Genomic DNA, 55,841 nt, shown 5'->3' on the forward strand with positions numbered 1-55,841 from the left:
GCTGAAAGATGCGGTCATATTCAGCGGGCTTGTCTACTACGCAGGCCTCCTTCGCAGTCAGGCTTCAAATGACTGTCAGGATCGGCCAAAAGCAGAAGCAAATCTTCCTCTTCAGCTCAGTGGCTCGCCAATTTCTATGGCGTGCCCATCCGGATCGTAAAAACGAAAGACCCGCTGTCCCCACGCCTGTCTTTCTACGGGGTGGATTAACTCCACATGCGGCGCGATCTTGTTAAAGGCGGCATCGACATCGCCATCTTCGAAATACAAAAGCCAGTTTCTTCTCCCATATGATTGGTCAGCGTCGAGCGTTTGGCGCCAGATCGTATGTTCAAGCGATCGTCCCTCATGGACTGCAAAACCTGACTCGAAAAGGACGAAATTTCCGGCATCCTCTATTATTTTCAGTCCGAGCAGCTTGTTGTAGAATTCCTTCGAGCGATTTATGTCGCGAACGAAAGGAATAGGATTGATAAAACGCATCATTTTCCTCTCGAGAGGCTCAATTTCATTGTCGCAGGATACTGACCAGCGCGCCAGTTGGGCACGAGGCTCTTGCCGCTTGGCAAATTAGGACGTTTCGCGAATGCCGCAACTGCGAGTACTGCCGCGAAGCTGCAGCCAGCGATCCATTGCCGCAATGGCGACAACGCCTTTGCTTCTGAGATCTGAAAGTGCGACTTCGGGTTTGTAGGATGCTGCCGTGAAGATTAAATAAAGACCTGCACCACCCCAGAACGAGTTATCCATGACATTGCCCTTCAGCCCTTATCAGGAAATCGCTTCCATTGCGGCGCGCCATGCCTCCGGCGAGGGCGAGTTCGCGACGGCCATCGGCAACCTTTTCTTGAGCCGCCGTTCCCAGCCGGCCGGACCCTTTCACTCGGCCTATCGCCCATGCGTCGCTATGGTGCTGCAGGGCGCAAAAAGCGTCAGGCTCGGGACGGAAACCCTGAACTATGGCACCGGCGACTATCTTCTGACGTCACTAGACCTTCCAGTGGCGTGGCGCGTGACTGAGGCAAGCCCGCAGGCGCCCCATCTATGCTTTGCAATGGCGATCGATCCCGAAAGGGTTGCGGCGCTTCTGCGCCGTGTCGATATCCCGCGTCCGGCCGCGCATACCGACGGGCTGCGGGGCATGGCGGTCAACGCCGCGCCGCCGGAACTGCTGGAGGCGGCCGTGCGGCTGGTGCGCCTGCTTGATCGTCCAAACGATATCGCGGCCATGGCACCGCTGATCGAGCAGGAAATCCTCTATCGCGTGCTGACCGGGCCTGTCGGCCCGCATCTCTTGAACATTGCGCTCGCGGAGAGCCAGAGCAACAGGATTGCCCGCGCCGTTTCATGGCTCAGGGAAAATTATGCAAGACCCTTAAGGATCGAAGCGCTCGCCGAGCTTGTTGGCATGAGCGTCTCTTCGTTCCATCATCATTTCAAATCCGTCACCGCGCTGACGCCGGTTCAGTTCCAGAAACAGCTCCGCCTGCACGAGGCGCGTCGCCTGATGCTGATCGAGCGCCTGGATGCCGGAATGGCCGGGCATCGTGTCGGATATCAAAGCCCGTCGCAGTTCAGCCGGGAATACAGCCGTCTCTACGGCATCTCGCCTGCGCGCGACGTCGACGCAGAACGCTTGGCGGCCGCTGCCGAATAAAGCGGCCCGTCTGCAGAAAATTTGCATCGCCCATCGTCCCCCTCTTGACGGGTGAGGACGTCTGCGCGATAAGCATCCGCGAACCGTACCGTACGGTACGTACTTGGGAGCGCATATCGTGTCTGTCGAAACCTTGGAGCCCAGCGAATTTTCGCCGCGTCAGAACGCCGTTCTGGAGCAGGCGCTGCAGCTCCTTGTCGATGGCGGTGAGAAGGCGCTGACGACATCAGGCGTCGCACGCGCTGCCAACTGCTCCAAGGAAAGCCTCTACAAATGGTTCGGCGACCGCGATGGCCTGCTGTCTGCGATGATCGCCTATCAGGCCAGCAAGGTGCGCACGTTCGAGCGCAATGGCGAACGGCTGACGGCGGTGAGCCTGCATGACCATGTGATCCTTTTTGCACGCGACCTGCTGGAGGTTCTGGCCGGCGATGTCTCGCTGGCGCTGAACAGGCTGGCGATCGGCCAATCGCATCGCGACGGCTCCAAGCTCGGCAAGCTGCTTCTGGAGCGCGGCCGTCGCCAGATCGACCGCCGTGCCATGGCGCTGATCGATGCGGGAAAGAGGGCAGGGTTGCTGCGCTTTTATGATGCTGACGAGGCCTATCACACGCTTTACGGCCTTATCGTCTCTGACCTGCATGTGCGCATGCTGCTCGGCGAGCCGGGTCTTAAGGATACCGCCCGGCAGGCGGAAAGGGCGGTGACTGCTTTCCTCCGGCTCTACGGCACGGAGAAGGTTTTGGCGGAAATGCCGGCGCTGAGCTGAGTTCCGCCGTTCTTCTACCATCAACACGACAAGCAAAGGGAAGGAACTTCAAATGCGCGTCTACTACGATCGTGATGCCGATCTCAACCTCATCAAATCCAAGAAGGTCGCCGTCATCGGCTACGGTTCGCAGGGCCGCGCCCACGCGCTGAACCTGAAGGACAGCGGCGCCGGCAACGTCGTCATCGCGCTCAAGGCCGGTTCGCCAACCGTCAAGAAGGCCGAAGCCGACGGCTTCAAGGTGATGACAGTTGCAGAAGCCGCCAAGTGGGCCGATCTGATGATGATGGCGACACCTGATGAGCTGCAGGCCGACATCTACAAGTCGGAAATCGCTGCCAACATCCGCGATGGTGCGGCGATCGCTTTCGCACACGGCCTCAACGTCCATTTCGGCCTCATCGAGCCGAAAGCTTCGGTTGACGTCGTCATGATCGCGCCGAAGGGCCCTGGCCACACGGTTCGCGGCGAATACCAGAAGGGTGGCGGCGTTCCCTGCCTCGTTGCCGTTCACCAGAACGCGTCCGGCAATGCGCTTGAACTCGCTCTCTCCTACGCCTGCGGCGTCGGTGGAGGCCGCTCGGGCATCATCGAGACCAACTTCCGCGAAGAGTGCGAAACCGACCTCTTCGGCGAACAGGTTGTTCTCTGCGGCGGTCTCGTCGAGCTCATCCGCGCTGGTTTCGAAACGCTGGTCGAAGCCGGCTACGCTCCAGAAATGGCCTATTTCGAGTGCCTCCACGAAGTGAAACTCATCGTCGACCTGATCTATGAAGGCGGTATCGCCAACATGAACTACTCGATCTCGAACACTGCCGAGTGGGGCGAATATGTCACTGGCCCGCGCATTATCACTGAGGAAACCAAGGCCGAGATGAAGCGCGTCCTGAAGGACATCCAGACCGGCAAGTTCACGTCGGAATGGATGCAGGAATATCGCGCCGGCGGCTCGCGCTTCAAGGGCATCCGCCGCGTCAACGACTCGCACCAGATCGAAGAAGTCGGCGCGAAGCTCCGCGGCATGATGCCGTGGATCGGCAAGAACAAGCTTGTCGACAAGAGCGTGAACTAAGCGCGTCTCGACTTTGGAATTGGAGGGGCCGTGGCGGAAGCTTCGGCCCCTTTCATTTTCGTGCTCGCAGGTGAAGCCAGCGCGTCGGCTTGTTGTCGTAGCCGCTGCCATCGGCTTCATCAACGCCGATGTTTCGCCAGCCGCCGGTCGTCAGCAATTCGCAGAGCCAGGCCGCGGAAAGGTAGTTGTAATACCGGCCGAAGCCGTCGTGACCCTCTGCCGTTCCAGCCTTGAAGCTTGCATAAAACACGCCGCCATCCTTCAGCGCCTCTCGGATACGGGCCAGCACGGTGGGCAAGTCCTTTCGCGGCACATGCAGCAGACTGGCCTCGGCCCAGACGCCGTCGAACTCGTTCTTGGCTTCCAGCTCCTCGAAGCGCATCACTTTCACGGGCTTGCCGGTCATTTTTTCAGCTTGCTTGGCAAGTTCCGCCGAGCCATCCGTCGCCATCACGTCGAAGCCTTTGGAGAGCATGTAGGCGCTATCATGTCCACCGCCACAACCAAGTTCGAGGACGCGGGCGTCGGAAGATAGGGCAGAGAGAAATGCGTCGAGCCGCAACTTCGGCAGCTTGCGGTTCCGCGAGGCATAGGCCTCGGCATTTTCGTCATAAAATGAGTGCGTCATAAAGCTCTCTCGAAGGGTAATCCCCCGTTCTCGACGGGGCTCTGTCGTAGAATTCACGCCATTTTCCGTTTCTGTGCGGGCGTGATGCCGCCGAGGCCCATGTTGGGCCATCGGACGTCCAAACGGGTCGTTTCTGTCGCGGTAATTCGCTGGGTTTGACCTCCTGAAGATCTGCGAAAACCGTTCAATCCCGGCAATGGCATCAGCAATTGGCCTTTTCCTTTCGGGATAAACATGGTGGCAGACACACTTGAGAACGAGATCTGACATTTCACAGATAAGGTCGACGTTGCCAAATTTACCTCTGCTTTATCGATAGCCAGAGGGTAAGAATAGGGCATGGAATGGCAAGAGTCGCTCGATTTCCTTTGCCTCGCCATTCCGGTGCTTGCAGGTTTCTATACAAGACCTCAAACTTGTCACGATAACAAGAAAATAGGTCAGTAATATTGACATAAATACCGCGGCGTGATCTGGTTGCGGCTATAGAAAATATGAGGAAATGCCCATGTTGAATTGGGAGAATATGTTTGCGACGCGTTCGTCGCGCATGCGTGCATCGGAAATCCGCGAGCTGCTGAAGCTTCTCGATCAGCCGGATATCATTTCGTTTGCCGGCGGCATTCCCGATCCGGCGTTGTTTCCCGACAAGGAATTCCAGACGGCCTATGCCGATATTTTCAAGAGTGCGGCGGTCAGCTCGGCGCTGCAGTATTCGGTGAGCGAAGGTTACAAGCCGCTGCGTCAATGGCTGGTGAACCAGATGGCGGCCCTCGATATCCCGTGCGATCTCGACAATGTCTTCATCGTTTCAGGTTCGCAGCAGGGCCTCGATTATCTTGGCAAGCTCTTCCTGTCGCCGAACGATACGGCGCTCGTCACCTGGCCGACCTATCTAGGCGCGTTGCAGGCCTTCAACGCATACGAGCCGTCTTACGATCAATTGACGCCGAACGGCAACCGCACGCCGGATTCCTACCGCGCCACCGCCGCTCAAAATGGCGGCAAGGTGAAGTTCGCCTATCTCTCGGCAGACTTCTCGAATCCGACCGGCGAGACCGTCGATCGCGCTGGCCGTGAAAAGGTGCTCGAACTTGCAGAAGACCTCGATATCGCCGTCATCGAAGATGCCGCCTATCAGTCGCTGCGCTATGACGGCGAGCCGATCCCGCCGATCCTGGCCCTGGAGATCGGCAAGAAGGGGCATATCGACAACACGCGCACGATCTATTGCGGCAGCTTCTCGAAGACGCTGGCGCCTGGTCTTCGCGTCGGTTTCGTCGTCGCCAACGCGCCGGTAATCCGCAAGCTGGTGCTGATGAAGCAGGCCGCGGATCTGCATTCCTCGACGATCAACCAGATGGCGATCACCCAGGTCGCCGAGCGCGGCTTCGATGCGCAGGTCGCAAAGATCAAGCTGGCTTACAGCCACCGCCGCGACGCGATGCTGGCCGCACTTGCCAAACATATGCCGGCCGGTATCACCTGGACGAAGCCGGAAGGCGGCATGTTCATCTGGATCACGCTGCCGAAAGGCATGGACGGTGCGGTGCTGCTCGCAAAATCGATCGAGACCGCCAAGGTGGCCTTCGTTCCCGGCAGGGCCTTCTTTGCCGACGGCTCGGGCGAAAACACGATCCGCGTCAGTTTCTCTTGCGCCAACGACGTCATGATCGAGGAAGGTATCGGCCGACTCGGCAAGCTGATTACAAAGGAAATCGGCGGCTGAACGCCGCCGATGCCTTGGAAGCCTATTTCTTGAGGTGCGGGGCGAACAATTCCATGTCCGCCTCGCTAAGACGGTCGCTCGCCGTATTGAGTTGGTGCCAGTAGGGATAGATCACCGGCGGCAGGCTGACGTCGTCGAGACGCCCGCGCTCCTCCTCGGTCAGCTTAAGTTCGGCAGCGGCGAGATTGTCCTTGAATTGCGCTTCGGTGCGTCCGCCGATGATGACCGAGGTCACGGCCTTGCGACCGATCAGCCAGGCAAGCGCCACCTGCGCGGCCGATACGCCACGGCTTTCGGCGATCTCAACCAGCGTCTCGACGATATTCCAGAGGCGGTTCTCGTCGCGGATCGGTGGCTCGGTCCATCCGGCGAACTGGCGGGTGCCTTCGGGAGCGGCCTGATTGCGGCGATGCTTGCCGGAGAGCAGACCGCCCGCCAGCGGGCTCCAGACGAGAACTCCGATCCCCTGATCGATGCTGACCGGCAGCAGCTCGTATTCGGCGTCGCGGGCCTCCAGCGTATAGTGGATCTGCTGGCTGACAAAACGCTGGCGCTTGTCCCTTTCACTAATGCCGAGCGCTTTCATGATGTGCCAGCCTGAGAAGTTCGAGCAGCCGACATAGCGGACCTTGCCCTGAGACACGAGCGTATCGAGGGCCTCCATCGTTTCTTCGAGCGGCGTCTGGCCGTCCCATTCGTGAAGCTGATAGAGGTCGATGACGTCGGTCTTCATGCGCTTGAGGCTCGCCTCGCAGGCCGCGATCAGGTGCTGGCGCGACGAGCCCGCATCGTTCGGGCCGTCGCCCATCGGGAAGCGCGCCTTAGTCGCGATCAGCACGCCATTCTTGCGCTTTCCGCCGAGAACTTCGCCTAGAATTTCCTCCGAAACGCCGGCCGAATACACATCGGCGGTGTCGATCAGATTGACGCCCGCATCAAGACACAGATCGACAAGGTGGCGGGCTTCGGAAATGCCGAGATCGCCGACCATCTTCGCCCAGCCCTTGCCGCCGAAGGTCATCGTGCCCATCGTCACGGTCGAAATCTTGAGGCCCGACCGGCCAAGTAGACGATATTCCATTCCCATCTCCCCAACTCAAAATCAAAAATCTAAACTCGGGCTAGAAATAGCGGGGTGCCGTCACGTTCAAGTGCGACTCGCCCCAGTATTCGCAAAGCCCCATCGCCGACTGTCACAATCATGTTATTCGGTCTCTCTATGGAACCGTCATGTTCATCATGAGGGAATTGCCATGAAGAAGCTCTCCATCTTTACCGCATTGCTGGCTGCCGGTCTCGTTTCCGTTTCGGCTGAGGCTGCCAATCTCGTGCTTTATACCAGCCAGCCGAACGAGGACGCGCAGGCCACTGTCGATAGCTTCATGGCCGCAAATCCGGACGTCAATGTCGACTGGGTCCGCGACGGCACGCCGAAGATCATGGCGAAATTGCAAGCCGAGATCGAAGCCGGCAACCCGGTTGCCGACGTGCTGCTGATTGCCGATACGGTGACGCTGGAGCGCCTCAAGGACGCCGGCAAGCTGCTTGCCTACAGGTCACCGGAAGCCGCAAACTATGACGCCAATCTCTACGATGCAGACGGCTACTACTATTCCACCAAGCTGATCACCACCGGCATCATGTACAACACCTCGGCCTCGATGAAGCCGGCGAGCTGGGAGGATCTGGCGAAGCCTGAAGCCAAGGGCCTCGTTGCCATGCCAAGCCCGTTGACCTCGGGTGCCGCGCTCATTCACGCCCAGACGCTGGCTGCAGTCGATGGCCTCGGCTGGGACTACTTCAAGGCGCTTGCCGCAAATGGCGCCACGGCTGCCGGCGGCAACGGTGCTGTCCTGAAGTCGGTCGCCTCGGGCGAAAAGGCCTATGGTATGGTCGTCGACTATATGCCGATCCGCGAGAAGGCTAAGGGTGCACCTGTCGAGTTCGTCTTCCCGCAAGAGGGTGTCTCGGCCGTGACCGAGCCGGTCGGCATTCTGGCAAGCACCGACAACGCCGAAGCGGCGAAAAAATTCGTTGATTATGTGCTTTCCGAAAAGGGTCAGGAAGGCTTCCTGAAGCTCGGCTATATTCCGGCGCGCAACGGTATGAAGCTACCCGAAGGCTTCCCGGCACGCGACGGCATCAAGGTGCTGCCGATCAAGGCCGACGAAGCGCTGAAGAATACCGATCAGGATCTGAAGACCTTCTCGGGCATCTACGGATCGAATTGATCATAACCGGATACTCGATGCAGGGATATGTTCGTGCGGGAAGCAGCCAGCCGGCCTGGCTGTTTCCCTTCATCATTCTGGTGGTTCTGATCCTCAGCGTACTGCCGCTGGCGCGGCTGGCGGCTGCAGGCATTGCCGCGTTGGCAAATGGCGGCGTGTCTGCCGTTCTTGCCGATCCCGCACTCTGGTCGGCCACCTATTACACGATCGTCACCGCCATGCTCGGCACGGTGATTTCACTCGTCATCGGCTGCGCCTTCGCGTTTGTGCTGGCATTGACGGATATTCGGGGGAAGGGGCAGTTGAGTTTTCTCTTCGTACTGCCGATGATGATCCCGCCGCAGGTGACGGCTCTTGCCTGGGTGCAGATGTCTGGTCCGTCGAGCCCGCTCCTCAAAGCGCTGCAGATCGCGCCGCCGCTCGGCTCCCCGCAGCCGCTTTACTCGGTCGGCGGCATTGCGCTGCTCTATGGCGTGCAGCACGCGCCGCTCGTCTACCTGGCCTTGAGAGCCGGGCTGATGGCGCTGCCGGGTGAGGGCGTCGAGGCAGCGCGGCTTTCCGGCGCATCCAGCTTTCGTGTCTTTCACGATATCATTCTGCCCATGTCACTGCCCGGCGTCATCGCAGGCGCGGCGCTCTCGTTTGTCTCCTGCACCGGCAATTTCGGCATCCCAGCGATCCTCGGCATTCCTTCCTCGATCTACACCTTACCGACGCTGATCTTCTCGAAATTCTCGGCATTCACCAGCCGCACTTTTGGCGAAGTCGCGCTGCTGTCGGCGATCATCGCGATTATCTCCGTCACCGGGCTGGCGATTCAGGATCGGGCCTTGCGCGGGCGAGACTACCGCCTGCTTGGCTTTTCGGGTGCGAGAGCCACCTTCCAACTTGGTGGCTGGAAATATCTGTTCGCGCCGCTGCTTTGGCTCATCTTGTTCTTCATGCTGGCAGCACCGTTCTTCGCGCTGCTCGCCGGCGCGCTAGTGCCGGCCTATGGCGTGCCGCTGACCTTCAAGACCATATCCCTCAACGCCTTTCATGAAATCCTCTTTCACCAGGCGGTGACACGAACGGCCTTCGTCAATTCGCTCTCGCTTGCGGCCGGAACGGCGACATGTCTCGTCCTGGTGACTGTTTTGGCAGCCTACGCGTTGACGCGGCGCAGGGACGCACTTTCGCGCGCCGTCTCCAGTTTGATCGAGATACCCTATTCGCTGCCGGGCATAGTCATTGGCGTTTGCTTCATCCTCGTCTTTGCCTCGCCGCTGCCGGTTCTCAACGTCACGCTTTACGGCACGATCTGGATCATCCTGATTGCTTACCTCTCCAGCTTCTTTGCCGTAAGCCTGAAGCCTCTCGTCAGCGCGTTCCATCAGCTCGATCCGGCGCTGGAGGAGGCAGCGCGGCTTTCGGGCGCCGGCTTCTTGCGTCGGTTGAGGGATATCATCGTGCCGCTGATTGCACCTGCGGCCGGCGCTTCGGTCATCGTCGTCTTTCTAATTGCCTGCAACGAACTGACGATTTCGGCGCTGCTCTGGTCTGCAGGCACCCAGACGCTTGGGGTGGCGATCTACAATCTCGATGACAGCGGAAGTTCGGATCTGGCATCTGCGCTTTCCGTGCTTATCGTCCTGATGGTCATCGCCCTGATGCTGCTTTTGGAATTGATGGCAAAGCGGCTGCCCAAGGGAGTGGTGCCATGGCGAAGCTGATCCTCAATCATGTCGGTAAGGACTTCGGCACTGGAAAACCAGCGGTGAGCGCGCTTTCACTCGACGTGCGCGAAGGCGGATTCCTGGCGCTGCTCGGTCCCTCCGGCTGCGGCAAGACGACGGTGCTGCGAATGATTGCAGGTTTCGAGACGCCCACCGACGGCTCGATCCATCTCGGCGAGCGGCTGCTTGCCGACGCATCGCAATCCCTGCCGCCCGAACGGCGCAACATGGCGATGGTCTTCCAGTCCTACGCGCTATGGCCGCATATGAATGTCGCCGATAATGTCGGCTATCCGCTGAAGGTGCGCGCCATTGTGGGCGAAGCCTATCGCCGGAGGGTTCGGGACGCGCTTTCGACCGTGCGGCTTGTGGAATACGCCGAGCGGCGCCCGGCCGACCTCTCCGGTGGCCAGCGCCAGCGTGTGGCTCTGGCGCGTTGCTTGGTCACATCGCCAGATGTGGTTCTGCTCGACGAGCCGCTCGCCAATCTCGACCGGCACCTGAAGCAGGAGATGGAAGAGAGTTTCCGCGAGTTTCATCAGCGTTCCGGCGCCACCATGATCTATGTGACGCATGACCAGAGCGAGGCCATGGCGCTTGCAACGGACGTCGCGGTGATGTCGGAGGGCCACCTGCTGCAGGTCGCGCCTCCTGCCGAGATTTATGCACGCCCCGAAGGCCGGATGGTCGGCGGACTGATCGGGCGAGGGGCGATCCTGACTACGCGGTCCCCATGCGGTGACAAGCGAAATTTCGACTGGAATGCGCTGCAAGCCATCATTGCAGATCAACCGGGCGAGGGGCCGCGCATCGATATGCTCGTGCGTCCCGAAGACGTCCTCCTCGGCGGCGAGGGCATTGCGGCCACGGTGGAATCGGTTCTCTATGAAGGCGAGCGTTATGCGCTGAAACTTACCCTGGCGGACGGCCAGATGCTGCGCGCCTTCAGCAGCACGGCGGTGCAGGCGGGCGATGCGGTGAAGATTGTGATCCGCTCGGCATGGCGGCTCTGATTTCCGTCTCACAGCCTTCCCGAATGCCGCTTTCGTCTCTACAAATGACTGAACGACCAACCGGAAATGTTCGATGTCGCTTCGCATTGCCACATTTAACGTCGAAAACCTGATGACGCGTTTCGATTTCACCGGTTTTCGCAATCAACTGCGCCAGGACCGCGTCATCAAGCTTTTTGAGATCCAGAGCGAAGGCCTCTACCAGCAGCTCGAGCAGGCGCGCGTCGTCGCCTCGACCGACGATACACGTCAGATGACGGCGCTTGCGATCGCCGATGCCGATGCGGACATTCTCTGCCTGCAGGAGATCGACAGCATGGAGGCGCTGCAGGCCTTCGAGTACGGCTATCTTTTCCGGATGGTGGGAACCGGTTACCGGCAGAAGTATCTCGTCAAGGGTAATGATAGCCGGGGCATCGATGTCGCGGTCCTCATGCGCGAGGAAACGCACGACGGCCAGAAAATCGAGCTGAAGGAGATCAAGAGCCACGCGATGCTCACCTACCGCGATCTCGATTTGTTCAACGATCAATTGGCGCTCATCAATCGCATCGACGACAAGATCTTCAAGCGCGATTGCCTGGAACTCGATCTCGCGATCGGCGGTGTGCCGCTGACGATTTATGTCGTGCATTTCAAGTCGATGGATGGGCCGCGCACCAATGGTGTCCCCAGCCGGCAGGCGACGATGCCCGTCCGTCGGGCGGAGGCGCTGGCCGTGCGCCGGATTGTCGAGAGCCGATTCGGCACCGGACATACCGCCGGGAAGAATTTCGTGATCTGCGGCGACATGAACGACTACCAGGAGCGCGTGAACGTCATAGGCGTGCGTCGCAGCGGATACCGTTTCGAACACACCGACGAGTCCGAAAGCGCGCTCGACGTGTTCAGCCATGACGGCTTTGCCGAGAATGTCGCGCGCCGCCGCGATCCGCTAGACCGCTGGACGCTCTATCACGCGCGGGGACCGGAAGAACAGTGGCTTTGCCAGCTCGACTACCTCTGGCTCTCACCGGCGCTTGCTAAAGCAAATATCGGCCGGGTGCCGGAAATCATCCGCAACGGCCAGCCCTTCCGCACCATCTTTCCGCCCGGCCAGGAAGTCCAGCGCTATCCACGCACCGGTTGGGATCGGCCGAAAGCCTCCGACCATTGCCCCGTCGTCATGACACTGGATTTGACATGAGTTTTGCATTCTCTGATGATTTTAGCGGCTGGCCGCCGGAGAAATCCGTTTTTCCTGTCGCCTCCATCGACCTTCGCGTGCTGGCGGGCGAGCATCCGTATCATCTGCAGAATGCAGCGCTCGCGGGCGAGAACTGGAAGCACGAGATATCGGCCAAGCCGGAGCTTTTCGATGGTCGTATGGTGTTTCAGCATCAGCTTGCCCTGAATGATGGCGGTATATCTGGGAGGGGCCACATCATTCCATTTTCCACTTTTCTGTGGTGGCGCAAGCAGGCAGAGCGCCGCGGCGGCATCCATCTTTTTGCCTTTGGCATCATGATTTCGTCTGATGGCGCGATCATCGCGGTGCGCATGGGCGCGCACACGGCAAATGCCGGTCAGGTCTATTGCGCTGCCGGCTCCCTGGACCTCGACGATATCAGCGGCGGCCGTTGCGACGTCGAGAGCAATATGCGGCGCGAGGTGCTCGAGGAGACGGGCATGGACCTTGGTGATGCAGCACCGGATACCACTTACTATGCCAGCCATTTCCGGCGCACGGTCACCGTGTTCCGGCTGTTCCGTTTCGCGCTCGCGGCGGACGAAATGATCGACCGCATCGCAGCCCATATGCTCGTTGCCGAGGACAAGGAAATAGCCGGAGCAGTTGCGATTCGTTCTGCTGATCACTCCGCCCATCCCTATAACGTCGCCATGCTTCCGATCATCGATTGGTATTTCGCTAATACAAAGGATGGCTAATATCTTGCACTCGTTTCGCCCGTCGGGCAGGTTGCAGGTTCGATGACCGATTAAGGAGGCCGATGTGGCGCGCAGCTACAGCGTCTATGACGTGTTCACCGACCGCAAACTCGCCGGAAATCCGCTGGCCGTCATCTTCGACGGTGCCGATCTGAGCGAGGAGGCGATGCAATCTATCGCTCGCGAGATTAATCTCTCCGAGACCGTCTTCGTACGTCCCTCAACAAATCCAGCCTATACAGCCAAGCTCAGGATTTTTACGCCAGGCCGCGAATTGCCCTTTGCCGGTCACCCGACCGTCGGCACGGCGATTGCTCTTGCCGAAGAGGCGCACGGGCGCGACATGACGCTCGACCTGGTCTCGGTACTGGAGGAAAATGTCGGGCCGGTGCGCTGCGCGGTCCGGCTGCGCAGGGGCGAGGTGAGTTTTGCCGAATTCGATCTTCCGCGGAAATCGCAGCAGATCAACATGCCGCTCGAAAAGCTCGGAATCGCCGATGCGCTGTCGCTCAAGGTGACGGAGATCGGATTCGAGAATCATGTGCCCTCGATCTGGAGCGCCGGAGTACCTTTCCTGCTGGTGCCGGTCCACGATGTCGGAGTTGCAAAACGACTGGAATTCGATCCGCAGCTCTTTGAAAAGACCGTGCCCTTCGTCGACGGTTCGCTGGCCTCGGCCTATATCTACTGCCGCGCCGGCGTGAACCATTCGGCGAAATTCCACGCGCGCATGTTTGCATGCGACATGGGGGTATCCGAGGATCCCGCAACCGGCTCCGCCGTCGCGGCACTTTCGGGAGCAATCCACCATTTTGACAGGCTGCCGGACGGCCATCATCCGATCACGATTGAACAAGGGGTAGAGATGGGGCGGCCATCATTCATCCACCTGCATGTCGACGTCGAGGCCGGCACCATCTCCAATGCCCGGATCGGCGGGCAGGCGGTGCGCCTTGCCACGGGTACGCTCGACCTTTGATTTCATTCCCATTTCAGCCATGAAGAAAAATCTTCGAAATTAATCAAAGAATTTCCCGCTGGGCGCTGGACAAGCCCTGCGATCCTGTTTATACGCCCCGTCACACCGCGCAGCCAAGCGCGAACGGGTGATTAGCTCAGTTGGTAGAGCAGCTGACTCTTAATCAGCGGGTCGTAGGTTCGAGCCCTACATCACCCACCAGCCATCTTCTGCGATGCCACGGACCGCCACCTTTCTGGAACAATCGAAGCACGAGGCGGTCGATGCGTGCGGGCCACATCCAGCCAGCTTGTCACGCCCGTCGCGAGTCACTGCGTTAGCTGTTGTGGCCTCAGATCTGTCTCAAGGGTCTCGTCGGACGGACGCGGTACCCTATTCATATCGACCGGCTGCTCGAGGATCGTAACGGGAGCGGCGACGGCAGTGGCCGCAACTGCGCCGATGTTAGTCACTGTTCCGCCGACGACAGCCGTAATGCCCTGGCTGAGCGTGACTTTTGAATCAGTAAGCATCTGGCCTGTCATCAGTCGCTGGCCAATGAGTTGGACGATCTCCGGGCTCTCGGCGAACTTACCGTGGTTTAGGCGATCCCCGGTCTTCACCTTCGTCAGGTCGATGGCAGTTATGCCGGCCCTTTCCAGCTTAGAGCGGTAGGGCTCCTCGACCGGGTTGATGGCGCCTAGCCGTGACACCCGTCCTGTGATGAAGCTCGAAACAGCAAGGGCTCTGTCGTCCTGGGAGACGAAGATCGTGAACTTCGGCCGGGGTTCGCCCATCTCGACATACTGCTTGGCGAAGACCTGGATATCGATGTCGGGCGAAGCAAGAATGACATTGTTGATCTTTGAATTTACATGCCCGTCGCGGATGCCCATCTGCCGCAGCGACTCCATTGCTAGCCATGTGCCCATGGAATGCGCCAGGATAGTGATGTTCTTGACGTTCTGGTCGGCGGCCAGTGTGCGAAGTGCCTGCTCCAATGCTGTGCGCGAATAGTTCGTGCTTTCCTTGTCATATTGATAGGCGGTGATCTCGGCTCGCGACGGCCAGGTGAACAGCACCGGTGTCGCCCGCACCTTGCTATCATGCACGATCTGGGCAAACCGAAAGACCGAATCCTCGTACGTGTTGTTGAAGCCGTGGATGAATACGAGCGCATGCCCGCCCTTCACATGCTGTCGGAACCAAGCCCGGCCCTCGGCGACGGTGGCGATCTGCTGAACCTTCGTCACGGCGAAGTCAGTTGCCGGATCGGGCGGGAGGCGCTGCGGCCACTGCACGGTCCCAGCGTCGCGCTTGGGCGGGATCGAGACTGAAATCTGGGTGAGGCGCGGCTTCGAGCTTCTTTCGCCGCTGAAGAGGGTCGCAGGGTCTCCGGATAGCTCGCGTGTCGTTGCCACGAGCATGTCGACCTTCGTCGTGGGTGGCGACGACGCCGAAATGGCGACAGGCGTCAAAACCCCGGTTGGGTGCCCGCAACCGGATAGAACCAACAATATGATTGCAGCACGTCGTTTAGTCATCCAACGAGTTCCAATAGCACCCCCATCACGGAGAATGCTATCATTTGCGGCTATCCGTCCCGGTAGTATCACGTAGCATCTATTCATCGCTGACTGGCGGTTGCCACCGCAGCTTGTCGCAACCGCGATCACCGCTTCAGGTCGTGGGTGATCAGAGGCGTGAAGTCCCTTGAGCGTCTTGAAGCAACTGCCTCCTTCCTCGGTCGCCTTGCTTGTCCGTCCAAGGTGATCGTACCGGAAAGTCGATCGGATGCCACATAAGTTTCTATACGTCTGGCAAAATCCTTGCCGTAATAGGCGTGGAACCTGTCACCGCTAGATCGTCAATGCCCTCAGCGCCCCCCGGTCCAGTAGCCGGACCGAGCGTTGGAGCTTTCCGTTCAGGCGAATGATGTGTCTGTCGCGGAGCTTGGTGAAGGAGCGGGCGACGGTTTCGATAGTCAGTCCAAGATAGTCGGCGATGTCGCTGCGAGACATCATCATGTCAAATTCAGGTTCTTCGGGGCGGCGTTCGGCCATCTCCTGCACGAAGGCTGCAACCCGTTTCAGGGCGCTCTGTTCCGTCATGACGAGCTGTCTGTCTTGTGCTTTCGCCAGGTTCGTCAGGGCGATATTCAGGAGGTCAATCGAGATGACCGCATCGGGGTCAGCGGGAAACGGCCTTATTCGCGTTTCGCAGACGGCTTCGGCGAAGTCGGTTCGCACATGTCCTTTTTCGAGCCCGAACCATTCGCCCTTGCTGCAGAAGGACAAAATGTGTCTGTGCCCGCTCGCCGTCAGCCGGTAGATTCGGACGGCTCCAGCCTCCACCTGATAGATTGCCAGCGCATGCTCGCCTTCACTGTAGATCGTCTGATCTGCTTCAAGCTTGATGGTCGAATCTTTAGAGGCCCCGCACGGGCCCGCGTGCCGGAGACCGGGGAATGTCAGAAACTTCTGCTTCACGACGACATGGCTCTGAAACATCGCGTTATCCCTTATATGGGCGGGCAGGATACGAAACTGAAGCAGATTCGACTATTCGAAATAGCCCTTACGTACTGCTACGGACGCTTGCGATCATGGATTGGTGTGCGACGCCGTCGCTCCCTGATGAGCTTGATGAGAACGACGCGGCAGCAGATACTGCCTCGGATTCGGAGGTAACGATCCCGTGCGGATCACGGCTATCCTCCAATATTTGAAAGCCTTGGAGAAAGCTCGAGCAGGCCCGGTGCCAGATCCGCAAACGGCCCTGGTCCGCCACGCAAATCGGAGCAAGATTGGTCAGCGAGTTCAGAGATCCGCGGCGCGCAACATGGCTTTCAGCTGCGTTGTAAACGCCTGGCTCTAAGCCACCTTTGCCGCGAAGTATTCTGCCTTGGTCTACTTTCCGACTTCTGCTCGTGGGGGTTCAATGAAGGCGCCTGAGGCTCGCAGCCCGTTGAAGAACTTCTCCTGATCCTCCGGCCGTTGCAGGCGGAGCGTGATGTCTCGGCGAATATTGTTCATCAAGTCGGGTGCGTGGGCCGCCAGCCAATCCTGTTCCTGCTTGGCTTCGGCCATCTTTCCGGCCGCGCCGAGAATCGACAGGAGCACGAGGCGATGCATGGGATTGTATTGCAGATCGGACATGCGGGACCACAGCTCTGCGGCTTTCATGTCATTCCTCATGAAGGCGCACAATGCCATGCCGACTTCGTAGTATCCCTTTGGGCCGGCGTTCTTGTTGATCGCGCTGGAAACCAGCTCGCAGCCCGATTGCCACTTGCCGGACATCGCCAACCGCAAGCCGTACTCACCTGCGACTTCCGTGTCGCTGGGGTTCATGGCATAGGCGGCCGCGCCGGCCTGTAAGGCTTTGTCGATGTCGTCTTTGAAGAAGCTCACCAGCATGAGCGCCTGTAGGGCGCGCGCATTGTCGGGGGCAAGTGCCGCCGCCCGTTCCGCGGCACTTGAGGCGAGTTCGAGCGGCTGGGCCGGCGACGATGTGCCGAGCTTATGGCGAAACCTCATCTCATCCAGATAGGTAAGAGACAGAAGCGCCCAAGACGTGGCGCTATTGGGAAATCGCTGTGTCGCTCGTTGCAGGCAATCGAGAGCCGTGTCGTGACTGTGGGTGTTCATCGACCGGCGGTAGCTGTAGTAGGCGAGGGTGCAGGCGTAGGTGTCCCAATCTCCGCTCTGAGGCTGACGGGCGATCGTGCCGGTATCGGCCTGGAAAATGGCGCCATAGGGCAGAGCGACGGCGGTGGAAATCTGCTGTGCGATGTCGGCCTGAACCGCGAGCTTACTCTGAGTGCGAAGATCGGCATCATAGTTGTTTGCCCAGATCACGGCGCCGTCGGACTGGCGCACGAGCCGGGCGACAGAACGCAGCCGGCTCCCATCGAGCTGGACATTGCCTTGCAGTGCATATCCGGCCGCGGCAGTACGTCCTGTTCTCGACGGATCGGCGACAACTATGATGTCGTCGACCTTCGCGAGCTGGCTGATAACTTCGTCCCTCAAGCCATGCGCGATTTCAACGGCATTCGGGACGCCACTGCCTGCGAAAGCTTCTACGACAACCTTCGGCTCAGATGCTTCTCCTGGAGATCTTCCGGAAAGGGGGCCACGCGATACGAAAAGTGCAGGCGCAAAGGCGATGTAGAGAACCGCCGCGACGGTTACCAGAACAGCCCCCATGACCAGCGCCATCAGCAATATCGAAGGACGAGAGCCGGAAGATGCCTTCTCCTGATTGCCGGAGCCGATGCCTTGCGAAACATCCGGGCTTTGCGCTGGCGATGCCGCGCCTCGGGAATCGTGAGCGTATTCGAAATGCGGCACGTATCCGCCTTTTGGCACCGTTATTAATATGTCGTCTGCCTGCCCGGCGACAAGATAATAACGCTCCAGTGCTCTTCGTATCCGGCCGGCTTCGATCCGGACGACCGGATCATTCTGCGCATCGAATGAAACTTCCCGACCGAAGACCTCATTTGCAATGGTGAAGGCCTTCAAGAATTCCGACCGTCCTGCAAGGGTCTCGCTTACAATAAATTTCAGGAAGCTTCGACCGCGATTAGGCGAGTGAAACTCGTCACTTGAAAGAATTCGATCGACTTGCTGGCAGACTTCTTCGGCTGTCGGTCCGGGGTGGATTAAAGGATTGCCTTTTGCGCCGCTCATGGTCGCCCCCAGACAGATCACTCAATGATCTAAGTCTTTCCCACTACATCATATCCCAGAACAACGAGCGGCTGCAACAAATGCATTGGAAATCTATATCATGCTGGCGCGGGTTCGCCGCAACGGTCTGTTTGCGAGTGGTTGGGCGATCCCGTTTACGGTTATAACCATGCGCATGAGTTCCGCCAGATTGCGAGCTCCCATCTTGGCCATCACGTTGGCGCGATGGACTTCTACCGTCCGTGAACTGATGCCCAGATTGAACGCGATCATCTTGTTCTGCAGGCCATCGAGCACGCCAGACAGGACCTCGTGTTCGCGCTCAGTGAGCTGGCAAAGCCGAGACTCGACATTTTCAGTGCCGGCCGTTGCGCAGGACATCCGCTTCACAGCCGTTGCTCGGTTGATGGCCGCGATCAGCACGTCGTCTCTGAAGGGCATATCTATGCAGTCCGTCGCCCCCGCCTTCATTGCTTGAACAGCCGTTGCGACGTCACCGTGGCCAGTGATGACGATTGCTGGAATATCCGAACTGAAACGTCGCAGGCGCTCCAGCAAGCCTATGAGGTCCACGTGCGGCATGCGGAGGTCCACGACAACGCAGGCTCTTTCGGAGATGGAAACAACATCCAAAAACGCCTTTGCTGATTCATGCGCGCGCACGGCAAATCCTGCTGACACCAGCAAGAACGTCAAGGATCTTCTGGACGGCTCCTCGTCATCGACGAGATGGACTGTTAGGTCGTTGGCCATCAGTTGGGGTCTCCATCATCGGAAGCGAGAACGAGAAGATCGAACCCTTGGCCCGTGCCATTCATTCAGAGGGACGGCAGGCCGATGGTCGTGAAGTCACAGATGAGCCGCCTCCTGCTTCTAGACGCACGGGTCCTTACCTGATAGCAAGCGGCATCTTCACATCAGTTTGGCCTCCGCCCCCTTTTTCAGCAGACATGCACCGAGCCTTCTGCTCCAATCGTCCGAACAATGGCGCCTTTTCCGACTATGACGTACCGTTACGATCTTTGGACGGATGATCGGTGTAGCATCGTGTAATATCTGTTGGAGATGGGCTTTTCGAGGTGAGCAGACCGCTCTTTCATCATCGTGAACCTCGCGGGATGTTCAGGTCGGGGAGGAACGCGTGGCCTTGGGCCGCTTGCAGCTGGGGTTTGACTTACTCGGCGATCACCGAGAGCAGTGCGCCGCCACAGCTTGCCGCAAAGTAGGACGTGGATGCCTGCCGACCTTGCGGGGATCGAGCGCAGGAAGCGCAGGGCACAGCGCGTTCTGGCGCTGCGCAAGCGCGGATCGAGCCGCCACGCGAAGGCCCGCCGCGTTGCAGCCTTGCAGGCCCGTTCTGGCCGCATCCGGCAGATTGGCGGCACAAGGCCAGTCTTGATATCGCCCGTCGCTTCAAAACGGTCGTGCTGGAAATCCTCGCTACGGCCAAGATGTCGCGCAGCGCCAGGGGAACCATAGACGCGCCCGGAAGCGAACGTCTGCCAGAAGGCGGGGCTCAACCGGGTGATCCTCGAACAGGGCTGGCACGGCTTTGAAACCGTGTTGGCCTACAAACTCGAAGAACGGGGCGGATACCTGTGCAGGATCGATCCCGCCACACCTGGCAGACCTGTTCGGCCTGCCGAGCCGTGGACAGGGAAAGTCGCGAAAGCCAAACGTCTTTCCACTGTTGCCAATGCGGCTTGCGCGCCCATGCCGACCAAAATGGCGCAATCAACATCCTGCGTCGGAACATGGCGTCTGTGATCGTGAAAGAAGGGCAGCGGTTCTCCGTTGAAGCGACATCTTTCGGCAAAGCTTCGCGCGCCTCGGAAATCCGCCGCCTTCAAGCGAGGGAAGATGTAAACTATCTCGATTTCCATTGATCCGGCTCAATGCCGCCGCTTTGCGGTTGGGCTAAGTTATAGGCAAAGGGTGCATGATCTTTCGAGGAGTAGGTAAGATGAGAAATCCTGCCCTGGCTGTTGGAATTGTGTCCGCTGCGGCGATGATGACCTCGCTGGAGCCTGTCAGCGCTCAACAGACTCGTCAGGAATATCGAAGGATGAATTGGGCTGAAAACCTGCCGGAAGCGGTCAGGACATTTCAAAACAGGCGATTCACAATCGTCAGCTATCGCACCGCCAACGAAACCGGACACCACCCGTCGCCTGGCAGTGCACAGCAGGTGGAGGCAATCCGAGCTGCAGCCCGGTCAAACCAGTGGCTCGTTGGTCAGTTGAGGGCCAAGAGGCTGACGCCCAACGACATCGAGTGGGTAACACGGGCCCGCAGTGGCAATATGGTTTTCTACGTAGAATGAGCGATCGCTAGTATCCAAGGAGAGATTTCCGCGGGACAGGCGAAAGGCGGTTGGGACATCGTCCTGCCAAGCGCGGCTGTTATTTTTGCTGCAGCCTTACTTGGCCCATGCGCCGGTCCAAGCGAAGGACTGGAGGTCCTGGGTTGTGGGACGAAATGAGCTACGCTCACGCCCGGACTGTCGCTCATGCATCGTCGCGATGAGGTATCCGGTGATGTGGCAATCAGTCGTCAGAGCTCCATTCGAGCAAGATATAGAGCTCGCCGTGATCGACGAGGAAGGCGTTCATGCGTTGGTCTTCCCGTGCCAGCGCATCCCCCACGCCTGGGTAAACGCCATGACCGGCGAAATTCTTGACGTTCATCCGACCCATTGGCGCGCGTGGCTTGTCCAACAATTCTATAATGTCAGCGTGCATTGACGCGAACTGACGCGGCGGCGCGGTCAGCCTGACGTCGGCAATGAGATCGGTGCCGCGATCGGATACGAGAGCGCCAATCGCCGGGCTTGCGATTGTCTTCACTGCCGTTGCCGACAATGCTTGGCGGCATGTTTGGGTTGTCGACGCACTGGAGCGTTCGAAAGCAAGGCCGCCCGAAAGAAGAGAGATTGATCAGGGAATATGAGTAGCTCTGCCGGAGATAGAGCAAGAGGTTTTGACCTATCGTAATCGTGGTAAGCCTTGGGGCTCGGCCTTCAGTCTTTATTGCAACAAGCAGTGAATGAATTCAATCTGCTTTGACGCCCTCCAGCTTGCCGTTTGCCATCATCTCCGCAGTATTTTGGGATGCCGTTGATCCTTCTGGCGGCCAAGCCCAGGCTCGCAGCAATTCGTAGAAAACGCTGAGTACGATCGGCCCAAGGAACAGACCCAGCAGACCATGTGACAGGGTGCCGCCTATCACGCCAATCAGGATCACCGGCATCGGGGTCGTAAGACCTCGCGCCATCAAGATTGGTTTCAAGACGTTGTCCACGACCATGATGGGAAGCGTCACGATGGTAAAGGCGAACGCGATGGAAGTCGGCCAGGAGATCCACGCCCAAACGATTGCAGGAAGCAGTATGAGTGCGGGGCCGAGCTGTATTAAGCAGAGGACAAAGACGAGAAAGGTCAATGCCCCGCGTGCAGGGATGCCGAAGAAGGCAAAGCATAATCCGCAGAGGAGCGTCTGCAGAAGGGCCACACCGATGACACCCCGCGAAACATTTCGAACCGTAGTGCCCGCTAAACGCGCAAAGCCAACGCCCTTGTCGCCGGCAATCCTGCTTGCTAGCACCTTGATCGCTGCAGCCATTCGATCCGACATGGTGAGAAAGATTCCCGAGAGAATGATCGAGGCGACGAAACTCAATACGCCACCACCGATGGATGCAAGCTTTGCGACAATGACGCCGGTAACCTCGCGAATCGGCGCTTGAAACTTCATGATGGTCGAACCCAAATTGCTGGCGACCTGGTTCCAGGCAGCTTGAATGCGCTCCCCGACGACGGGCCAGTCGCGGATGGTTTCGGGCAAGGGTGGTAATGCGAAGTTGTCTGCCTTCAGCTTGCTGACAAGCGCCTGGATCGCATCGGCGAAGCTGGTGAGGACAAGCGCCAATGGCGCGATGATGAGAACGAGGCAGGCCACAACCACGACCGTGGCGGCAATGACCGGCCGGCTTCCGAGTAGTCGAGAAAGTGCTTCGAACATCGGAAAGAGCGCCACCGCAAGGATTGCCGACCATACGACGATCAGCGCGAAGGGTGCGATGAGAACCATGGTCCAATAGGCAAAAATTCCAATGATGCCCAACCTGACAAGGTCGCTTACTCTTGCTTCAATCGAAATCTGGCCCAAGTCGGTTTGCGGTGTCGTATTGCTTGCCTGCTCCATTGTCGCATCCCGTCTTCCGCATTCCGATCGAGCCTTTTAGGATGTCACATCGGGCACGACGTGACGGATACTACGATCCTCGACGAAGCCTGAAGGCCGCTTCTGGCGCTTTCCGAGATCCGGCGCATCGAACTTCAGTCGTTCATAGGGGATGGATTGCAGTATGTGCGAAATGCAGTTGATCCTGGCGCGATCCTTGTCGTCGGAAGGTACGATCCACCAAGGCGCGTGGTTGCTGTCGGTCATCCGCAGCATCTCGTCATAGGCGCGTGTATAATCCCACCAGCGCTGATAGGATTCGACATCCATCGGGCTGAGCTTCCACTGTCTCAGCGGATCGTCGATCCGGCGCTTGAAGCGACGTTCCTGTTCCTCCTCGCTGACCGTTAGGAAATATTTGAGCAGGATGACACCGCTTTCGACGATTGCAGCTTCGAAGCGAGGCGCGAGTTCAAGAAAGCGCTGCGCCTTCTTCTCGCTAGCGAATCCCATCACGCGGTCAACGCCGGCCCGGTTGTACCAGCTACGGTCGAAGATCACGATCTCGCCCGCCGCAGGCAGGTGCGCTATGTAGCGCTGCATGTAGATCTGCGACTTTTCGCGATCGTTGGGAGCGGGCAAGGCAACGACACGAAACACCCGTGGGCTGACCTTCTCTGTTATCCTCTTGATCATGCCGCCCTTGCCGGCGGCGTCACGCCCTTCGAAGATGATGACGATTCGGGCGCCCGATTTCTTCACCCATGCCTGCAGATGCGCCAACTCTACCTGCCGCCGCCTGAGTTCCTTATCGTAGTCCCATGTCTTTTTCTTCTTTTTGTCCTTGCCATTGTGGCGTGCTTCTCGATCAACAGGTCCAGGCTCGTAGTTCTCGTCCATGGCTCTACCTCCTTCGCGCTCTAACGTTCGTTGCTTGCTGATGCATTGCCTGCCTGACCGAACCTGCCAGTCAGCGCCCTCAGGGCTTCTTCTCTGCCATTGAAAAGGTTGTCAGGGCCGATCGCCTTGATGACTCCCGCGCGTTCGAGAATGTCGCGGCCTTCCTCGCTAAGGTCGGCGACCGCGAAGATGATATTCCGCGCTTCGAGGATCTTGGCCACGGCGTCCAACGCGGCCGCCCCGGTGCTATCGATATGCGTGATGGCGCTGGCATCCAGCACGAAGCATTTGGTCCCGGCGACGAGCTCCTTGGCAACTGCAGACAGCCGCAGGCGCACATAATCGGCGTTGTAGAACAGGACGCTTCCCTGAATCGCGAAGACCGCTGCTTCCTCGACGGGACGAGCTTCCGGAAAGCGGGCGAGGTCGAAGAAACCGTGCCGGCCGTCGATGCGACCAAGAAGTCCATCGCGCGGAAACATCGTCTTGCGCAAAAGATAGACGAGGGTTGCGGCAACGGCGACGATCACGCCGTTGAGAACGCCGAAGCTGATTGCACCCCACATGGCGATCAGTGAAAAGACGAATTCCATGCGGCTGATCCGCCAGATCTTCCTGAGTTCGTGAACATCGATGAGGCTGATGGCCGCCGATGCCAGGATGGCGGCGAGCGCGGGAATCGGAAGTATGCGCAGGGCGCTCTGGAGGAAAACAAGTGCTGCAACCAGCGTAGCGGCCGAAACCAGCCCTGCAGCTTGCGATACGCCGCCGGTAGCTAGGTTTATGGCGGTTCTCGAATCCGACATGCTGACGGGAAAGGAGCCGAACAGGCCCGGTGCGATATTGGCGGCGCCAAGGCCGATCAGCTCCTGATTTGCATCGACCTCTTCGCCGCTGCGCGACCCAAAGCTTCTTGCGGTCACGATGCCGGCGCCGAAGCTCACCACAAAGATCGCAGTCGACCCAAGCACGATCTTGTCGAGAGGCATCGCTAAAATCGCCGGCAGGGAAAGCGACGGCAGCCCGCTCGGGATGTCGCCGACGACAGCGATGCCATGCCCACTAAAATCGAAGATCGCGGAAAAAACGACCGACACGACGACAACCAGAACGGGACCGGGAATCCTGAATTGGAAGGCGCGCACGAACCACAACAATGCGAACATGAGCAGGCCGAAGAGTAACGACGGCCAGTGGATCGAAGCGCTCTTTCCGAGGATCTCGACGAGCGGCGGGATCAATCCGTCCGACTCGATCTTCACCCCGGTGAAGCGGCCGATCTGCCCGACAAGGATGGATAGCGATACACCCGCGAAGAACCCAACTAGGATGGGACGGGACAAAAAGCTTGCCATGACGCCGACCCTCAGCAGTTTCGCTGCAATGCAGAACACACCTACGCCAAGGGCAAGTGCCGATGCGATGGCAACCGGCTCGAGGTTGGAGGAAGCAGGCTCGGCGGCGATGATGACACCCATCGCAGCCGCAAGCACGGTCATGGTTGCTGCATCAGGTCCGACGATCAGGAGCCGGGAAGGACCGAAGATCGCATAGGCGATCGGAGCAACGATGCTCGCGTAAATGCCGGTTTCGGGCGGTAGACCGGCGATCGCCGGATAGGCGATGGCGCTCGGCAGGCCGACCGCAGCAATCGACAGTCCCGCCGGAATATCGCGGCGGAGCCAGCTGCGTTCAAAACCGGCCAAGCCGCGCAACATCGGAAGACTGCGTAACACCCCGCGGCTCCTCGTTCCTTCGTTATGTTTCTTTGCGCCTCTCCCGGCGTTGCATTCGCGTCGTCGGTGGTCGAAGCGATCGGCGGGTCCGTTTCAGTGCTCCAGGAACACGAAGTTCATCCAACTGCTCATGCGCAGAAGCACCTTGCGGAGAATTGCAACGTGGTGCCAGTGGTGGGTGTAGACCGCGACCTCCGCGACCACGCCGCCTGGCAGTTGGTAACCGTCCGTGCTTTCAAGCAATGCGATACGCGCCAGCGTCTGGCCGGGCGCTATGCGCTCGGGTGATTGCGGATCGATCAACGCGCCGCTCGGCTGTAGCTGGCCCTGGGCCATGACGTCGATGACTTCCTCGACCTTTGCCTTGAAAATCTTGCCAGGTACCGCCTTGAAGGCCACCTCGGCCTCGTCACCGACGCGGACACGCTGCAGGGAGTTCTGGATGAAGGCCGCACCGAGCATCCGATCCTCGCTGTTGATGAAGACCATCACCGGCCGCAGCGGGAGTGGGTTCGCCATCATGCCGGGGCGGAGAAAAACTTGAGTTACATGGCCATCGCTTGGCGCGCGAACGGTCGTCTGGTCGAGCTCATACTCGGCGTTCTTCAATTCGGCCTGCAGCCTTGCAACAGTCGGGTTCGTTCCGTTGATCTTGGACTCATAGGCGAGCCTTGCCTGCACCGCCTGTGCGCGTGCAGTATCGACCGCAGCCTCCGCGGTGAGATAGATGCCGCGCCGGTTCTCGACCTCGAGCTCGGAATACACAGCTCCCCTGCCGCTCGATTTTGAGTTCTCGTTCGATTGCTGGAACTTCTCGAAGGCCTGCAGCGACCGATCCCGCGAGGCTTCCGCACCGGTTACGCTCGAGTTGGCGGCGTCGAGCGCGGCTTTCAACTGGCGGACTGTTTGCTCGGCTTCCGCGAGCGCGGCTTGCTTCTGATCGACGGTGTACTGATAGGGGCGGGGATCGATGCGAAAAAGAACATCCCCCTTCTTCAAGGGTCTATTCGGCGTGACCGGGACCTCAACAACCTGACCACCGACCACCGGGATGACAGGAGCGGACGTGAAATAGATGCGTCCATCGCTCGTGTATGGATGATTGTAGCTCATCAGCAGAAGAAGGGAGGAAATGAGGAAGATTCCGCCGAGGACGGCAGTCGCAAGCGTCCATTGGTTGACGGGAATTTTGAATATCTTGAATATTGTCCAGCAGATCGCCGCGTAGGTAAGTATGAGCAGAAGGTCCATCAGGCGTTCTCCTTCTCCGGTGCTTGCTCCAGCGCTTGCCCCTCAAGTTCTGCTATCCGCATGTGCAGACGGGCAATCTCCTCATTCGCCTCGACCTTTTCAGACAGCTTTCCATCCTGGCGAATGCCCCAGCCGCGGTCTTCGCGGTAGAGCGTTGCCCAGATGAAAAGAAACGGCCAAATGGCATGAAGCGTGAAAAGACTGACCCATCCCGCGACGTGTATCGCGTCCTGATGAGGATGATTTCGCCCCTTGGCTATCAGATGCGGAATGTCGTGGATCGCGATCACCGCGTAAAACAAGGTGATGACGACGAAGATAAGCACGCCCAAAGCAAAGTAGTCGAGAAACACGGCTCCTCCTTTTCGGCTTGGCCCAGCCGAGCCGTTCGGTCGCAAGCGACAGCGCAATAGTAGACCCGCTTTGGCGCAAAGGCCCGTAGCATCGCGTAAACTCTATCGATGCGAGGCAGGTGCATCGCCGCTGAAGGATGAGCCTGAATGGCCAGCGCATAGCCGCAGTGGAACCTGCCCGGAGCGAGAAAAGCCGACCCGCCGTAAGATCGCGTAAGTTACGCCACTGCGCGCAGCAGGCGTTATATGATGTGACATCTGCTTAACGCGTTTCGATGGCGGAGGCGGGCATGACCTCGGGAGAAAGCAACTCGACCCATTTGTCCGTTCTGGAAACGGCCGAGGCTCATTTCCCTGACCAAAAGAGGCTGGTGCAGCAACTTGCTTATGAAAATGAGGAGTTTCACAGCATGTGCGAGGATCTGGCTGCCGCAGCGGAAGCCTTGTTAAATGTGGAACGCCTGCCAGACAGCCTGCGGGAAGCACGGCGCCAAGAATATGCCGCCTTGGTCGACGCCCTTTTAAAGGAAATGGAAGAGGCGCTCGCGCAGTCGAAAATCGTGGTGCTCAGGCGGCCTCCGGCCACCGGACCAAGGTCTTCGTGAGGCATGCATCATGGCAATCGGTTTGATTAGAGGAGATCGATGCGCAATGAAAGCAATTTCCCGCAGGCTGCTCGGCGGACTGTCAGCCCTCGCAATCATGTCGTTGCATCCAGGACCGGTGGCGTACTCCCAGACACCGACGCCCACGCCGAAGCCCGCGCCTGCGCAGACCGTCAACGCCGAAGCCGACCTTCTTTCAGAGGACGAGCTCGAGGTTCTTGTGGCGCGTATAGCGCTTTATCCGGATGAACTTGTCGCCGCGATCTCGGCGGCTTCACTGTTTCCGCTACAGGTCGTGGAGGCATCCCGCTTCCTTGAGGCCAAAAAGAAGGAGACCAATCTCAAGCCAAAGGACGATTGGGACGGCAGCGTGATCTCGCTTCTGAATTATCCCGATGTCGTCAAGATGATGAGCGACGACCTCGACTGGACCCAGTCGCTGGCCGAAGCCCTCACCAATCAGCAGAAGGACGTCCTGATCGCAATCCAGCAGCTTCGCGACGAAGCAGTGGCGAAGGACATCATCGAGACGGACGATAAGCTCACTGTCGTCACGGAAAACGAAAACATCGTCATCCGACCGACTGATCCGCAGAAGGTCTACATCCCGCAATATCCACCCGAAATGCTGTATGAACCCGGCTACGCAGTCGAGCCGATCTCCTATTATCCCGACTCCTACGACAGCTACTACTATCCGGGCGCGGCATTCTTCGCCGCTGCGATCACCGGGATTGCCTGGGGAGCGATCGTCAACTGGGACGACTGGGGCGTATGGGGTGGCGATTGGGACGGCGATATCGACGTCGACTGCAACAACTGCTTCAACGACCGGAACTTCAACGGCAAGGTCAAGTGGAATGACATCGACTGGACGAACGTAGACCGGAGCAAGCTGAGCATCGGAAAGGATCAGATTGGCAATCTCGATCGTTCGGCAATCAAGTCCAGTCTCCAGTCCGACAACCGCAACCAGCTCAAGAACAAGGTCAGCAATCGCCAAGGCAATGTCAGGCCTGGCACCAGGGACATCAGCGCCCGGGCCGATGATATCCGCAAGGGCACGGTCCAGGGCTTGAAGGCAAATCCGGGATCGGCGGGAAATCGCGCCGCCAATAGACCGAGCACGACGCGTCCCGATGCTCGTCCAGGCAGTTCCGGCAATCGCCAGGCGAGCGCGGCCAGCCGTCCGTCAAAACCGGCTAACGTAAAAAAGAAGTCAAACGCACCAAAGATGGCAGCGCGATCCGACAACAGATCACGCCAGCAAAGTGCCCTCGGCAACGTGCAGTCGGGCCGCCGCGAAGCGGTTGCTTCCAAGCGAGGAGGGCAGAGCATGGGAGGAGGGCATCGCGGTGCGCCTCGCGTCGCCAGTCGTCCGCCCCCGAGAATGCACGGTGGTGGTGGCCGCGGCGGCGGCCGTGGTGGCGGTGGCCGCGGCGGCGGCCGGCGGTAAATTCCCAGCTTTTCAGGTTACCGGAGACAAAATCATGAGACTACGGTTGAGATTGATCCCGCTGCTGCTCGGAACCGCGCTCTCGCTGGCTTTCGCCGGCCCATCCGCCACCCAGATGCAGACGAACCTCTCGGAGTTCGCGGCCGGAACTCCGCCGTCGTTCGACGATCCATCGGCAGCTCTCCAGCGATTCAAGGCGGTGCTGAGCAATGATGATCTCGACGGCTTGGCAAATCTCCTTGGGCTGGATGCCGCCAAGCTGCGCTCCAGCAAGGAGGCCATGATAAGCTATGGTCTCATCCGCGAGGGCGCCGCGCGGCAATTGCGCCTTCAGGCCGTGGGAGACCGCCAGATCGTTGAAGTGGGAGAAGTCTTGTGGCCGCTGCCCTTCCCCTTGTCGCAGGACAAGGACGGCAAGTGGGCATTCGATACCGAGGTCGGGCTGCAGGAAATCGTCAACCGTCGCATCGGCGAGAATGAACTCGCAACGATTCAGACAATGCAGGAATATGTCACGGCCCAGCGCGAATATGCGTCCGAGGACCGGGATGGCGATGGCGTTTACGAGTATGCCGAGAAGCTGATCAGCAGTCCCGGCAAGGTGGACGGGCTTTACTGGGACCCGAGCGTGCATGGTGAGGAAAGCCCGGCAAGCGCTCTGATCGAGACCGCCGCCTTCGACAGAGCCAAGCGGGGCGAGGGTTACTACGGGTATCGCTATCGCATCCTGACGAGGCAGGGAGACAATGTTCTCGGCGGCAAGCAAAGCTATATCGTCAACGGCAACATGACTGGCGGCTTTGCGCTGCTCGCCTGGCCGGTCAAATATCGGGTAACCGGCGTGCAGACCTTTATCATCAACAGTGTGAGCGTCATCTACCAACGCGACCTGGGACCGCAGACGGAGGATCGGGCAGCGGCGATCAAGGACTTCAATCCCGACTCCGACTGGACTGTCGTCAGCGACTAGCGCTTTCGACGAAACCGCACGCGAACGAGCACAGCGCGACAATGGCCCCTTGCCATCGTGTCATTGGGTCACTCGATGGGCGGTGCCCACGTCAGGAAGAAGCCGACCTCGCCCGGCATACCACCTGGAAAATTGATGATTGCCGCCTTCAGTCCGTAGCCCTGAGGTTTTGCAACCTCCTCAAAGAGCTCGTACAGTTCCTTCGCCTTTCCCTGGAGCGTCTTTTGCCAGCCCGGAAGGTTATTGTTTATGGCACGGCCGCTATCGGTGCAGAAACTCGAAGGGAAACTGTAGATCATCGCCTCGTACTTTCCGTCGGTGGCCGCCTTCATCACGAGCCGCTTTATGACGGTGCGCTCATTTTCACTGATATGCTTGCGGAAAAAGTCCTCCACAAACTCGGAATGCTTCTTCGCCTCGCGCGCCTTGATCTTGTCGTCGCGCTCCATTTCTTTGAGTTGAAGTTCAAGGGCTCGTTTGCGCAGCTCTTCCGCGCTTAATGGATGGGATGCAGACGTCTCGGTTGATGTCATCGCCATGGCCTCCAAAGTTTGAGAGATGATAGGGCGACTGAAGCCGCTAAGGCAGTAAAATACGCGTCCGTGGAGGTAGCATACGGTATGTTACGTGGAACCACGGCGCCAAATCATCAAACTATATTGACGCAAAAAATAGGTGGACTGAATGGGGGCTCGGACTTGGTCTTGTTTCCAAGGCTCTGATCCGTCGACATTCTTGACGGCGCCGGAGCTTGTGGGCAGTGGGAATTGCTAGTCCCTCCGACCCTTAATCCGCGCTCGAAGGTTCGAGCCACATCAGCCACCATTTTCCCTATTGATGGCGGGCTTTCGGTATAACAAACCCGTTATAACGAACAAACATTTTGTGAGGCGACCGTTTTGCTGCGCGCCGCCTCACCGGCTTAAAGCATGCTATCAGGCCACTCGGACTGCTGTTACCAACGTCTAGGCGTGAGCGTGGGGATGATGAACATCCCAGACTGCCCATAGCGAGATCGCCGCGACGAGCACTCCCATGATGATGGCTGTCCACATCGCGCCTGCGCTTGCCGTAAAACCGAGCGCCCATGGCGAGGCAATCAACCATAGGCCGACGACCAGGTTTGCCCATTCCTCCCATTCGGCGAAAGCCGAAAGCGCCGTAATCGCCAGGGCGCCGAGGATAATGCCGACGATCCATGCGTTCCAGGTCGGCGCGGCTTCGGCCGCAAAGCCGATAACCCATGGCGAGATGAACAAGCATACCGCCAGGACCAGGTTTGCCCAATCCTGTATCTTTCTTCCTTCCATCAGTGTGTTTGGCATAACAACCTCCCAACATGATGCCTATCAAGCATCATTCCTGCGTGCACTGCACGCCTATTCATATAAGTAATTTCTGATATGCGTCATTCAAGTGGCTGCGCCAAGGGGGCACCCGGATCGATGACGATCTTCGTATTCATGGTTTGGGACGGAATACCGGAGTTGTTCGACCCACGGCATTGATTTTGCCGTTTTGTGTAACATGTTCACGGCATTGCCAATTTCAGTCAGGGGAAACCGATGCCGAAATCCGTGTTTGCCTACGCCTGCCTCGCCGCGCTGCTGCTTTCGTCTTGCGGAAACACGGCCTGGGGCCTGAAGCGTGACGGCCAGGAAGCGAGCCGCGCCATGGACGACGCGTCGCATCGCGTGCTGTCCGCTGGTTCGAAAAAGAGGTAGATGTTGGGTCAGGCGAGAGACAGCATGGCCTGCGCCCCTCGCTTTTTCTGTGTTTCAGCCTTGATCTTGCCGCAGCGGTGCTGCTGACGGCGTGATTGCCGGTTCCTTCGGCGAAAAGACGATGAAGGCGAAGAGCAGAGCGCCGGCGAAGATGATCAGTGACGAAACGGCGACGACCGGCTCCATGGCTGCGTTCCCCCGCAGCATCATGAAGAGTGCCGGGACCAACACCGTGAGGCCCGCTGTGTAGACGTAGTACTGGATCAAAGCGATGCGGCGTTCCGCTTTCTTTGGGTTGAGCGCATGGTAACCTCCGAAAATCGCCATGCTGACCCAGCCCAGGAGATTACAGTGCGCATGGGCGCCGATGACGGTATGATCATGGGAAATGGCCATGTTCAAGCCCATGGCAATCCCGATTATGAAAAAGATGACTGCAGTCTTGAAGTAAAGTTCCGATACGCGTGGCATGAGTCCCCCCAATGTTCTTATCCATTAAAAGAATACCACTTCCTTGAGGGTGGGAAAACGCGGAATGTGAAAGTAAATACACATCTCTTGCAGGGAAAGACGCACCGCTCTGTTCGCGGCAGCGGAATTTTGCTTAGCCAGAGGCCTCCCTGATTTCGCCTTCTGTCTGCGAAAGTATGGTTAATTTTTTAACTATCTCGGAGATATGACGGAAATGGAAGCGTGCCGCTGGGCCGAAAGGCGGCAAACTGGAGGAGCCCATGATCTTTAAAATCGTCACTGCCAAATCCGAAGTCGAAACCGACGACACCGGGACTTATCCAGACGGTATCTTCGAACCGAATCGTATCGATTTCAGCGCTCGCCGGAATGACCGCTATCCTTCGTCGCATGAGCGTGATTATGGTCCGGGCCGCAAGGTTGCGGTAGTCCCGCTGGGCCTTGCATGAGCCGTTTCAGGCGGTCTTTTCTGTCAGGGTGCGAAATGGAAACTTGCGGCTGCATTCGCAGCGGATGATGTAGGTTTCCTGGAAGTTCGAGGATTTTTGCTCGAAGAAGCCTTTGGGCAGCTGATCGATACGAAATGCGGGATGCTTGCGCGAAGGCTGGTCGTCCTCCGAGGCCTCGGCGAAGCCGGTATTGCCACATTGCGGGCAGGTCAGCTTTTTCGAAAAACGGTCTCGTGCGGCCATCGGCTTCCTTTCATTTTCACCGCGTAATACAGCTGAAAGGCTGCGCATGAAAGCCAGAAATGCTCTCGTTGCGGCACGAGCCCCATTCAAGGTGCAGGCGCTTCAGCCTGGGGCGGGGGTCTTGTAGAGCCGGTCGTCGCCCGATCAGGACCGGGTGAAATGGTTATGCTGCCGATGATGATGACAACGGCGATCGCTCCGGCGATTCCGAAGGTCCAGATCAGCCAGCTGCGGCGCTCCTCCGCCAGCAGGCGCGTTTCTTCCTCGGCGGGCGATGGCGGAACGGGCTCGCTGCGTTCCTTGGGTTCATCAATCATGAAAACTTCCTCATTTATCAGGAACAGGCGTCTCTCCGGCTTGTTCCGTAGCCGAAGGAGCAAAAGGATGTCCCGTGCAAATAGCAGCGAGCGAGGGCCGGACTATGGCCACCGCGGGCTTATTCGGCAGTTGGATGTTCCAAGCCGTCGAAGCTGGGTTCGGCAAGCTCTGCCGTTGCAGAGACGGAGGCCTGATTGTCCACCGAGACGACGGCTGCCGGAAGCGGCGTGCCGCGCTTGCGTTCGCGGGCGAGTGTGAGCAGGCCCGAGCAGATGATCAATACGATGCCGGCGGTCATCGGAAAATCGATGGTATCATCAAAGATGAGATAGCCGAAGGCGATTGCCCAGATCATCTGGCTGTATTGAGGCGGCGCGACGAGGTTTGCCGGTGCGAAACGGGCCGCTGTCATGAGAAGCACGTTGCCGATCGCCCCAAGAATGCCGTAGCTCGCCATGAACAGCCACTCGCGCGGCGTCGGAACGGCAATATCCGAGAGCATCAGAAGGCCGCTGACGATCAGCGTTCCGAGAAGTCCTGCGCCATAGAGCGAAATGCGCTTTTCGGCGGGCCCCATTGCCCGCAGGATGACGATCGAAATGGCTGCGCTCAAGCCGCCGACTGCAGCCGCCAGATGGCCCGCCGACAATTCGCGAAAGCCGGGCCGCAAAACGATCAGCACGCCGATGAAACCGACGACGACAGCCGTCCAGCGCTGCCAGCGCACGTCCTCCTTAAGAAAGATGACCGAGAGAATGGTCACGAAGGAGGGCAGCAGGAAGAGGAGACAGAAGGCCTCCGCCATCGGCAGCATTGTGAAGGTGATGATCGAAGCGATCGCGCCGATTGCGCCGCACACGAAGCGAAGTGCCCACAGCATTCGGTTTGATGTCTGGACGATATCGAGCCAGGAATCGTCCCGCGATTTGATCATCGGCAAAACGACCAGCCCGAAGATCGAGCCGATGAAGGCCACCTGGTAAGACGGGATGGCACCGTCAAGGATCTTGATCGAGGCATCGCTGAAAGCGAAGACCGCATAGGCAGCGAATGCGACGAGGACACCGCGGAGCGGCGAAAGGGTAGGGAACATGTTCTCGAATCGAACTTGAGGAGCTTGCCTCCCGAATACGAGAAAAACCTTGCGGAGAGCAGATGCGGTTGCGAATAGCTGCCATGCGAATGGTCGCTGCTCTCCGTCTACGTCAATTCGCTACGAAGCTCTGCCCCGTATTCACGGTAGATGCTCAGGCAATCCGTGTAACTTAGCGAACCATGCTCACCGTAAATTATATGCACGTTCGACGCATCGGTTGCCGCTTGTTCGGAGACGAAGAGGATCGCTTCCCCAAGCGACTTGCCGGTGATGGGCAGATCAGTTCCGTCCTCCTGTGTCATTCCCTTGACGATGGCTGCAATCTTGCGATGGCTGAAAACGGCGCGGCGGTCTTCCGGCGTCATCGAAATATCCTCGGTTGAATTCCGGAGCGGCGAAAATCTGCCGCCCCGGTCATCACCAAACGTTTGTGAAGCCAATTTGTGCCGTTGATGCTCGCACGATCCCGCACGAAACCGGAAATTGTAAGCGGCCTGGGCCGGTTTGGACTTTTCCCGGTTACGCAAGGAGCGTATTCAAGTGCCGAACTCCTGCCTGCCCGGTTCCCAGCGGCGATACGCACTTCTCCCCGCAATGCGCAACGGCATATCGATGACAACAGTACAGACGAGTGAAAAAACGGACGAAGCGCCAAGCGCAGGTCAGGCCAAGATCGTCGCGCTGGTCGTTGCCGTATCGTTCTTCATGCAAATCCTCGACGGCACGATCGTCGCGACCTCGCTACCGCAGATGGCGGCGAGCTTCGGCGTGCAGCCGGTCTCGATGAGCATCGGCATTACCGTCTACATGCTGACGATGTCGGCTTTCATCCCGCTTTCCGGCTGGCTTGGGGACCGTTTCGGTGCGCGGCGGGTATTCCTGGCGTCGATTGGAGTCTTCACCGGCGCTTCGCTCCTCTGCGGCCTTTCCGGCAGTCTTGCGGAATTTATCGTCGCGCGTGCCGTCCAGGGCGCCGGAAGTGCGCTGATGACGCCGGTCGGGCGCATCATCGTTCTGAAGAGTGCGCCGAAGTCTGAATTGGTGAATGCGATCGCGCTCATCACCTGGCCGGCGCTGACGGCACCGGTCATCGGCCCGGTGCTTGGCGGCTTTATCACAACCTATGCAAGCTGGCACTGGAACTTCCTGATCAATATTCCGATCGGCCTTCTCGGGATGGCGCTCGTGCTGCGCTTCGTGCCGGAGCAGCGCAAGGAGAACCCAGGCCGTCTCGATGTGGTGGGCGTCATTCTGAGCGGCGCCGGAATGACATTTGCGCTTGCCGCGCTCGAACTTTCCGTGAAGTGGGAAGGCAGCCTGCTTCTGGTCATTGCCATTCTCGCCACCGGAATCGTGCTTTCCGTGATGGCCACCCGACATTTCCTGAAGGTGGAAAATCCGCTGCTCGACCTATCGGCGTTCAAGGTCCAGACCTTTGCGATTTCGACGCTTTCTGCGGGCACGACCTGCCGAGTAGCGATCAACGCCACGCCTTTCTTGCTGCCGCTGTTGTTCCAGCTGGGTTTCGGTTTGAACTCGATTGCGGCGGGCACATACCTGCTGGTTTATTTTCTCGGCAATCTCGGCATGAAAGCAGTGACGACGCCGCTGCTTGCGCAGTTCGGATTCCGCAATGTTCTTACCGTGAATGGGCTGATTGCGGCTTTATGCATCATTGGGTGCGGCTTCTTCACGCCGGATACGCCGCTGGCGGTGATCTATGCAATCCTGCTTGCAGCCGGTCTTTCACGCTCGATGGAATTTACCGCGCTGAACACGCTTGCCTTCGCCGACATCAGCCCGGAGCAGCGAAGCTCCGCCTCGACATTATCCAGTATGCTTCAGCAGGCCTCCATGCTGCTCGGCGTCGCCGTTGCGGCGGCCCTGCTTAACATCTCAACCACGCTTCGCGCGGCGCCAGAGCCTGCACTCACCGATTTTCGCTGGGCGTTTTTGGCGGTTGGCCTCATGGGGATCCTGTCGTCCTTACGTTTTTTCAGTTTGCGTGCAGATGCCGGCGCGGAAGTCTCCAAGCACAAGCGCTTTCAAAAAGAGTGAAGGCAATGGAACCATTCCGGTCCGGATGCGTTCTATTTCGGGTTTGCGCATCTTTCTGCGTTCGCAGTTTCTTTTTTCCGCGGAGTCTCCAGCGGGCAGGGTCATATTGCCGCATGATTTCAAATGCGAACTTCCTTCGATTGAAGGTCTGCAGGGGGGCAGAGGCGTCGCCGCTGTTTACGTGCAATGGCCGATACAATACGACATTCGAAAGCAGACGACCGGGCCGCCGGGCAGTGGCGTTGCTGCTTGGCAAAGACCGGAGGTCCGATGCGTGAATCCGCTGATGATGCGGATCTCGAAATCCGCGTCCTTTATATCGATGACGACGAGACGCTCGCGCTGCGGCTGAAGGAGAACCTCGCCCGCCATGGTTTCGCGGTGGAATGGGCGCAAGACGGCGCGGCCGGATTGAAGCGGATTGCCAAAGGCGGCATCGATGCTGTTGTAATCGACCATCTCCTGCAAAATGAAACCGGACTCGATGTGCTGCCGCAAGTAATGGCACTCCCCGATCATCCGCCGGTGATCTATGCGACTGCTTCCGAAGATACTGGCATTGCCGTTGCTGCGTTGAAGGCGGGCGCCGACGACTATGTTCTCAAGGGCAATTCCCGCGATTATTTCGATCTGCTTGCAGCGACGCTGGAGCAGGGACTGGAACGTGCGCGCTTTCGGCGCGAGACGGCTGAAGCGCAAGAAGTGATCCGCCAGCAGAGGGACCGCGCCGAGATGCTGCTTGCCGAAGTCAATCATCGTATCGCAAATAGCCTCGGCCTTGTCGGTGCGCTGATCCGCATGCAGTCGTCATTGACGACGGACCAGGTGGCGATCGACGCACTGCACGAGACGCAAATGCGCATCAACGCGATCGCGAGTGTCCACCGGCGCCTCTACAACAGCCGCCAGATCGGAACGGTGCAGCTCGACGAATATGTCGAAAACCTATTGAGGGAACTCGAAACTTCCATCCGCGACGACAAGCGACCGCACCGGATCGTTCTGACGGCCCGGCAGATGGATCTGCCGACGGACAAGGTCGTCACGCTTGGCCTCATCGTCAGCGAGCTCGTCACCAACGCTTTCAAATATGCCTATGACGAAGGCGTCGAAGGCGAGATCAGGGTCATCGTCGAGCAGGCGGGCGAGCAGTTGCGTCTCGTCGTCGAGGACGATGGTGCCGGTTTCGACCATTCCAGCCCCGCGAAGGGTACCGGCCTCGGCACGAAGATACTGACCGCGATGGCGGCAAGCCTCAAATCGGAGCTGACCTATGACCCGGACCATCGGGGCACCCGGGCCATCCTGATCTTTTCCACAGACTGACTGGCAAAGGGGGCAGCGGTGGCGAAGATATGCACGCCGGAAGAGGTTTATTCCTTCTGGTTCGAGGAATGCAGCCGCGAGCAGTGGTTCGAAAGGACCTTTTCGCTCGATGAGGAAATTCGAGACCGTTTCGCGGATACGCACCTGGCACTGGCGGGCGGCGTGATGGGCACCTGGCATGCGAGCCCGCAGAACCGGCTCGCCGCGATCGTCGTGCTCGATCAGTTTCCGCGGAATATCTACCGGAACACGCCGCTTGCGTTTGCGACGGACGGATTGGCGCTTCGCGAGGCGAAGCTGGCGCTCGATGCCGGTGCCGACCAGCTCGTCGAAAAAAAATGCAGGGCATTCTTCTATCTGCCTTTCGAGCATGCCGAGGACGTTGCCGAGCAGGAGCGGTCGGTGATGCTGTTTCAGGCTCTTGGCGATGCGGAATATCTCGACTATGCCATTCGCCATCGCGACGTGATCGCTAAGTACGGCCGGTTTCCGCATCGCAACGCGATCATCGGACGAGTTTCGACGACAGCCGAACTGGATTATCTTGCCGGGCCCGGCGCCGGTTTCTAAGCGGCGAAAACAACTTCCGCCTTTCTGTCGCCTTTCTTTGCTATAAGAAGCAGGGCCTCACTAATGAAGAGAATCCTTGCGGGGACATTTTGCGGCTGACAATCATACTGCTCCGGACATTTCTTTGCCTGATGCTTGCAATATCGGCTGCCGGTCTGCCTGGCCGCCTTGCGATTGCGCAGGAGCCGCCGCAACCGCAGGCACAGACGGAGGCGCCGGCTCCCCTTGCAGATGCCGGGCTCGATCAAGCAGTCAAGGATATCGAAAAGGCCAAGGCAAAGCTTGCTTCCCTGCAAGAAGCCGTCAAGCAGAGCGCCGACAATGACGATGCCCTCGTCAGCCTTTCCGCGCAGGTGGATGAACTGGGACGTCACATTCTCACGACCTCCGTCAATCTCCGGCCGCGTTTCGATCAGATCAAGAGCCGTCTCACCGAGCTCGGCGATCCGCCGAAGGAGGGACAGCCGCCGGAAGCGCAGATCGTTACAGAAGAGCGAAACGCGCTGACGGCAGAGCGCGCGCAGATCAATGCCGTGACCGGCGATGCGGAAAGCCTCTCGCTTGCCACCAACAAGCTGATGAACGAAGTGGTTGAAACCCGTCGCCGGCTTTTTGCTGCAACTTTGCTGAGGCGCACCGAGGTTTCGGTGTCTGTGCTGGACGATGCGGCCAAGGCCTTTGTCGAGGAAGTTGGCGAATTCAGGCAGGCACTTTCGAGCTGGCTGAGTTTCGTGTGGAAGTTCAAGCGGTTCGCGATGTTCGCCGCGATCTTCATGTCACTTGCGACCGGCCTGATCATGCTGTCAGGCGGCTACCGGATGTTCGGCCGCTATCTGACGCGGGACGACGGCGTCGAGAATCCTACCTATATCAGCCGGCTCTCGATTGCCTTCTGGTCGACGCTGATCCGCACCTTCGCGCTTGCAGCGGTGCTGGTAACATCATATATTTTCCTTAACGGTTTCAATGTGTTGAGGCCGGATATTGCGCCGGTTGTCGCCGCTCTCTTTGGGGCGATCGGACTGATCTATTTCGTCGGCCGCTTCAGCAATGCCGTCTTCGCCCCCCGGGAGCCGCAGTGGCGCCTCGTGCGCCTTTCCAACCGCGGCGCGCAATCGATCGGCGCCTGTCTGCTGGCGATGGCGATCGTCAATGCGCTCGACTACCTGTTCGGCAGCGTCGGCGAAGCAATGGGTTCACCTCTGGTTCTGACCGTGGTCAGGAGCTTGATTGCGGCGCTGATTATCGGTCTCATACTGATCGCGGCCTCCTTCGGGCGTCCGATGCTGGCCCATGATGGCGATCCCGATGCGCCAGGCCGCCATTGGCCGCGCGGCATGGCGATCATTCTTCGCCTGCTCGGCCTAGGTCTGATCGTGACCGCGCTGACCGGCTATGTCGGCCTTGCCCGCTTCGTTGCCACGCAGTTCATCATCACCGGCGCGATCATCGTGACCACCTATATCGGCCTGCTCTCGGGCAAGGCAATTTCCAAGCAGGAGAGCTTCGGCGACACCTTCATCGGCCGCTTCCTGAAGAGCCGCTTCAATATGGGGCCGGTGGCAATCGATCAGGTCGGCCTTGGCGTGGGACTTGCAATCTATGCCGTTGCTCTCATGACCGGCATTCCGCTGATCCTCTTGCTCTGGGGTTTCCATATCCAGGATCTTCAGCTGATCGCCTACCGTCTTTTCACGGAGGTCCGCCTCGGCGGCATCAGCATTTCGCTGCTCGGCATCTTTACCGGCATTCTGCTTTTCGCCGGTGGCTATTTCTTGACCCGCTGGGTTCAGCGATGGCTCGACAGCAACGTCATGGCCCGAAGCCATGTCGATCTCGGCGTGCGAAACTCCGTCAAGACCGGCATCGGTTACCTCGGCGTCGCCCTTGCAGCCATCATCGGCGTATCGGCGGCAGGTATCGACCTTTCGAACCTGGCACTTGTTGCTTCGGCGCTTTCGGTCGGCATCGGTTTCGGCCTGCAGAACATTGTGTCGAATTTCGTTTCGGGCCTGATCCTGCTTGTGGAACGACCCTTCAAGGTCGGCGACCACGTCGTCTCGGGCACGGCGGAAGGCATCGTGACACGCATTTCCGTTCGTGCGACGGAGATCGAGACTTTCCGCAAGCAGTCGATCATCGTGCCGAACTCCGAACTCATCAATGCGGCGGTCGGCAACTGGACGCACCGCAACAAGGTTGGCCGTTCGGAAATCCCGATTTCCGTCAGCTACGACACCGATCCGCAGAAGGTCATGGATATCCTCCTGGAGCTGGTCAACGAGGCGCCATTCGTGCTGCGCAATCCGGAGCCGCATGTCGAGTTCCTGCGTTTCGGTGCCTATTCGCTGGACTTCGAGCTGCGCTTCATGCTGGCGGATATGGGTGAGGGCATGAACGTCAGGAACAACCTGCGTATAGCCATCCTTAAGCGCTTCAAGGAAGAAGGGATCGAAATCCCGCTGCCGCAGAGCGATGTCATTTTTCACCGCGACCACGTGCCTGCGCCGATGCTGGAACCTTCCTCTACAGCCGCAGATGAAGAGTCTGTCGACGATACCGGCATGACGGATGGCGGAGCGGTGCGGCAACTGCGCAGCAAAGCGGCCGATGGCAATCGCAAAGGCTAAGGATTTTATTCAGGGATCGTTCAGAGCCTGTCGCTTATAGAGGCCAGGGCAATCGGAATTTCGCTGCCGGGGGGCAGCGCCGAGAAGCTCCTGGGGAGGGCGCATCGCTGCGCCGCACTGAATGGCAAGATTTGCCACGGTCATTTTTCTTTCGCTTCTTATCGCCGTGGGCGCTGAAGCGGCGACAATCACCAACACTGATCCGGCGCCGGTCGTCGTTGTCGTCACCGAAGGCGGTAACCGCGTCGAGGTCGTCGTCGATGCCGGCGCATCGGAGACGCTCTGCGCCGCAGGCTGCTTCATGACGACTCCGGACGGCGACCGCATCGGCCTCGGCGGCGGCGAGACCATCGAGATTGTCAAAGGCTCGGCGATCATCAAGTAGACGTTCGCCGCACAACCCTTCGCGCATAGTCTCTTAAGCATAAGTCCAGAAAGAGAAGCCTGCCCTACAGACCGCCTTCCTCTTATGGTTTCACGCGACGGCGATTAACAAATACTCAAACGAATTGATGTATCGGTTTCGTCGGGGACAGAATTTCCATTAAAAGGTCTGCTATGTCATTTTTAGGCATTTCGGGAATGCAGTATTCCGGAGAGATGTTTGCTGGTGCGCGTATTATTCTCGCTGAAGATTCTAATGTCTTTACGTCGATGATCAGCAAACGGCTGAAGGAGCTTTTCGATATCGACGTCGAGATCTGCCGCAATTTCGAGGAATTGCAGCTTGCCTACGACAAGTCTTCCGAACCGATCATGCTCGCGATCTCCAACATCAACCTTCCCGGCGCTGAGAAGGGCGAGGCGCTGGAATATCTCGTCGATCTCAGTATTCCGACGATCGTCTTTACCGGCACCTTCAACGAGGGGCTGCGCGACGAATTGATGGCAAAGGACATCGTCGACTACATCCTCAAGGACAACATCTTCGCGGTCGATCTGCTCGCAGAAGCGATCTGCCGCTTCCTGACCAACAAGCGCCATCACGTTCTGATCGTCGATGACAGTGCCACGGCGCGCGCGCTGCTCTCCAGCCGCCTGAGGCGTTACAACTTCCGCGTCAGCGTTGCCGAGAGCGGCGCCAAGGCGCTCGAGATCCTGAAGGCTAATCGTGACATTGGCCTCATGATCACCGACTACAACATGCCCGATATGGACGGCTTCGAGCTCACGCGGCGCATCCGCGCCAATATCGGCTCGCATCAGCTGCGCATTATCGGCGTCTCGTCCTCATCCAACCGGCTGCTTTCGGCGCGCTTTCTCAAGGCGGGCGGCAATGATTTCATGCTGCGCCCGTTCATCGACGAGGAGTTCTATTGCCGCGTCAACCAGAACCTCGACACGTTGCTGCAGATCCAGACGATGAAGAAGGAGAGGGCCGTTGCTTGATCGAGGATCCGACGCGGCATCCGGAGGGCCTCCGGATGAATGAGGAGTCTGCCGATGTTAAGATATTGCATTTTTCTGCAATCACAGGTTCCTTTATAAGCGTTCCGTCCCTTCAGCCGTGGCGGCCTGTCGGCTATCGTCCCTGCCGCCGCAATGAGGGCCGATTCAGCTCTTCATCGCACTTGGGAGAGTAGGCGCCATGGCATTTCAGGCGGATTTCACTCGGGACGGCTTAGGCCCACGCTTCGGAGCCCATAAGCTGCTTCTGGTTGAGGATTCCCGGATGTTTTCCGCAGTGCTCTGCCATCGGCTTCAGGCCGAACTCGGCTTTAACGTCAGACCCTGCTCTTCGCTGAAGGCGCTGCAGGAGGCGCTGGCACAGGATGGTCAGGGCTTCACGATGGCCGTCGTCGATCTCAACCTGCCGGATTCGCCCCATGGCGAGGCGCTTGATTGCACGATCGAACACAATGTTCCGACGATCGTCTTTACCGCGACCTTCGATACCGCGACACGCAATCGGATCCTGGAACGCAACGTCATCGACTACGTCCTCAAGGACAATGAATTCGCGCTCGACAATCTGGTCGCGACCGTGCGCCGCGCGATGCTGAACCGCAAGACGCGGGTCCTGGTTGTCGATGACGTTCCATCTGCGCGAAAGGTGCTCGTCGATCTCTTGAAGGCGCAGCAGTACATGGTCGTCGAGGCAACGTCGGGGCTCGAAGCTCTGGCTGCACTTGAGGCCTATGGGGACATTGAACTCGTGGTGACCGACCATCACATGCCGGACATGACGGGCTATCAGCTGACGCGGCGTATCCGCCATCGCTTCGGTTCTGACAGGATGCGGGTCATCGGCATCTCCTCGTCCAATGACCGCATGCTATCGGCAAGCTTCCTGAAGGCCGGCGCCAGCGACTTCGTTTACAGGCCGTTCGTGGCAGAGGAGCTTCAGTGCCGCATTGCCAACAATGTCGAGACGCTGACGCAGATGAAGCAATTGCGAACCGCCGCTGCATGCGACTATCTGACCAATCTGTATAACCGGCGCTATTTCTACGATTACGCGCCGAAGGTCGTGAACGAGTGCCTGAGGCAGAAATCGCCGAGTTCGGTCGCTATCCTCGACATCGATCATTTCAAACGGCTGAACGATACCTATGGCCACGAGATCGGCGACGAGGTGCTGAAGGCGGTTGCAAGCCGGCTTGCGACAATCTTCGAAGGCAGCGACAATCTACTCTCGCGCCTCGGCGGCGAGGAGTTTGCGATCCTTTTCCCGATGATGGATTCGGCCGCGGCAACAAAGCTCTGCGACGAAATCCGCTCGGATATTTCACGGCTGAAGGTGGCTGCCGACGACGAGGAACTGTCGGTCACAATCTCGATCGGCGTTGCGGAAATCTCAGGCTACGAAACCTTCGAGAATTACCTCAACGCCGCCGACCAGTTTCTCTACATGGCCAAACACAAGGGCCGCAACCAGGTCTACTCTGACGCCAGAATGACGGAGGAAGCGGCGCAGTAGTGCGCCGCCCTCTTTGTTATGCCGCGATCGCTTGGCGAGCCGTTGCCATCGTCAGCTTGCGCTCGGCGCGCTCCTGCTGCGGTGAACGGTTGTAAAGTTCGCGATAACACTTGGAGAAATGCGACGCGGAGACGAAGCCGCAAGCGACGGCGACTTCGACGACCGGCATCGAAGATTGCACGAGTAGGTGGCGGGCACGATCGAGCCGGATTTCCAGATAGTAGCGAGCGGGAGACCGACCCATTTCCTGCCGGAAAAGCCGCTCGATCTGGCGGCGGGACAGCCCGGCGCCATCAGCGATCTCGAGGAGCGACAGAGGTTCGGCGAGATTGCCTTCCATCAGTTCGATGATCGACAGAACCTTGGAATTCTGGACGCCGAGACGGGCGCGCAGCGGCAGGCGCTGACGGTCGTGGGGACTGCGGACGCGATCAGTCAGATGCTGCTCGCAAACGCGGTTGACGAGCGCTTCGCCGAAATCCTGGCCGATGAGGTTCAGCATCATGTCGAGCGAAGCGGTGCCGCCGGCGCAGGTATAGAGATTGCTGTCCACTTCATAGAGATCGGCATAGACCTCCGCCTGCGGAAAGGCTTCGGAGAAGCCGGGCAGGTTTTCCCAGTGGATCGCGCAGCGCTTGCCGTTCAAGAGCCCGGCTTGGGCAAGCACATGCGCGCCCGTACAGAGACTGCCGACTGCCACGCCGCGATTGTAGGATTCGCGAAGCCAGGCATTGACGGACTTGTTGTTGAAATCCTCGACATCGATGCCCGAACAGACGAGCACCATGTTCGGGCGGTTCTCACCGCCGAGATGCCGGCGCTCTTCGGCCAGCGACGAATTGGCCTCGACGCCGATTCCGCATGAGGAGTAGACCTTGTTGCCGTCGACTGAGGTCAGCCGCCAGGTATAAGCCTGATAGCCGAGCATGCGGTTGGCAATGCGCAGCGTGTCGATCGCCGCCGAAAAGGGCAGCATGGTGAACTGGGGAACCATAAAGAAGACGAGAGAACGCTTCTTGGTCAGCATCTTGTTCATGAGAAAAATCCATGCTCGAGGGGCGATTGCCTATTCGTTGCGTGGAATGCGTCGTTCTGATGTCTCGAAAACGACATTCGCATGGAAAAATGCGGCCGTGAAGAGCTATTTTGCGACATTGTGGAATTTGATCGTCGTCAAATGACGAAGACACTCGGCAAAAGTCGCTGAGCCGGCTTGCCTGAAATTATATGCCGCTAAAATTCAAGTTAAATCTGCGGAGCGCTGAAACGATGAAGGCGGCGCTGCCGGAGGGCTGGCGCCGCCTTCAAGCGAGGAGGTATGTCGCATTCATTACATTACCTTGCGCTCATCCGCGTCGTCCGCAGACGGCCAACCAATGTCCTTGCGAATGTCGAAAGGCATGGATTCGATTTCCCGCGCGTTCTGCCACTGGTGCCAGGAATGCGCGAGCCTGCGGGCAAGGCTTGCTACATCAAAATGCGCGTCGGAGGATGAGCTCTTGCCATCCCGGTAACCGATCGAAGTCATCATCGTTTCCTTTCTCACGAGGTTTGCTCTTGCTGATGAATATGGTGCTTGGCCATCCATCAAACAAACGAATAGATTTTATGGATACGATCAGATTTGTTGAACCTATCGGAGAGGTCCCTGTTTGCCGTCGCAGCCTCATTTGTTGATGAACTCACATTAGAGCGAAGCAAACACTGGCCTATAGCGAAGCAGATTCAGCCACAGCGAAACGGATTCAATCAAAGCGAAATAGCTATCAGACCATATCGAACTGATTTAATTGTGAAAAGTTGTTTGAGGCGATCGTCGGTAATGCAATAAAAACCTCTATCAGATGGAGACTTGCAATACACTCCACAAGGTTCTCGGGGATACGCAGCCGAACCAGTAAAAGCAGACGGTCAACGAAGCACGGTGGGCGTCCTCAAACCCCGCCACTCTTTCTGCTCGACCGTTGAGAGCAACTCTGCGTAAGAACTGTATAATGACTGAAAGCCATCCATTAGCGTTTGCGCAATGACGATGGCTCTCGTTGCTATTCAGCGCCATCAAAGGAGGGAACCAGCTGTCAGGCGACATGCAAAACTGGTCCGGTAGCGACACCTAAAACTGGTCCTCCTTTAACACGGTAGGAGGGACTGATGGACGTCGCGACAGGTACGAAGATCTCCGCGGGAATGGCGCGGAGAGAAGCGATGCTCGAACCGGACGAGGTGACTGCGATGCTGCGGCTCAAGAAGCTGGGTTGGGGCACGAGGCGTATCGCGCTCGAGCTTGGATGCTCTCGCACGACAGTACAGCGATATATCGAGACGGGTGGCTGGCGCGGATATCGACGAGCCCGCAAGGAAACGCAGCTCTCGAAGCATGAGACGTGGGTTCGGGAACGATTTTTTCGGCATGGCGGTAATGCTGATGTCGTTCGACAAGATCTGGCTCGGGAACTTGGCATAGAGGTCAGCCTTCGCACGGTTGAGCGGGCTGTCTCGGCTTATCGCCAGCAGCTCGCGGCGCTAGCTCTGGCGACAATGCGCTTCGAGACCCCACCGGGTCAGCAGATGCAGATTGATTTTGGCGAGAAGCGAATAGAGATCGGAGGCGAGAAAGTCCGGGTCTACATCTTCGTGGCGACGCTTGGCTATTCGCGTCGCACATACGCGGCTGCGTTTCTTCACGAACGCCAGTCTGCCTGGTTCGATGGGATGGAGGCCGCATTCAGGCATTTTGGCGGTGTGACAAGCGAGGTCCTTGTCGATAATGCTGCCGCATTGGTTACCCGGCACGACGCGGTGACGCGTGAGGTCGTGTTCAACGATCGACTGCATGCCTTCTCCCGTTACTGGGGTTTCCGTCCCCGTGCCTGTGCACCATACCGGGCGCGCACCAAGGGCAAGGACGAACGTGGCGTCGGGTATGTGAAGCACAATGCACTTGCCGGACACAGCTTTGACAGCATGGAAGCCCTTCATCTGCATCTGGCGTGGTGGATGCGCACGGTTGCCGATCTTCGATGCCATGGCACGACAGGTGAGCCACCGCTGGAACGCTTTGTCCGCGACGAAGCTGCAACGCTACGCCCGCTAAACGGCAGGCCGCCATTTCGTCAAATCCGAGAGCTGCTCCGCAAGGTTCACGCCGACTGCGCTGTTGAGGTCGACACCAACGCCTACTCGGTTCCCTGGCGGCTCGTTGGCGAGATTGTCGAGGTGACAATCAGCGGCGGCCAGGTCCGCGTGTTCCATGCTGGCCAGCTTGTCGCGAGCCATGCCGAGGCACACGGGCGTCATCGTCGCCTGACAGATCCCGCCCACTTTGCCGGCGTCAGCGGCTTTGGCATGCCTGCCACGCAAGTCGAGCAAGCGGACGCGCCGGCTCCCAAGCTGCCTGAACTTCTTCGCCCGCTGGCGGAATATGAGCTGTTGATTGGAGGGCAATGGTGATGACGGTTGATCACGACACGCTGATCGGCTGGCTGAGCCGGCTGAAGCTCACCGCCATCCGCGATCAGCTCGACAACCTCCTTGACGAAGCCTCGCGCGCAGATCTCACCATCCGCGAGACCCTCGCATTCCTGTGCGAGCGGGAGATTGCACGGAAGGACGAGCGGCGCATTATCATGGCGATGAAGATCGCGCATTTCCCGCATGCGCGAGATCTTGAGGGATTTGATTTTGAAGCGCAGCCCAGTATCGATCCGCAACAGATTCGAGAACTTGCCACCGCGCGCTGGGTGGCAAACGGGGATGCATTGCTGTTGCTAGGTCCGCCTGGTGTGGGGAAGTCTCACCTTGCGATCGCGCTCGGAAGAGAGGTCATCCGTCAAAACTACACGGTGCTGTTCACCACTGCGCAGGCGTTGGTCGCAACGCTCGTGAGAGCACATGGCGAAGGACGCCTCGAAGAACGGCTCGCGTTTCTCGCCAAGCCCAAGCTGCTCATCATCGATGAGCTAGGCTATCTTCCGTTCGACCCCAACGCAGCTCACTTGTTCTTCCAGCTCGTGTCCCGGCGCTACGAGCGGGGCGCGATGCTTGTCACCTCCAACCGCAGTGTCGGAGAGTGGGGAACGGTGTTCGGGGATCCCGTCGTGGCAACTGCTATCCTCGACCGGTTGCTGCACCACAGTCACGTCATCACAATCCGCGGCGATAGCTACAGACTACGAGAAAAGCGCCGTAGCGGCCTTCTACAAAAAGCCGCAACGACGCTCGGTATGGAGAGTAACTAACAACCCTTGGCGGACCAGATTTGCGTGTCGCCAACGGACCAGTTCACGATGACGCTTGATACCAGCATGCTGACCCACGAAGAGTTCTACGCGCTCGCGCAGGAGAGGGGAGTTCCAGCTCCATAACCTTTCGATTTCCGGAATGGGTCAGGCTGCCGACTCAATGGATCGAGGCGAAGGGCCTGTTCGCAATCACACTCCCGTTAGGGTCACAGCAATCCCGTTCGCCGTATCGCCCCGCAGAAACTGCTCGTCCGTAAGGGTAAGCGACGGAACGTTTAACCTCTCGTCTGGCGGAAATTTGGGCCGGACGCCCTCGGCAAACCCGTGCGGCGTCAGGATGAATAGAATTAAGGCGGCTTCGATTAAGCGTCTCATGTAAGCACCTCCGGCTCACAGCGCTGATGGCGCTAGTAGGTTACTGGTGTTCCATCAAGCTCCGGAGGAGGAACGTCCTTCAGACGCTCACCCATCCACTCATTTGGAAGCTCGACAACCAATAGCCCGACGGCCTCGTAGGCTGTTTCTTGGGAACCGCTGGCGACGATGCAGGCTTGATCTTCTCTGCTTGGACGTCCCCGCCGAAAGAAATCGTAAATCAGGACCCAGCTGTTATCGCGATAAAGCACGAAGTGGCGGATTGTTTCACCTTGTTTGCCCTGATTGCTGTTGTTCAGGATTGCTTCTCTTTCACCCATTATCGTTACAACATAGTTCCAGACGACATCCGACTGGCCGCAAAGCAATCTCAGTTTGGCTGTGAGCATAGAACCGTTTGATTGCGGTTCTGCGCTGGCTTGGGAAAAGGTTAAAACAGCACCTAAAACGCCAATCCCAACGCATCGACCTGAAGCCGCGATGGCGGGTCCAACCATTTTCAGACGATCTCGCATGGTCCCCCCAAATCCGTGACCGGATTTTACGGGCGGCATTCTAACGTTTCGGCGTTCTTTTCCTATTTACCTAATGTGAGTAGTAATCGAACTTTCATTTTACAACTGCAGATAGCGCTTCGGAAAATCTCAAGATCGAACTGACCGATGATCGGGATGCCGGATGTGACACCACAAGAGGACGTGCTGTCGACCGCTTCGCAAGCGATTGATAACAAGGCCGAAGGTGACGCCGCTACTGCCGTGCGACAGCAGGACGAGAGGATGAGGCTTCCCGGCATTCTTCAGCGCGGCATCCGGAGCGATGGGATGCAGCCGGAAAATCGGATGTTCAGTCGCAAGCGTTTCATTGGCGCTATCGACGGCCGGATACCACATAGTCCAGGAGAGCGGACGAGGGCCGTCGCCGGTCCAGTTCGTCCTGGTGTGGTCGAATGAGAGTCCTTCCGCGAAACCGACCGGCATTACGTCTCCTGTGCAACGAAAGAGTTCACGTCCATCTTAGGCGCTCTCCTTAACCGATCATCTGGAGCAAATTCTGTAACTGGAGATTTACCAGCTTGCAATCAGAAGGCCGCCACATCTTGGAAGTCTCGGTTGTTTTTCGTACAACGATCTCACTAACAGGGGTTGTGTTCGTGATCTTCGTGGCGCTTGGACTTCTTATTGCTCATGTTGTTTTGATCGCCACTGGTTTTGGTCTTCGCAATAGCCAGGAACAATGGGTGCTGGGCCTGATGTTCGGTTGGTATGGCTTTGCCATGCTTGGCTGCATAGCCGCCTTATGGATTCACTATAGAAAATCGACCCGGCGCACGGAGCCGTTTCGCTAGTTGCAGGGCTATTCAGATTCGAAGCCAAGTGACGCCGCGCTCGTGCTTTTTGAGACGGAACATCTCAAAGCCAACATTCGGACTGCATTGGCGGAAGCGGCTCTGGGCCCTTGGCAGCGGAGCTTTCTGTCGGACGTGCTCTCAAGGTTGGAGAAATATGGCAGCAGGACGCGGTTGAGCGATAAGCAACTGACCAGGCTGCACCAGATTCTCCGGCGTGACGGAGCAGGACATCGAGGAGCGACGCCGACATACCGCGCTGCTGTACATCGACGCCGCTCGCAAGATCGCACACGTTCTTTCCTGTCACGACGGGCCAGATGGTGGGGCAGGAGAGTTGTCCGGGACATTGCGATCGTGGCGGCCATTGCGGTCGTCGGACTTCTCTACTCATTGTTCACCGCCGATGGGGAGTGGCAGGAAGCAAGGGCGAAGAGCGAGGCGGATGGGCCGATCGTCGCGAACATCGTCAGTTCGCTGCTGCATCCGACACGCTTCTACCGCGGCTTTTCCAAGCCGTCGGAATAGCCAGAAACTCCGAACGCAATCGATTGAGAAGTATTCTCGGACACCGAGTTTCGCAAGCTCGGCGTCCCGCTGGGTGAGCTTCTTAAAGGTATCATCGAGGCGCGTCGCTAGATCACGCTGCTGCATGTTCAGGATGTCATTAGCATTCCGCAGGTTGGCCGCCTCCTGTTCAGTGGCAAGCAGCTCCTCAACGCGCTTGAGGATGTCGTTGGCATCTTTCTCGCCCAGGGCCTCCTTGATCCGCTTGTAGGTGTCCTTTTGAAGAACGAGTTCCGCCAGTCTTCGTCATATTGGCTTTGTGCGGCCTCGGGCAGCTTGCTGACCAAGGTCGCCACCTCGGTTTTCAGCTCCTCGATCGTTCGGTCCTTCTCGCGACTGGTTTCGATGACAGCTGATTGAGGGCGTCTTCGGCTCGCGCCGCAGCGATCATCGACCGCTGGAGAGGTGACAAGCGTCCCGTTTTCCTGGACTTTGGTGACGCCGAGTTTCCATTGGCCTGGATGCCATCGAGAGGGGTACTTTGGTGGCTTAGCTCTACGCTCCGCGGGCGTGTGATTGCGACGCCCGTTCACCGCCAGAGCGTGGTGGACCCATATACTGTCTGGCACTTCCATACGCGGATTTGGTAGACCAATGCCACCTATGTCACGTCGATCGGGACGGCCGAGATTTTGAATCTCGGATTGCGCGTAGGTGCTATCGCGACCTTGCGTGGGATTTTGGACCCGGAGCGATGCCTAGTCTGCAATATCGTCCGGGTAAAGCCGTCGATGGGGCCTTCGCAGACGAACGTACATCATTTGATACTTCGCACCTGCGGTAATTATCATACGATTCAAAACGCTAAATAATCACAAAAATCAGTTGCTTGCTCGAAGTTTCTCGACTACGTTTTTACATAAGAGTTCCGAAATAACCGGCCGTCGCCGGCGATACTCACCGGTCGTTTGACCTCGCTTGTGGGAGGATGATGACGTTGTTTTGTCTGACTTCGTTTGTTCGCAATGGTGTAGCGAATGCGTGATCTCATCTCGATCCGATACCGACCTACGACGGCAATCTGACGCGTCGTAAACCAACCCTTTATTCCACTTTTCTAAGATGGTGCTCCCCTGTGGCGCGCCCGAGGTTTGTTATGCAAAAGCAAGCTGTCGTATTCAATGGTCAGGAAGTCGGGATCGCGGTCCCTGTCGAAAACCGCCTCAAATTCATCGCGGTCCGCTTCAATGTCATCGACTTGGACAACAGGCTCTTTGACACGGTAACCGAAATCCGGCGCGCCATTACAGAGCATCTCGCGTCCAGCGGTCGCGCGATCACCTCTCACTGAGTGGCAAGAGATATTCTTCTACGTCATGCGGCGTCCGTCATCGGAGGCCGACATGAACGCAATCCCCATCTGCTTCACAACGCTGCCCGATTACGAGAACTCAAAGGTAAAGAATGGTTGACGAACGAGCATCAGCCGAGCCGGGTTCAATGCCCCACGTCTCAACCATGATACTCCCGAACACCGTCATCGAACTGAATTCTCTCGTGACTCCGAGGTCGGTTGTCGTGTTGATGTCCGATTGAGGTTCCTTGGGCCCAGCAAGCTGATGCTCAGGGCTCTTGCTTCCTACTCACGAACCTCAAGCTTGTCGCCACCCGCTTGGAAGCATGCGCTTTTGTGTCAGTCCCTTCCTGAAGGCCCAAAATCGCCGCCCAAGATCATGACTGGAACAATGCCATGTCATCCCTTGTTAGCTTCGGAGAAGAGGACAAGGCCATGCCCAGAATCCTAAATTCGCACCGGATTGTTGCTTCGTCGGATCTGACCTTGCTGCCGAGGCGCTTTATTCGACGCCCAGAATCATTTTTTCGTGAAACGGTGAATCGTTTTTTCGGGCGACTCGGTTTTCCAGGCCTTCTCATGAAGCAGTTTGAATTGATCGTATAGTCGGCACTGACAAACGTGACGCAGAGGCGAAACAGTCCCGAGAATCGACTATCCCGTGCACACATCGGGCGCCGGAGGCGATGGCTGGAAGGATGACCTTTGAAGGGCGGTCTGCACGCCCCCGGTTTCGTTGCGCAGGCTATCCTCAGCGAGCGCAAGGCCCGCTTCGCGGCGCAAGTACCACACATCTATTGGAAGCCGACGTCCCGGCAGTGCCACCGCACTCTGCGATATCCAGAGGGCAGGTGGAACGGGGTTCTGAAGCTGGGCCATCAGGGCCGACGACACGACGAGCGGCGCATCGAATGATTTGGCCAGAGACTCCAGGCGCTGGGCGACGTTAACCGCATCACCGATTACGGTAAACTCGCTATGGCATCCGCTGTCCAGGACGCCGCCGACGACCGTGCCGTAGTGCAAGCCAATACCTGCGTTGAGGCCAGGGTAACCACTGTGGTTCTTCCAATCGCTGAGCGCATCGACGAGATCAAGCGCGCATGCCAAGGCGCGGTCTGCGTCGTCTTCTCTGGGGGAGGGTTGGCCGAAGACCGCCATGACCCCGTCGCCAATAAACTTATCGACGGTCCCGCCGTGCTCAAAAATGGTGCCCGAAACAAGGTGCCGGTATTCCCCCAGAACCCAGGCCAGTTCGCGTGCTGGCGCAGTCTCGGCAAAGCTTGTGAAATTTCGCAAATCAACGAACATGATCGCCGCGTTGCGACGTTCGAGATCGAGAGCCGAACTGCCTTCCTCAAGGTCCGCGACCACGAGCGGCGAGAAGAACCTCGAAAGGTTGAGACGTCGCTCATCCGCTCGCAGCGCTTCCTTGCGCGTCCGGTCGTGGTCCTTCGCGAGAAGATAGATTGCAAAGGCGGTGAAGCCAAAGCTGACCGTGAGACCCAGGTCCTGATTGAAGAACGATGCGATCAACGACACCGTGTCAGCCGTATGATGCCTCGCAGCAGTGATAGCCAGCATGGTGATCCACGAAAAGAGGACGAGGCTGGAGAAGATAAGGACCAGCCGCCGATCCAGCTTGAGGCCTACATGGTTGAGCAGGATAAATGCCACCACCAAGCTGGTTGTCGTCAAATTGTGGTTTTCGGTAACCGGCCCGCCAAGGATGTGCCCTTATAAAATTAAGACGACCAGCAAGGAGTCGAGTACGACAAAGAGGGTTTTCAACCAAGAGCGATCAGGAAGGAATCGCGCTGTTGCGACGGAAGTGATGCTGATGACGAGATAGCTGACGACAACGATTAAGTGCGTCCTTCCGGCGCCTTCGTTGCCGCCTAGCAAGAGGTTGGCGAGAAGAATCGCGAACGCGACAAAGCGCAGAAGGATCGAACGAATTTCTCGCGCGTAGTCCCATTGAGCGCCGTTTGCAGATTTCATGGCGGTCTTTACCTGGCTTTTCGATCACGCCTTGCCTGCTTTGCGGCGGAAGCGTCTTTTTTGTGACGACGGTGTCGCGAGTTAGAGGAACATGGACCTTTCCAAGGTTGGAAGGTCAAGGCGAACGACGTCTTTGGCGGCCGCTGCCGTTTATCTCTCGCCGTTCCTTTGACGACTGATTACTTTGCCATCTTCAGCCACGATGCGCAGCCCACTCATGTCAACTTCAAAACTGTGCCGAGCCGTACGCTCGTTTCCTTTGGGATATCGAACACACGCCAATCGTATCCCGCTTACCCGACAGCGCCCCGCCGCACACGAGCTGACAACACTGTCCGGTTGGACGACAGAGCTTCGCATTGGCCATCTGTCGACGTCCGTAGCTTTCTCAGCCAAGACATCGGGTTTCGATTTTGTCGTGCCATAAATGGAAATGTCGTCAGAACAGATTTTCGAGGTGAGCGCGAGCAGATCGCTTTTGGGCAGCGAGCTTGCCGTGATGACGCCCAGGACGACATAGGTAATCCCTCCCATGACGGGAAGGTCAAGGGCTCCTGTTAGCGATGGTTTCAGAAGTTGCTTAGGACGCGAACGCAGGCGAGAATGCGGCGTTGCTAGCGATCAAATCTTCGGGCCATGGAGAGAGATGTGAGGCTGCGAGAGATTTTGGATAAAGCACCGGCCACCGTTGCGTTCATAGATATCGCGGGGTTCAGCGCGATTGCGGATGTTTATGGAGACGCAGCCGCGCTTGACGTGCTTGAGGTATTCGAGAGCATGGTCCGCGACGCCCTGAGCGGCTATGAGCCTCCGATTAAATGGATCGGTGATGAGGCAATGCTCTCATTTCGCGAGCCCGATACAGCGATCCAGGTACTCGGAGCGTTGTTGCAGGCATGCCGCAAGGAGCCACGGCTACCCCTCACTCGGGCGGGGCTGAACCATGGGCCGGTCATCCGCAGAGCAGGCGATCTCTTTGGCACGACTGTCAACATTGCAGCACGAATCGCCGCGCTCGCATCGCCTGGTCAATTACTTGCCACTCAACCCGTTGCCGAGGCGGCTATTGCCAGAGGCATTCTAGTGCGAGACCTCGGAATGATGGCGCTGAGATCGGTAGCCGGGGAAGTCCATCTCTATGAGATCGAGCTTGCTCCGTCGGCTGATCCAGCCTGGATCGATCCTGTGTGCAAGATGCATGCACCATACTCATCCTATAAGCGGGCCGCCCCGCAGGGGCCGTGGTTTTGTTCGCCACGTTGTGAAGAAGCATATCGACGGTCGCCGCAGACCTATGAGTTGCCCCGGTGACAGTAAGCGGATGGAGACACTTGTTTAATTTGGCGGCCCGCTACGGAAATCAAATGTGCATGAAGCTAGACGGCTAGGCGAGCGCGAGCTTGATGCCGTCTTCAAGGACAGGTCAGTTGCGGAAAGCCAACTACGGACCGTTGTGATGGCAAAAGCGAGCTCCACCCTCATTAAGGCGCAAACCCGTAGGGCCTTGCTGGCGCCCTACGCATACGCACAGCGAAACAATCCGGCTCCGCGTCGCCTCGATCGACACGCAGGTCAAGTACGACATGACCGACCCGTTCAACACCCATTACATGCGTGCAGTGTAAAACCTCGGCTACGGGAGAATTGCGGGCGGCAGCCTCTGGAAAGAAGCTGTCTTTCACTAACGAGCCAAGGGGCGTTCAGCCGCAATAACCCGTTCTTTTATCTCTCATTGCTTTGGCTGCTCTGTTTGAGCCGGGTTGTCATATAGCGGAAGCGAGGCAAATTCCTTTGTCCGACAAAGCAGTTCGTCGACTGAGGAAGCTCACACGATGAGCAAAGACGCAGTCGAGGGAAGTACACCGGGCAAATCTCCGCCAGAGCACTTACCACAGATCGTATTTCAGCGGGCTGACACAAGACCAAACGCCTGCAGCCCAACGTTCAGCGGCGTCCCATCAGACGTGTCCGGATCGCGTTCGAGACGGCATCGAAGGCAAACACGACAATCAGAATCAGGAGCACCATGTAGCCGACGTTTTCCCAGTCCTGGTTGGTGCGCATCGCCTCCCACAGTTTGAGGCCGATTCCTCCCGCCCCGACGGCGCCGATGATCGTCGCTGAGCGCGTGTTGGACTCCCAGAAGTAGAGGGCCTGCGACGCAAAGACAGGAAGTACCTGCGGCAGGACACCGAACCGCTGTACCGCAATCGGCGACGCTCCGACGGAGCGGACGCCTTCCCGCTGCTTCTCGTCGATGTTCTCGAGTGATTCCGAATACAGTTTGCCCAGCGTCCCGGTGTCTGTGAAGAAGATCGCCGAGATGCCGGCCAGGGGGCCGGGCCCGAAGCCGCGTGTG

The 55,841-nt window shown here is 58.3% G+C and carries 57 protein-coding genes, 1 tRNA gene and 2 pseudogenes (1 of these 60 only partly in view); 32 read left to right on the forward strand and 28 right to left on the reverse strand.

Annotated features, from left to right (window positions below; translation table 11 throughout):
• Positions 1-111 precede the first annotated feature (111 nt).
• Both EV130_RS14505 and EV130_RS14510 read right to left on the reverse strand, forming a co-directional pair.
• Positions 112-483 carry a VOC family protein gene (locus EV130_RS14505; protein ID WP_132550586.1) on the reverse strand — a complete coding sequence of 124 codons (372 nt, stop codon included), beginning with the start codon at positions 481-483 and terminating at the stop codon, positions 112-114.
• An 87-nt stretch (positions 484-570) separates the two neighbouring features.
• Entirely contained in the window at positions 571-750 is a 180-nt protein-coding gene (locus tag EV130_RS14510; protein ID WP_132660634.1) for a hypothetical protein, read from the reverse strand.
• On the opposite strand from EV130_RS14510, the gene EV130_RS14515 reads away from it, so the two are divergent.
• From EV130_RS14515 to ilvC, 3 genes are all read left to right on the forward strand, one after another.
• Entirely contained in the window at positions 749-1,657 is a 909-nt protein-coding gene (locus tag EV130_RS14515; RefSeq protein WP_132550350.1) for an AraC family transcriptional regulator, read from the forward strand. The two genes, EV130_RS14510 and EV130_RS14515, sit on opposite strands and share 2 nt — an antisense overlap.
• Positions 1,658-1,760: 103 nt before the next feature.
• The gene (locus EV130_RS14520; protein ID WP_196776278.1) at positions 1,761-2,426 is read left to right on the forward strand and encodes a TetR/AcrR family transcriptional regulator; all 666 of its coding nucleotides are present in this window, start codon (positions 1,761-1,763) and stop codon (positions 2,424-2,426) included.
• Between the two features lie 52 nt (positions 2,427-2,478).
• Positions 2,479-3,498 (forward strand): ketol-acid reductoisomerase, encoded by a 1,020-nt coding sequence (ilvC, locus tag EV130_RS14525; RefSeq protein WP_022714456.1) that lies wholly within the window; start codon positions 2,479-2,481, stop codon positions 3,496-3,498.
• 52 nt (positions 3,499-3,550) lie between these two features.
• Here ilvC and EV130_RS14530 read toward each other — a convergent pair whose 3' ends face one another.
• Positions 3,551-4,126 (reverse strand): class I SAM-dependent methyltransferase, encoded by a 576-nt coding sequence (locus EV130_RS14530; protein ID WP_074061673.1) that lies wholly within the window; start codon positions 4,124-4,126, stop codon positions 3,551-3,553.
• Positions 4,127-4,634: 508 nt separating this feature from the next.
• Between EV130_RS14530 and EV130_RS14535 the strand changes: the two genes are divergently transcribed.
• Entirely contained in the window at positions 4,635-5,855 is a 1,221-nt protein-coding gene (locus EV130_RS14535) for an aminotransferase-like domain-containing protein (protein ID WP_074061672.1), read from the forward strand.
• Positions 5,856-5,877: 22 nt separating this feature from the next.
• Here the strand turns inward: EV130_RS14535 and EV130_RS14540 are convergent, their stop codons facing one another.
• Entirely contained in the window at positions 5,878-6,936 is a 1,059-nt protein-coding gene (locus tag EV130_RS14540) for an aldo/keto reductase (protein WP_132660636.1), read from the reverse strand.
• 172 nt (positions 6,937-7,108) lie between these two features.
• On the opposite strand from EV130_RS14540, the gene EV130_RS14545 reads away from it, so the two are divergent.
• From EV130_RS14545 to EV130_RS14575, 7 genes are all read left to right on the forward strand, one after another.
• Entirely contained in the window at positions 7,109-8,086 is a 978-nt protein-coding gene (locus EV130_RS14545; RefSeq protein ID WP_132660638.1) for an ABC transporter substrate-binding protein, read from the forward strand.
• Positions 8,087-8,103: 17 nt separating this feature from the next.
• The gene (locus EV130_RS14550; RefSeq protein WP_132660640.1) at positions 8,104-9,798 is read left to right on the forward strand and encodes an ABC transporter permease; all 1,695 of its coding nucleotides are present in this window, start codon (positions 8,104-8,106) and stop codon (positions 9,796-9,798) included.
• The gene (locus EV130_RS14555) at positions 9,786-10,814 is read left to right on the forward strand and encodes an ABC transporter ATP-binding protein (protein WP_074061669.1); all 1,029 of its coding nucleotides are present in this window, start codon (positions 9,786-9,788) and stop codon (positions 10,812-10,814) included. Before EV130_RS14550 ends, EV130_RS14555 begins: the two co-directional genes overlap by 13 nt.
• Positions 10,815-10,887: 73 nt before the next feature.
• A complete protein-coding gene (locus EV130_RS14560; protein ID WP_074061668.1) occupies positions 10,888-12,000 on the forward strand; it encodes an endonuclease/exonuclease/phosphatase family protein in 1,113 nt (370 codons plus the stop codon).
• The gene (locus EV130_RS14565) at positions 11,997-12,743 is read left to right on the forward strand and encodes an NUDIX hydrolase (protein WP_132660642.1); all 747 of its coding nucleotides are present in this window, start codon (positions 11,997-11,999) and stop codon (positions 12,741-12,743) included. Before EV130_RS14560 ends, EV130_RS14565 begins: the two co-directional genes overlap by 4 nt.
• Positions 12,744-12,807: 64 nt before the next feature.
• The gene (locus EV130_RS14570; RefSeq protein WP_074061666.1) at positions 12,808-13,722 is read left to right on the forward strand and encodes a PhzF family phenazine biosynthesis protein; all 915 of its coding nucleotides are present in this window, start codon (positions 12,808-12,810) and stop codon (positions 13,720-13,722) included.
• 125 nt (positions 13,723-13,847) lie between these two features.
• Positions 13,848-13,923 (forward strand) — tRNA-Lys (locus tag EV130_RS14575).
• A 107-nt stretch (positions 13,924-14,030) separates the two neighbouring features.
• Here EV130_RS14575 and EV130_RS14580 read toward each other — a convergent pair.
• The 4 genes from EV130_RS14580 to EV130_RS14595 form a co-directional block, all read right to left on the reverse strand.
• Positions 14,031-15,245, reverse strand: coding sequence for an alpha/beta hydrolase (locus EV130_RS14580; protein ID WP_132660644.1), 1,215 nt, complete (start codon positions 15,243-15,245; stop codon positions 14,031-14,033).
• A gap of 315 nt (positions 15,246-15,560) precedes the next feature.
• The gene (locus tag EV130_RS14585) at positions 15,561-16,211 is read right to left on the reverse strand and encodes a helix-turn-helix domain-containing protein (protein WP_132660646.1); all 651 of its coding nucleotides are present in this window, start codon (positions 16,209-16,211) and stop codon (positions 15,561-15,563) included.
• A 399-nt stretch (positions 16,212-16,610) separates the two neighbouring features.
• Positions 16,611-18,398: a hypothetical protein gene (locus EV130_RS14590; protein WP_132660648.1), complete on the reverse strand. Its 1,788-nt coding sequence runs from the start codon at positions 18,396-18,398 to the stop codon at positions 16,611-16,613.
• A gap of 93 nt (positions 18,399-18,491) precedes the next feature.
• Positions 18,492-19,151, reverse strand: coding sequence for a response regulator transcription factor (locus tag EV130_RS14595; RefSeq protein WP_074061662.1), 660 nt, complete (start codon positions 19,149-19,151; stop codon positions 18,492-18,494).
• Between the two features lie 771 nt (positions 19,152-19,922).
• Between EV130_RS14595 and EV130_RS33350 the strand changes: the two genes are divergently transcribed.
• From EV130_RS33350 to EV130_RS14605, 3 genes are all read left to right on the forward strand, one after another.
• Positions 19,923-20,165, forward strand: coding sequence for a hypothetical protein (locus tag EV130_RS33350; protein ID WP_237358482.1), 243 nt, complete (start codon positions 19,923-19,925; stop codon positions 20,163-20,165).
• A complete protein-coding gene (locus tag EV130_RS34225) occupies positions 20,048-20,284 on the forward strand; it encodes a hypothetical protein (protein WP_425375571.1) in 237 nt (78 codons plus the stop codon). Before EV130_RS33350 ends, EV130_RS34225 begins: the two co-directional genes overlap by 118 nt.
• 77 nt (positions 20,285-20,361) lie before the next feature.
• Positions 20,362-20,721 (forward strand): hypothetical protein, encoded by a 360-nt coding sequence (locus EV130_RS14605; protein ID WP_207900882.1) that lies wholly within the window; start codon positions 20,362-20,364, stop codon positions 20,719-20,721.
• Positions 20,722-20,944: 223 nt separating this feature from the next.
• On the opposite strand, the gene EV130_RS34000 is transcribed toward EV130_RS14605, so the two are convergent.
• The 6 genes from EV130_RS34000 to EV130_RS14635 form a co-directional block, all read right to left on the reverse strand.
• Positions 20,945-21,244, reverse strand: a complete 300-nt coding sequence (locus EV130_RS34000) for a hypothetical protein (protein ID WP_074061660.1) — start codon at positions 21,242-21,244, stop codon at positions 20,945-20,947.
• Positions 21,245-21,449: 205 nt separating this feature from the next.
• Positions 21,450-22,601, reverse strand: coding sequence for an AI-2E family transporter (locus tag EV130_RS14615; RefSeq protein WP_132660650.1), 1,152 nt, complete (start codon positions 22,599-22,601; stop codon positions 21,450-21,452).
• Positions 22,602-22,637: 36 nt separating this feature from the next.
• Positions 22,638-23,480 carry a polyphosphate kinase 2 gene (gene ppk2, locus EV130_RS14620; RefSeq protein WP_074061658.1) on the reverse strand — a complete coding sequence of 281 codons (843 nt, stop codon included), beginning with the start codon at positions 23,478-23,480 and terminating at the stop codon, positions 22,638-22,640.
• Positions 23,481-23,500: 20 nt separating this feature from the next.
• Complete coding sequence (locus EV130_RS14625) at positions 23,501-25,198, reverse strand: SulP family inorganic anion transporter (RefSeq protein WP_425375572.1); 1,698 nt, start codon at positions 25,196-25,198, stop codon at positions 23,501-23,503.
• Positions 25,199-25,309: 111 nt separating this feature from the next.
• Positions 25,310-26,467 carry an HlyD family secretion protein gene (locus tag EV130_RS14630; protein WP_074061656.1) on the reverse strand — a complete coding sequence of 386 codons (1,158 nt, stop codon included), beginning with the start codon at positions 26,465-26,467 and terminating at the stop codon, positions 25,310-25,312.
• Positions 26,467-26,820 (reverse strand): DUF3302 domain-containing protein, encoded by a 354-nt coding sequence (locus EV130_RS14635; RefSeq protein ID WP_074061655.1) that lies wholly within the window; start codon positions 26,818-26,820, stop codon positions 26,467-26,469. Before EV130_RS14635 ends, EV130_RS14630 begins: the two co-directional genes overlap by 1 nt.
• Before the next feature lie 290 nt (positions 26,821-27,110).
• On the opposite strand from EV130_RS14635, the gene EV130_RS14640 reads away from it, so the two are divergent.
• From EV130_RS14640 to EV130_RS14650, 3 genes are read left to right on the forward strand one after another with little or no spacing between them, the layout of a single operon-like run.
• Positions 27,111-27,425: a hypothetical protein gene (locus tag EV130_RS14640; protein ID WP_074061654.1), complete on the forward strand. Its 315-nt coding sequence runs from the start codon at positions 27,111-27,113 to the stop codon at positions 27,423-27,425.
• Between the two features lie 46 nt (positions 27,426-27,471).
• A complete protein-coding gene (locus EV130_RS14645) occupies positions 27,472-28,881 on the forward strand; it encodes a DUF3300 domain-containing protein (RefSeq protein WP_132660654.1) in 1,410 nt (469 codons plus the stop codon).
• Between the two features lie 34 nt (positions 28,882-28,915).
• The gene (locus EV130_RS14650; protein ID WP_074063214.1) at positions 28,916-29,851 is read left to right on the forward strand and encodes a DUF2950 family protein; all 936 of its coding nucleotides are present in this window, start codon (positions 28,916-28,918) and stop codon (positions 29,849-29,851) included.
• Positions 29,852-29,919: 68 nt separating this feature from the next.
• Here the strand turns inward: EV130_RS14650 and EV130_RS14655 are convergent, their stop codons facing one another.
• Together EV130_RS14655 and EV130_RS14660 are read right to left on the reverse strand one after the other, a co-directional pair.
• Positions 29,920-30,384: a hypothetical protein gene (locus EV130_RS14655; RefSeq protein WP_196776332.1), complete on the reverse strand. Its 465-nt coding sequence runs from the start codon at positions 30,382-30,384 to the stop codon at positions 29,920-29,922.
• Positions 30,385-30,816: 432 nt separating this feature from the next.
• Positions 30,817-31,176, reverse strand: a complete 360-nt coding sequence (locus EV130_RS14660; RefSeq protein ID WP_074061651.1) for an SPW repeat protein — start codon at positions 31,174-31,176, stop codon at positions 30,817-30,819.
• 240 nt (positions 31,177-31,416) lie between these two features.
• Between EV130_RS14660 and EV130_RS14665 the strand changes: the two genes are divergently transcribed.
• Positions 31,417-31,575, forward strand: a complete 159-nt coding sequence (locus EV130_RS14665) for an entericidin (protein ID WP_074061650.1) — start codon at positions 31,417-31,419, stop codon at positions 31,573-31,575.
• 54 nt (positions 31,576-31,629) lie between these two features.
• Here EV130_RS14665 and EV130_RS14670 read toward each other — a convergent pair whose 3' ends face one another.
• Positions 31,630-32,046: a heme-copper oxidase family protein gene (locus tag EV130_RS14670; protein WP_132660656.1), complete on the reverse strand. Its 417-nt coding sequence runs from the start codon at positions 32,044-32,046 to the stop codon at positions 31,630-31,632.
• A 260-nt stretch (positions 32,047-32,306) separates the two neighbouring features.
• Between EV130_RS14670 and EV130_RS14675 the strand changes: the two genes are divergently transcribed.
• On the forward strand, positions 32,307-32,495 hold the full coding sequence (locus tag EV130_RS14675; RefSeq protein WP_074061648.1) for a hypothetical protein: 189 nt from the start codon (positions 32,307-32,309) through the stop codon (positions 32,493-32,495).
• Positions 32,496-32,501: 6 nt separating this feature from the next.
• Here EV130_RS14675 and EV130_RS14680 read toward each other — a convergent pair whose 3' ends face one another.
• From EV130_RS14680 to EV130_RS14695, 4 genes are all read right to left on the reverse strand, one after another.
• Positions 32,502-32,738, reverse strand: a complete 237-nt coding sequence (locus EV130_RS14680) for a hypothetical protein (protein ID WP_074061647.1) — start codon at positions 32,736-32,738, stop codon at positions 32,502-32,504.
• Between the two features lie 86 nt (positions 32,739-32,824).
• Positions 32,825-33,055 carry a hypothetical protein gene (locus tag EV130_RS14685; RefSeq protein ID WP_074061646.1) on the reverse strand — a complete coding sequence of 77 codons (231 nt, stop codon included), beginning with the start codon at positions 33,053-33,055 and terminating at the stop codon, positions 32,825-32,827.
• A gap of 119 nt (positions 33,056-33,174) precedes the next feature.
• Entirely contained in the window at positions 33,175-34,149 is a 975-nt protein-coding gene (locus EV130_RS14690) for a DMT family transporter (RefSeq protein ID WP_074061645.1), read from the reverse strand.
• A gap of 107 nt (positions 34,150-34,256) precedes the next feature.
• On the reverse strand, positions 34,257-34,517 hold the full coding sequence (locus EV130_RS14695) for a hypothetical protein (protein ID WP_022714920.1): 261 nt from the start codon (positions 34,515-34,517) through the stop codon (positions 34,257-34,259).
• Between the two features lie 247 nt (positions 34,518-34,764).
• Here EV130_RS14695 and EV130_RS14700 point away from each other — a divergent pair, with 247 nt between their 5' ends.
• The 7 genes from EV130_RS14700 (at position 34,765) to EV130_RS14730 (ending at position 43,656) form a co-directional block, all read left to right on the forward strand.
• Positions 34,765-36,210, forward strand: coding sequence for an MFS transporter (locus tag EV130_RS14700; protein WP_132660658.1), 1,446 nt, complete (start codon positions 34,765-34,767; stop codon positions 36,208-36,210).
• Positions 36,211-36,480: 270 nt separating this feature from the next.
• On the forward strand, positions 36,481-37,536 hold the full coding sequence (locus EV130_RS14705; RefSeq protein ID WP_074061644.1) for a sensor histidine kinase: 1,056 nt from the start codon (positions 36,481-36,483) through the stop codon (positions 37,534-37,536).
• A gap of 18 nt (positions 37,537-37,554) precedes the next feature.
• Positions 37,555-38,106: a DUF924 family protein gene (locus EV130_RS14710; protein ID WP_074061643.1), complete on the forward strand. Its 552-nt coding sequence runs from the start codon at positions 37,555-37,557 to the stop codon at positions 38,104-38,106.
• Between the two features lie 89 nt (positions 38,107-38,195).
• A complete protein-coding gene (locus EV130_RS14715) occupies positions 38,196-40,736 on the forward strand; it encodes a mechanosensitive ion channel family protein (protein WP_074061642.1) in 2,541 nt (846 codons plus the stop codon).
• 121 nt (positions 40,737-40,857) lie between these two features.
• Positions 40,858-41,121 carry a hypothetical protein gene (locus EV130_RS14720; RefSeq protein WP_074061641.1) on the forward strand — a complete coding sequence of 88 codons (264 nt, stop codon included), beginning with the start codon at positions 40,858-40,860 and terminating at the stop codon, positions 41,119-41,121.
• Positions 41,122-41,294: 173 nt separating this feature from the next.
• Complete coding sequence (locus EV130_RS14725; protein ID WP_074061640.1) at positions 41,295-42,125, forward strand: response regulator; 831 nt, start codon at positions 41,295-41,297, stop codon at positions 42,123-42,125.
• 199 nt (positions 42,126-42,324) lie between these two features.
• Entirely contained in the window at positions 42,325-43,656 is a 1,332-nt protein-coding gene (locus EV130_RS14730) for a diguanylate cyclase (RefSeq protein WP_074061639.1), read from the forward strand.
• Positions 43,657-43,672: 16 nt separating this feature from the next.
• Here EV130_RS14730 and EV130_RS34230 read toward each other — a convergent pair whose 3' ends face one another.
• Together EV130_RS34230 and EV130_RS14740 are read right to left on the reverse strand one after the other, a co-directional pair.
• Positions 43,673-44,692 carry a GlxA family transcriptional regulator gene (locus EV130_RS34230; RefSeq protein WP_039845252.1) on the reverse strand — a complete coding sequence of 340 codons (1,020 nt, stop codon included), beginning with the start codon at positions 44,690-44,692 and terminating at the stop codon, positions 43,673-43,675.
• Positions 44,693-44,986: 294 nt separating this feature from the next.
• On the reverse strand, positions 44,987-45,184 hold the full coding sequence (locus EV130_RS14740) for a hypothetical protein (RefSeq protein WP_074063212.1): 198 nt from the start codon (positions 45,182-45,184) through the stop codon (positions 44,987-44,989).
• 623 nt (positions 45,185-45,807) lie between these two features.
• Here EV130_RS14740 and istA point away from each other — a divergent pair.
• On the forward strand, positions 45,808-47,106 hold the full coding sequence (gene istA, locus EV130_RS14745; RefSeq protein WP_165918526.1) for an IS21 family transposase: 1,299 nt from the start codon (positions 45,808-45,810) through the stop codon (positions 47,104-47,106).
• Positions 47,103-47,894 (forward strand): IS21-like element helper ATPase IstB, encoded by a 792-nt coding sequence (gene istB / locus EV130_RS14750; RefSeq protein WP_132660660.1) that lies wholly within the window; start codon positions 47,103-47,105, stop codon positions 47,892-47,894. Before istA ends, istB begins: the two co-directional genes overlap by 4 nt.
• A 192-nt stretch (positions 47,895-48,086) precedes the next feature.
• Here the strand turns inward: istB and EV130_RS14755 are convergent, their stop codons facing one another.
• The 3 genes from EV130_RS14755 to EV130_RS14765 all read right to left on the reverse strand — a co-directional run bounded on the left by EV130_RS14755 (position 48,087) and on the right by EV130_RS14765 (position 49,252).
• On the reverse strand, positions 48,087-48,272 hold the full coding sequence (locus EV130_RS14755; RefSeq protein WP_074061592.1) for a hypothetical protein: 186 nt from the start codon (positions 48,270-48,272) through the stop codon (positions 48,087-48,089).
• Between the two features lie 32 nt (positions 48,273-48,304).
• Entirely contained in the window at positions 48,305-48,787 is a 483-nt protein-coding gene (locus EV130_RS14760; RefSeq protein WP_132550308.1) for a hypothetical protein, read from the reverse strand.
• Positions 48,788-48,916: 129 nt separating this feature from the next.
• Positions 48,917-49,252 (reverse strand): hypothetical protein, encoded by a 336-nt coding sequence (locus tag EV130_RS14765; RefSeq protein ID WP_132660662.1) that lies wholly within the window; start codon positions 49,250-49,252, stop codon positions 48,917-48,919.
• Between the two features lie 95 nt (positions 49,253-49,347).
• Between EV130_RS14765 and EV130_RS14770 the strand changes: the two genes are divergently transcribed.
• From EV130_RS14770 to EV130_RS14780, 3 genes and pseudogenes are all read left to right on the forward strand, one after another.
• Positions 49,348-49,620: a hypothetical protein gene (locus EV130_RS14770; protein WP_237358479.1), complete on the forward strand. Its 273-nt coding sequence runs from the start codon at positions 49,348-49,350 to the stop codon at positions 49,618-49,620.
• 396 nt (positions 49,621-50,016) lie between these two features.
• Positions 50,017-50,148, forward strand: a pseudogene (locus tag EV130_RS14775) (NIPSNAP family protein); the annotation flags it as partial.
• Positions 50,149-51,283: 1,135 nt separating this feature from the next.
• Complete coding sequence (locus EV130_RS14780; RefSeq protein WP_003577126.1) at positions 51,284-51,478, forward strand: hypothetical protein; 195 nt, start codon at positions 51,284-51,286, stop codon at positions 51,476-51,478.
• Between the two features lie 657 nt (positions 51,479-52,135).
• On the opposite strand, the pseudogene EV130_RS14785 reads toward EV130_RS14780, so the two are convergent.
• Positions 52,136-53,482: pseudogene (locus EV130_RS14785) on the reverse strand (adenylate/guanylate cyclase domain-containing protein).
• Between the two features lie 666 nt (positions 53,483-54,148).
• On the opposite strand from EV130_RS14785, the gene EV130_RS14795 reads away from it, so the two are divergent.
• Positions 54,149-54,793 (forward strand): adenylate/guanylate cyclase domain-containing protein, encoded by a 645-nt coding sequence (locus EV130_RS14795; RefSeq protein WP_237358478.1) that lies wholly within the window; start codon positions 54,149-54,151, stop codon positions 54,791-54,793.
• Between the two features lie 633 nt (positions 54,794-55,426).
• Here EV130_RS14795 and phnE read toward each other — a convergent pair.
• Positions 55,427-55,841, reverse strand: the end of a protein-coding gene (phnE, locus tag EV130_RS14805; RefSeq protein WP_132550299.1) for a phosphonate ABC transporter, permease protein PhnE. The gene runs 1,115 nt beyond the window's last position; 415 of the gene's 1,530 nt are visible here — the last part of the coding sequence; its start codon lies off the right edge, out of view — the gene reads right to left on this strand; the stop codon is at positions 55,427-55,429.

Origin of the sequence: Rhizobium azibense, from assembly GCF_004342325.1 — a bacterium.
Taxonomy (GTDB): domain Bacteria; phylum Pseudomonadota; class Alphaproteobacteria; order Rhizobiales; family Rhizobiaceae; genus Rhizobium; species Rhizobium etli_B.

What these genes read in the sequence shown, in the direction of transcription:
- EV130_RS14705 (WP_074061644.1), top strand. Translation starts at nt 36,481, where the DNA reads ATGCGTGAATCCGCTGATGATGCGGATCTCGAAATCCGCGTCCTTTAT.
- EV130_RS14615 (WP_132660650.1), bottom strand. Translation starts at nt 22,601, where the DNA reads ATGGAGCAGGCAAGCAATACGACACCGCAAACCGACTTGGGCCAGATT.
- EV130_RS14670 (WP_132660656.1), bottom strand. Translation starts at nt 32,046, where the DNA reads ATGCCACGCGTATCGGAACTTTACTTCAAGACTGCAGTCATCTTTTTC.
- EV130_RS14695 (WP_022714920.1), bottom strand. Translation starts at nt 34,517, where the DNA reads ATGACGCCGGAAGACCGCCGCGCCGTTTTCAGCCATCGCAAGATTGCA.
- EV130_RS14760 (WP_132550308.1), bottom strand. Translation starts at nt 48,787, where the DNA reads ATGCGAGATCGTCTGAAAATGGTTGGACCCGCCATCGCGGCTTCAGGT.
- EV130_RS14550 (WP_132660640.1), top strand. Translation starts at nt 8,104, where the DNA reads ATGCAGGGATATGTTCGTGCGGGAAGCAGCCAGCCGGCCTGGCTGTTT.
- EV130_RS34230 (WP_039845252.1), bottom strand. Translation starts at nt 44,692, where the DNA reads ATGAACAAGATGCTGACCAAGAAGCGTTCTCTCGTCTTCTTTATGGTT.
- EV130_RS14605 (WP_207900882.1), top strand. Translation starts at nt 20,362, where the DNA reads ATGAGAAATCCTGCCCTGGCTGTTGGAATTGTGTCCGCTGCGGCGATG.
- EV130_RS14660 (WP_074061651.1), bottom strand. Translation starts at nt 31,176, where the DNA reads ATGCCAAACACACTGATGGAAGGAAGAAAGATACAGGATTGGGCAAAC.
- EV130_RS14780 (WP_003577126.1), top strand. Translation starts at nt 51,284, where the DNA reads ATGCAAAAGCAAGCTGTCGTATTCAATGGTCAGGAAGTCGGGATCGCG.
- EV130_RS14740 (WP_074063212.1), bottom strand. Translation starts at nt 45,184, where the DNA reads ATGACTTCGATCGGTTACCGGGATGGCAAGAGCTCATCCTCCGACGCG.
- EV130_RS14680 (WP_074061647.1), bottom strand. Translation starts at nt 32,738, where the DNA reads ATGGCCGCACGAGACCGTTTTTCGAAAAAGCTGACCTGCCCGCAATGT.
- EV130_RS14690 (WP_074061645.1), bottom strand. Translation starts at nt 34,149, where the DNA reads ATGTTCCCTACCCTTTCGCCGCTCCGCGGTGTCCTCGTCGCATTCGCT.
- EV130_RS14675 (WP_074061648.1), top strand. Translation starts at nt 32,307, where the DNA reads ATGATCTTTAAAATCGTCACTGCCAAATCCGAAGTCGAAACCGACGAC.
- EV130_RS14650 (WP_074063214.1), top strand. Translation starts at nt 28,916, where the DNA reads ATGAGACTACGGTTGAGATTGATCCCGCTGCTGCTCGGAACCGCGCTC.
- EV130_RS14545 (WP_132660638.1), top strand. Translation starts at nt 7,109, where the DNA reads ATGAAGAAGCTCTCCATCTTTACCGCATTGCTGGCTGCCGGTCTCGTT.
- EV130_RS14540 (WP_132660636.1), bottom strand. Translation starts at nt 6,936, where the DNA reads ATGGAATATCGTCTACTTGGCCGGTCGGGCCTCAAGATTTCGACCGTG.
- EV130_RS14655 (WP_196776332.1), bottom strand. Translation starts at nt 30,384, where the DNA reads ATGACATCAACCGAGACGTCTGCATCCCATCCATTAAGCGCGGAAGAG.
- EV130_RS14665 (WP_074061650.1), top strand. Translation starts at nt 31,417, where the DNA reads ATGCCGAAATCCGTGTTTGCCTACGCCTGCCTCGCCGCGCTGCTGCTT.
- EV130_RS14510 (WP_132660634.1), bottom strand. Translation starts at nt 750, where the DNA reads ATGGATAACTCGTTCTGGGGTGGTGCAGGTCTTTATTTAATCTTCACG.
- EV130_RS14530 (WP_074061673.1), bottom strand. Translation starts at nt 4,126, where the DNA reads ATGACGCACTCATTTTATGACGAAAATGCCGAGGCCTATGCCTCGCGG.
- EV130_RS14515 (WP_132550350.1), top strand. Translation starts at nt 749, where the DNA reads ATGACATTGCCCTTCAGCCCTTATCAGGAAATCGCTTCCATTGCGGCG.
- EV130_RS14625 (WP_425375572.1), bottom strand. Translation starts at nt 25,198, where the DNA reads ATGTTGCGCGGCTTGGCCGGTTTTGAACGCAGCTGGCTCCGCCGCGAT.
- EV130_RS14730 (WP_074061639.1), top strand. Translation starts at nt 42,325, where the DNA reads ATGGCATTTCAGGCGGATTTCACTCGGGACGGCTTAGGCCCACGCTTC.
- EV130_RS14535 (WP_074061672.1), top strand. Translation starts at nt 4,635, where the DNA reads ATGTTGAATTGGGAGAATATGTTTGCGACGCGTTCGTCGCGCATGCGT.
- EV130_RS14645 (WP_132660654.1), top strand. Translation starts at nt 27,472, where the DNA reads ATGAAAGCAATTTCCCGCAGGCTGCTCGGCGGACTGTCAGCCCTCGCA.
- EV130_RS14590 (WP_132660648.1), bottom strand. Translation starts at nt 18,398, where the DNA reads ATGAGCGGCGCAAAAGGCAATCCTTTAATCCACCCCGGACCGACAGCC.
- EV130_RS14765 (WP_132660662.1), bottom strand. Translation starts at nt 49,252, where the DNA reads ATGCCGGTCGGTTTCGCGGAAGGACTCTCATTCGACCACACCAGGACG.
- EV130_RS14640 (WP_074061654.1), top strand. Translation starts at nt 27,111, where the DNA reads ATGACCTCGGGAGAAAGCAACTCGACCCATTTGTCCGTTCTGGAAACG.
- EV130_RS14700 (WP_132660658.1), top strand. Translation starts at nt 34,765, where the DNA reads ATGACAACAGTACAGACGAGTGAAAAAACGGACGAAGCGCCAAGCGCA.
- EV130_RS14720 (WP_074061641.1), top strand. Translation starts at nt 40,858, where the DNA reads ATGGCAAGATTTGCCACGGTCATTTTTCTTTCGCTTCTTATCGCCGTG.
- ppk2 (WP_074061658.1), bottom strand. Translation starts at nt 23,480, where the DNA reads ATGGACGAGAACTACGAGCCTGGACCTGTTGATCGAGAAGCACGCCAC.
- ilvC (WP_022714456.1), top strand. Translation starts at nt 2,479, where the DNA reads ATGCGCGTCTACTACGATCGTGATGCCGATCTCAACCTCATCAAATCC.
- EV130_RS14580 (WP_132660644.1), bottom strand. Translation starts at nt 15,245, where the DNA reads ATGACTAAACGACGTGCTGCAATCATATTGTTGGTTCTATCCGGTTGC.
- EV130_RS14505 (WP_132550586.1), bottom strand. Translation starts at nt 483, where the DNA reads ATGCGTTTTATCAATCCTATTCCTTTCGTTCGCGACATAAATCGCTCG.
- EV130_RS14560 (WP_074061668.1), top strand. Translation starts at nt 10,888, where the DNA reads ATGTCGCTTCGCATTGCCACATTTAACGTCGAAAACCTGATGACGCGT.
- EV130_RS14565 (WP_132660642.1), top strand. Translation starts at nt 11,997, where the DNA reads ATGAGTTTTGCATTCTCTGATGATTTTAGCGGCTGGCCGCCGGAGAAA.
- EV130_RS14725 (WP_074061640.1), top strand. Translation starts at nt 41,295, where the DNA reads ATGTCATTTTTAGGCATTTCGGGAATGCAGTATTCCGGAGAGATGTTT.
- EV130_RS14630 (WP_074061656.1), bottom strand. Translation starts at nt 26,467, where the DNA reads ATGGACCTTCTGCTCATACTTACCTACGCGGCGATCTGCTGGACAATA.
- EV130_RS14755 (WP_074061592.1), bottom strand. Translation starts at nt 48,272, where the DNA reads ATGAGACGCTTAATCGAAGCCGCCTTAATTCTATTCATCCTGACGCCG.
- EV130_RS14685 (WP_074061646.1), bottom strand. Translation starts at nt 33,055, where the DNA reads ATGATTGATGAACCCAAGGAACGCAGCGAGCCCGTTCCGCCATCGCCC.
- EV130_RS14555 (WP_074061669.1), top strand. Translation starts at nt 9,786, where the DNA reads ATGGCGAAGCTGATCCTCAATCATGTCGGTAAGGACTTCGGCACTGGA.
- EV130_RS14585 (WP_132660646.1), bottom strand. Translation starts at nt 16,211, where the DNA reads ATGTTTCAGAGCCATGTCGTCGTGAAGCAGAAGTTTCTGACATTCCCC.
- EV130_RS14595 (WP_074061662.1), bottom strand. Translation starts at nt 19,151, where the DNA reads ATGGCCAACGACCTAACAGTCCATCTCGTCGATGACGAGGAGCCGTCC.
- istA (WP_165918526.1), top strand. Translation starts at nt 45,808, where the DNA reads ATGGACGTCGCGACAGGTACGAAGATCTCCGCGGGAATGGCGCGGAGA.